General features: G+C 45.8%; 52 protein-coding genes, 4 tRNA genes and 2 pseudogenes (2 of these 58 running past the window's edge). 38 read left to right on the top strand and 20 right to left on the bottom strand.

Translation table 11 applies throughout. The annotated features are described in order from the left end of the window. The 5 genes from cysZ to crr form a co-directional block, all read left to right on the top strand. Positions 1-172, top strand: the 3' end of a protein-coding gene (cysZ, locus tag KW548_05770) for a sulfate transporter CysZ (protein ID QXX07513.1). 566 nt of this gene lie to the left of the window's left edge; 172 of the gene's 738 nt are visible here — the last part of the coding sequence; its start codon lies beyond the left edge, outside the window; its stop codon occupies positions 170-172. Between the two features lie 193 nt (positions 173-365). Then, a complete protein-coding gene (cysK, locus tag KW548_05765) occupies positions 366-1334 on the top strand; it encodes a cysteine synthase A (protein ID QXX07512.1) in 969 nt (322 codons plus the stop codon). 299 nt (positions 1335-1633) lie between these two features. After that, positions 1634-1891: an HPr family phosphocarrier protein gene (locus tag KW548_05760; GenBank protein ID QXX07511.1), complete on the top strand. Its 258-nt coding sequence runs from the start codon at positions 1634-1636 to the stop codon at positions 1889-1891. A gap of 138 nt (positions 1892-2029) precedes the next feature. Then, complete coding sequence (gene ptsI / locus KW548_05755; protein ID QXX07510.1) at positions 2030-3754, top strand: phosphoenolpyruvate-protein phosphotransferase PtsI; 1725 nt, start codon at positions 2030-2032, stop codon at positions 3752-3754. Between the two features lie 105 nt (positions 3755-3859). Continuing rightward, positions 3860-4369 (top strand): PTS glucose transporter subunit IIA, encoded by a 510-nt coding sequence (crr, locus tag KW548_05750; protein QXX07509.1) that lies wholly within the window; start codon positions 3860-3862, stop codon positions 4367-4369. Positions 4370-4435: 66 nt separating this feature from the next. Here crr and KW548_05745 read toward each other — a convergent pair whose 3' ends face one another. Further along, entirely contained in the window at positions 4436-5590 is a 1155-nt protein-coding gene (locus tag KW548_05745) for a 2-octaprenyl-3-methyl-6-methoxy-1,4-benzoquinol hydroxylase (GenBank protein ID QXX07508.1), read from the bottom strand. A 288-nt stretch (positions 5591-5878) separates the two neighbouring features. Here KW548_05745 and miaB point away from each other — a divergent pair, with 288 nt between their 5' ends. The 5 genes from miaB to lnt all read left to right on the top strand — a co-directional run bounded on the left by miaB (position 5879) and on the right by lnt (position 11532). Further along, positions 5879-7303 carry a tRNA (N6-isopentenyl adenosine(37)-C2)-methylthiotransferase MiaB gene (gene miaB, locus KW548_05740; protein QXX07507.1) on the top strand — a complete coding sequence of 475 codons (1425 nt, stop codon included), beginning with the start codon at positions 5879-5881 and terminating at the stop codon, positions 7301-7303. 119 nt (positions 7304-7422) lie between these two features. Continuing rightward, the gene (locus tag KW548_05735; GenBank protein ID QXX07506.1) at positions 7423-8520 is read left to right on the top strand and encodes a PhoH family protein; all 1098 of its coding nucleotides are present in this window, start codon (positions 7423-7425) and stop codon (positions 8518-8520) included. Further along, on the top strand, positions 8517-8987 hold the full coding sequence (ybeY, locus tag KW548_05730; protein ID QXX07505.1) for an rRNA maturation RNase YbeY: 471 nt from the start codon (positions 8517-8519) through the stop codon (positions 8985-8987). The genes KW548_05735 and ybeY overlap by 4 nt, the downstream gene beginning before the upstream one ends. Before the next feature lie 98 nt (positions 8988-9085). Continuing rightward, positions 9086-9985, top strand: coding sequence for a CNNM family magnesium/cobalt transport protein CorC (gene corC / locus KW548_05725; GenBank protein ID QXX07504.1), 900 nt, complete (start codon positions 9086-9088; stop codon positions 9983-9985). Between the two features lie 38 nt (positions 9986-10023). Continuing rightward, complete coding sequence (lnt, locus tag KW548_05720) at positions 10024-11532, top strand: apolipoprotein N-acyltransferase (protein ID QXX07503.1); 1509 nt, start codon at positions 10024-10026, stop codon at positions 11530-11532. Positions 11533-11603: 71 nt separating this feature from the next. Here lnt and KW548_05715 read toward each other — a convergent pair whose 3' ends face one another. After that, a complete protein-coding gene (locus KW548_05715; GenBank protein ID QXX07502.1) occupies positions 11604-12074 on the bottom strand; it encodes a zinc ribbon-containing protein in 471 nt (156 codons plus the stop codon). Positions 12075-12212: 138 nt separating this feature from the next. On the opposite strand from KW548_05715, the gene leuS reads away from it, so the two are divergent. From leuS to KW548_05650, 13 genes and pseudogenes are all read left to right on the top strand, one after another. Beyond that, positions 12213-14786, top strand: a complete 2574-nt coding sequence (gene leuS / locus KW548_05710) for a leucine--tRNA ligase (protein QXX07501.1) — start codon at positions 12213-12215, stop codon at positions 14784-14786. A gap of 111 nt (positions 14787-14897) precedes the next feature. Further along, positions 14898-15530, top strand: a complete 633-nt coding sequence (locus tag KW548_05705) for a luciferase (GenBank protein QXX07500.1) — start codon at positions 14898-14900, stop codon at positions 15528-15530. Positions 15531-15538: 8 nt separating this feature from the next. After that, a pseudogene (holA, locus tag KW548_05700) lies at positions 15539-16553 on the top strand (DNA polymerase III subunit delta). 60 nt (positions 16554-16613) lie between these two features. Beyond that, positions 16614-16931, top strand: coding sequence for a ribosome silencing factor (rsfS, locus tag KW548_05695; GenBank protein QXX07499.1), 318 nt, complete (start codon positions 16614-16616; stop codon positions 16929-16931). A gap of 3 nt (positions 16932-16934) precedes the next feature. Further along, positions 16935-17405: a 23S rRNA (pseudouridine(1915)-N(3))-methyltransferase RlmH gene (gene rlmH, locus KW548_05690; protein QXX07498.1), complete on the top strand. Its 471-nt coding sequence runs from the start codon at positions 16935-16937 to the stop codon at positions 17403-17405. Positions 17406-17411: 6 nt separating this feature from the next. After that, positions 17412-19300: pseudogene (gene mrdA / locus KW548_05685) on the top strand (penicillin-binding protein 2). After that, on the top strand, positions 19300-20421 hold the full coding sequence (gene rodA / locus KW548_05680) for a rod shape-determining protein RodA (protein ID QXX07497.1): 1122 nt from the start codon (positions 19300-19302) through the stop codon (positions 20419-20421). Before mrdA ends, rodA begins: the two are co-directional and overlap by 1 nt. Continuing rightward, on the top strand, positions 20422-21204 hold the full coding sequence (locus KW548_05675) for a septal ring lytic transglycosylase RlpA family protein (GenBank protein QXX07496.1): 783 nt from the start codon (positions 20422-20424) through the stop codon (positions 21202-21204). Positions 21205-21293: 89 nt separating this feature from the next. Beyond that, a complete protein-coding gene (locus tag KW548_05670; protein QXX07495.1) occupies positions 21294-22472 on the top strand; it encodes a serine hydrolase in 1179 nt (392 codons plus the stop codon). 140 nt (positions 22473-22612) lie between these two features. After that, the gene (ybeD, locus tag KW548_05665) at positions 22613-22891 is read left to right on the top strand and encodes a DUF493 family protein YbeD (GenBank protein ID QXX07494.1); all 279 of its coding nucleotides are present in this window, start codon (positions 22613-22615) and stop codon (positions 22889-22891) included. Positions 22892-23069: 178 nt separating this feature from the next. Beyond that, on the top strand, positions 23070-23723 hold the full coding sequence (gene lipB / locus KW548_05660; protein ID QXX07493.1) for a lipoyl(octanoyl) transferase LipB: 654 nt from the start codon (positions 23070-23072) through the stop codon (positions 23721-23723). A 24-nt stretch (positions 23724-23747) separates the two neighbouring features. After that, positions 23748-24713, top strand: coding sequence for a lipoyl synthase (gene lipA, locus KW548_05655; GenBank protein ID QXX07492.1), 966 nt, complete (start codon positions 23748-23750; stop codon positions 24711-24713). A gap of 133 nt (positions 24714-24846) precedes the next feature. Then, entirely contained in the window at positions 24847-25173 is a 327-nt protein-coding gene (locus KW548_05650) for a hypothetical protein (GenBank protein ID QXX07491.1), read from the top strand. 205 nt (positions 25174-25378) lie between these two features. On the opposite strand, the gene KW548_05645 is transcribed toward KW548_05650, so the two are convergent. Beyond that, positions 25379-25537 carry a hypothetical protein gene (locus KW548_05645; GenBank protein ID QXX07490.1) on the bottom strand — a complete coding sequence of 53 codons (159 nt, stop codon included), beginning with the start codon at positions 25535-25537 and terminating at the stop codon, positions 25379-25381. A gap of 195 nt (positions 25538-25732) precedes the next feature. Beyond that, a complete protein-coding gene (locus tag KW548_05640; protein ID QXX07489.1) occupies positions 25733-26983 on the bottom strand; it encodes a serine hydroxymethyltransferase in 1251 nt (416 codons plus the stop codon). A 366-nt stretch (positions 26984-27349) separates the two neighbouring features. On the opposite strand from KW548_05640, the gene KW548_05635 reads away from it, so the two are divergent. Then, positions 27350-27949 carry a YitT family protein gene (locus tag KW548_05635; GenBank protein QXX07488.1) on the top strand — a complete coding sequence of 200 codons (600 nt, stop codon included), beginning with the start codon at positions 27350-27352 and terminating at the stop codon, positions 27947-27949. Between the two features lie 60 nt (positions 27950-28009). Here the strand turns inward: KW548_05635 and vexH are convergent, their stop codons facing one another. Both vexH and KW548_05625 read right to left on the bottom strand, forming a co-directional pair. After that, a complete protein-coding gene (vexH, locus tag KW548_05630) occupies positions 28010-31120 on the bottom strand; it encodes a vibriobactin export RND transporter permease subunit VexH (protein ID QXX07487.1) in 3111 nt (1036 codons plus the stop codon). Then, positions 31120-32184, bottom strand: coding sequence for an efflux RND transporter periplasmic adaptor subunit (locus tag KW548_05625; GenBank protein QXX07486.1), 1065 nt, complete (start codon positions 32182-32184; stop codon positions 31120-31122). The genes vexH and KW548_05625 overlap by 1 nt, the downstream gene beginning before the upstream one ends. Positions 32185-32452: 268 nt before the next feature. Between KW548_05625 and KW548_05620 the strand changes: the two genes are divergently transcribed. The 4 genes from KW548_05620 (at position 32453) to KW548_05605 (ending at position 32960) form a co-directional block, all read left to right on the top strand. Next, positions 32453-32537, top strand: a tRNA-Tyr gene (locus tag KW548_05620). Between the two features lie 56 nt (positions 32538-32593). Beyond that, a tRNA-Tyr gene (locus KW548_05615) sits at positions 32594-32678 on the top strand. A gap of 56 nt (positions 32679-32734) precedes the next feature. After that, positions 32735-32819 (top strand) — tRNA-Tyr (locus tag KW548_05610). 56 nt (positions 32820-32875) lie between these two features. Continuing rightward, positions 32876-32960, top strand: a tRNA-Tyr gene (locus KW548_05605). Positions 32961-33095: 135 nt separating this feature from the next. Here the strand turns inward: KW548_05605 and treC are convergent. The 5 genes from treC to gmhB form a co-directional block, all read right to left on the bottom strand. After that, complete coding sequence (treC, locus tag KW548_05600; protein ID QXX07485.1) at positions 33096-34778, bottom strand: alpha,alpha-phosphotrehalase; 1683 nt, start codon at positions 34776-34778, stop codon at positions 33096-33098. An 85-nt stretch (positions 34779-34863) separates the two neighbouring features. Beyond that, positions 34864-36288: a PTS trehalose transporter subunit IIBC gene (gene treB / locus KW548_05595; GenBank protein ID QXX07484.1), complete on the bottom strand. Its 1425-nt coding sequence runs from the start codon at positions 36286-36288 to the stop codon at positions 34864-34866. A gap of 194 nt (positions 36289-36482) precedes the next feature. Continuing rightward, positions 36483-37430 carry a trehalose operon repressor TreR gene (gene treR / locus KW548_05590; protein ID QXX07483.1) on the bottom strand — a complete coding sequence of 316 codons (948 nt, stop codon included), beginning with the start codon at positions 37428-37430 and terminating at the stop codon, positions 36483-36485. A 52-nt stretch (positions 37431-37482) separates the two neighbouring features. Continuing rightward, the gene (locus KW548_05585; GenBank protein ID QXX07988.1) at positions 37483-37821 is read right to left on the bottom strand and encodes an MliC family protein; all 339 of its coding nucleotides are present in this window, start codon (positions 37819-37821) and stop codon (positions 37483-37485) included. Positions 37822-37880: 59 nt separating this feature from the next. Continuing rightward, complete coding sequence (gmhB, locus tag KW548_05580; GenBank protein ID QXX07482.1) at positions 37881-38432, bottom strand: D-glycero-beta-D-manno-heptose 1,7-bisphosphate 7-phosphatase; 552 nt, start codon at positions 38430-38432, stop codon at positions 37881-37883. 225 nt (positions 38433-38657) lie between these two features. On the opposite strand from gmhB, the gene metN reads away from it, so the two are divergent. From metN to KW548_05565, 3 genes are read left to right on the top strand one after another with little or no spacing between them, the layout of a single operon-like run. After that, positions 38658-39692, top strand: a complete 1035-nt coding sequence (gene metN, locus KW548_05575; protein ID QXX07481.1) for a methionine ABC transporter ATP-binding protein MetN — start codon at positions 38658-38660, stop codon at positions 39690-39692. Further along, complete coding sequence (locus KW548_05570) at positions 39682-40359, top strand: ABC transporter permease (protein ID QXX07480.1); 678 nt, start codon at positions 39682-39684, stop codon at positions 40357-40359. The genes metN and KW548_05570 overlap by 11 nt, the downstream gene beginning before the upstream one ends. 32 nt (positions 40360-40391) lie before the next feature. Then, complete coding sequence (locus KW548_05565) at positions 40392-41204, top strand: MetQ/NlpA family lipoprotein (GenBank protein QXX07479.1); 813 nt, start codon at positions 40392-40394, stop codon at positions 41202-41204. A gap of 302 nt (positions 41205-41506) precedes the next feature. Here KW548_05565 and KW548_05560 read toward each other — a convergent pair whose 3' ends face one another. The 3 genes from KW548_05560 to KW548_05550 all read right to left on the bottom strand — a co-directional run bounded on the left by KW548_05560 (position 41507) and on the right by KW548_05550 (position 43711). Next, entirely contained in the window at positions 41507-43093 is a 1587-nt protein-coding gene (locus KW548_05560; protein ID QXX07478.1) for an AbgT family transporter, read from the bottom strand. A 231-nt stretch (positions 43094-43324) separates the two neighbouring features. After that, the gene (gene ykgO, locus KW548_05555; protein ID QXX07477.1) at positions 43325-43450 is read right to left on the bottom strand and encodes a type B 50S ribosomal protein L36; all 126 of its coding nucleotides are present in this window, start codon (positions 43448-43450) and stop codon (positions 43325-43327) included. Continuing rightward, on the bottom strand, positions 43451-43711 hold the full coding sequence (locus KW548_05550) for a type B 50S ribosomal protein L31 (GenBank protein ID QXX07476.1): 261 nt from the start codon (positions 43709-43711) through the stop codon (positions 43451-43453). 116 nt (positions 43712-43827) lie between these two features. Between KW548_05550 and tsaA the strand changes: the two genes are divergently transcribed. Then, positions 43828-44523 carry a tRNA (N6-threonylcarbamoyladenosine(37)-N6)-methyltransferase TrmO gene (gene tsaA, locus KW548_05545; protein QXX07475.1) on the top strand — a complete coding sequence of 232 codons (696 nt, stop codon included), beginning with the start codon at positions 43828-43830 and terminating at the stop codon, positions 44521-44523. A gap of 111 nt (positions 44524-44634) precedes the next feature. Further along, positions 44635-46350 carry a proline--tRNA ligase gene (locus KW548_05540; GenBank protein QXX07474.1) on the top strand — a complete coding sequence of 572 codons (1716 nt, stop codon included), beginning with the start codon at positions 44635-44637 and terminating at the stop codon, positions 46348-46350. A 180-nt stretch (positions 46351-46530) separates the two neighbouring features. Here the strand turns inward: KW548_05540 and KW548_05535 are convergent, their stop codons facing one another. Beyond that, positions 46531-47376: a class II glutamine amidotransferase gene (locus tag KW548_05535; protein QXX07473.1), complete on the bottom strand. Its 846-nt coding sequence runs from the start codon at positions 47374-47376 to the stop codon at positions 46531-46533. A gap of 74 nt (positions 47377-47450) precedes the next feature. Then, positions 47451-48029 (bottom strand): D-sedoheptulose 7-phosphate isomerase, encoded by a 579-nt coding sequence (gene lpcA, locus KW548_05530; protein QXX07472.1) that lies wholly within the window; start codon positions 48027-48029, stop codon positions 47451-47453. Positions 48030-48338: 309 nt separating this feature from the next. Between lpcA and fadE the strand changes: the two genes are divergently transcribed. Beyond that, complete coding sequence (gene fadE / locus KW548_05525; protein QXX07471.1) at positions 48339-50789, top strand: acyl-CoA dehydrogenase FadE; 2451 nt, start codon at positions 48339-48341, stop codon at positions 50787-50789. 63 nt (positions 50790-50852) lie between these two features. Here fadE and KW548_05520 read toward each other — a convergent pair whose 3' ends face one another. Both KW548_05520 and dnaQ read right to left on the bottom strand, forming a co-directional pair. Then, the gene (locus KW548_05520; GenBank protein QXX07470.1) at positions 50853-52100 is read right to left on the bottom strand and encodes a TIGR03503 family protein; all 1248 of its coding nucleotides are present in this window, start codon (positions 52098-52100) and stop codon (positions 50853-50855) included. Between the two features lie 8 nt (positions 52101-52108). Next, positions 52109-52849 (bottom strand): DNA polymerase III subunit epsilon, encoded by a 741-nt coding sequence (dnaQ, locus tag KW548_05515; GenBank protein ID QXX07469.1) that lies wholly within the window; start codon positions 52847-52849, stop codon positions 52109-52111. 56 nt (positions 52850-52905) lie between these two features. Here dnaQ and rnhA point away from each other — a divergent pair, with 56 nt between their 5' ends. Beyond that, complete coding sequence (gene rnhA, locus KW548_05510; GenBank protein QXX07468.1) at positions 52906-53370, top strand: ribonuclease HI; 465 nt, start codon at positions 52906-52908, stop codon at positions 53368-53370. A 7-nt stretch (positions 53371-53377) separates the two neighbouring features. Here the strand turns inward: rnhA and KW548_05505 are convergent, their stop codons facing one another. Continuing rightward, positions 53378-54106, bottom strand: a complete 729-nt coding sequence (locus KW548_05505; protein ID QXX07467.1) for a methyltransferase domain-containing protein — start codon at positions 54104-54106, stop codon at positions 53378-53380. 39 nt (positions 54107-54145) lie between these two features. On the opposite strand from KW548_05505, the gene gloB reads away from it, so the two are divergent. The 3 genes from gloB to KW548_05490 all read left to right on the top strand — a co-directional run bounded on the left by gloB (position 54146) and on the right by KW548_05490 (position 57223). Then, positions 54146-54904: a hydroxyacylglutathione hydrolase gene (gene gloB, locus KW548_05500; protein ID QXX07466.1), complete on the top strand. Its 759-nt coding sequence runs from the start codon at positions 54146-54148 to the stop codon at positions 54902-54904. Positions 54905-54974: 70 nt separating this feature from the next. Further along, positions 54975-56540, top strand: coding sequence for a LysM peptidoglycan-binding domain-containing protein (locus KW548_05495; GenBank protein QXX07465.1), 1566 nt, complete (start codon positions 54975-54977; stop codon positions 56538-56540). Continuing rightward, complete coding sequence (locus tag KW548_05490; protein ID QXX07464.1) at positions 56537-57223, top strand: DUF1282 family protein; 687 nt, start codon at positions 56537-56539, stop codon at positions 57221-57223. The genes KW548_05495 and KW548_05490 overlap by 4 nt, the downstream gene beginning before the upstream one ends. Here KW548_05490 and KW548_05485 read toward each other — a convergent pair. Beyond that, positions 57203-57671: the 3' portion of an endonuclease/exonuclease/phosphatase family protein gene (locus KW548_05485; GenBank protein ID QXX07987.1), read on the bottom strand. The gene runs 374 nt beyond the window's last position; 469 of the gene's 843 nt are visible here — the last part of the coding sequence; its start codon lies beyond the right edge, outside the window; the stop codon is at positions 57203-57205. The genes KW548_05490 and KW548_05485 overlap by 21 nt on opposite strands.

Raw genomic sequence — 57671 nt, 5'->3', positions numbered from 1 at the left:
TAAGGTTCCTTTTAACGAAATGCGTAACAATTTGAAACAAAAACAAGGGAAAGCCTATAGTTTTGGGGCTTTAGTCGCCATATTTACAACGATTCCGATTTTAAATCTGATTGTCATGCCAGTTGCTGTGTGCGGCGCGACAGCAATTTGGGTATCCGAGTTCAAACGCTAGTCAACCATTAGTGCATGTTAGTTAAATAACATGCACTTCATCTCATTCTAATAAGTTATAACTTTTTAATCCTTCTCTAGAATTTTCAGCTAGCCTACTCTTCTAACCACGCACTCTATATTGGGCACAAGAAGTACTGGCTTCTTAACCTGATACACGGTTGATAAGCTTTTAACAGATGAAGGATCACGACATGAGTAAAATCTACGAAGATAACTCTCTTACTATCGGTAATACGCCACTAGTACGTCTAAACAAAGTCAGCAAAGGTAAAGTGCTGGCGAAAATTGAGGCTCGTAACCCCAGCTTCAGCGTGAAATGCCGTATTGGTGCCAACATGATCTGGGAAGCAGAAAAAACAGGCACTCTAAAACCAGGGGTTGAGCTTGTAGAACCAACCAGTGGCAATACCGGTATCGCTTTAGCTTTCGTAGCAGCCGCTCGTGGTTACAAACTGACTCTGACCATGCCCGAATCCATGAGCCTTGAGCGCCGTAAACTGCTTAAAGCCCTAGGTGCAAACCTCGAGCTAACCGAAGCGGCAAAAGGTATGAAGGGAGCGATTGCTAAAGCAGAAGAAATTGTAGCAGCCAACCCCGAAAAATACTTGCTGCTACAACAGTTCAACAACCCAGCGAATCCACAGATTCACGAAAAAACCACGGGGCCCGAAATCTGGGAAGCGACTGATGGCGAAGTTGACGTATTCGTTGCTGGTGTAGGCACTGGTGGTACTATCACAGGAACAACTCGATACCTTAAGGGCGAGAAAGGCAAGAACATTGTATCTGTTGCCGTTGAACCAGCAGAATCGCCTGTTATTGCTCAGGCACTTGCAGGCGAAGAAATCCAACCTGCACCGCATAAAATTCAAGGTATCGGCGCTGGTTTCATTCCCGGCAACCTAGATTTAGAGCTTCTCGACCGTGTTGAGTCAGTGACTTCTGAGGACGCTATCGAAATGGCACGCAGGCTTATGGAAGAGGAAGGCATTCTGGCTGGCATCTCTTCTGGCGCAGCGGTTGTTGCCGCGAACAGGTTGGCAGAACTACCTGAATTTGAAGGAAAAACAATCGTAACTGTACTTCCTAGCTCAGGTGAACGTTACTTAAGTACTGCACTGTTTTCAGGCATCTTTACAGAGAAAGAGAACCAACAGTAATCCGTTGTCAAATCAATTTTTCGTCTGAAAAAGCCCCTTTATGGGGCTTTTTTGTTGATCCCTGCCTCACCTTTGGTAATATCGGGGCAGTTTTATTTTTAGCTTCAAAATAAAAGCTAAATGAGAATTTATCCCAGTGATGAGATCCAGCACAGATTGGAATCATGACTGGAAAATTTGCAATCAGTATCAACTATGACACTAAATGAATATTGTGTATTTGGCACAAAGCGACGTTCGGGGTTAAGCTGAATCTGATTTAGAAACGATCAAAATATAAATCAATTGGGGTATATAACATGTACGAGAAGCAAGTAGAAATCACTGCAGAAAATGGTCTTCACACTCGTCCAGCTGCACAGTTTGTTAAAGAGGCAAAAGGCTTTGATGCAGACATCACTGTGACTTCTAACGGTAAAAGCGCTAGCGCGAAAAGCCTGTTCAAACTTCAAACTCTTGGCCTAGTAAAAGGTACGCAAGTTACTATCTCAGCTGAGGGCCCTCAAGCTCAACAAGCTGTTGACCACCTAGTTGCTCTAATGGATCAACTACACTAATCCGGTCTGCTATTTCTAAAGCCATTTTGTGAAAGCAAAATGGCTTTGTTGGAAATAGGCCCAGATATAAGCTACACATTATCGGTAGCGAATTCATATTTTCTCCCGTTTTAAAGTTGACCAATTTAAGGTAAGGCTATGATTTCAGGCATCCTAGCATCTCCAGGTATTGCTATTGGTAAAGCACTACTCCTTCAAGAAGATGAAATTGTCCTAAACACTCACTCAATTACCGATGCTCAAATAGAAGCAGAAGTAGCTCGCTTTTTTGACGCACGTAACAAATCAGCAGCTCAGCTTGAAACTATCAAGCAGAAAGCCCTTGAAACCTTCGGTGAAGAAAAAGAAGCGATCTTTGAAGGTCATATCATGCTTCTTGAAGATGAAGAGCTAGAAGAAGAAATCCTAGCACTGATCAAAAACGACAAGATGCACGCCGATAACGCCATTCATACGGTTATCGAAGAACAAGCGACCGCTCTTGAATCCCTAGACGACGAATACCTAAAAGAACGTGCAACAGATATCCGTGATATCGGCACCCGTTTTGTTAAAAATGCTCTTGGCATCAATATCGTTTCACTTAGCGATATCAACGAAGAAGTCATTCTGGTTGCTTACGACCTAACACCGTCAGAGACAGCGCAAATCAACCTAGACTACGTTCTTGGTTTTGCTTGTGACATTGGCGGTCGTACTTCTCACACCTCAATCATGGCTCGCTCACTTGAGCTTCCTGCCATCGTTGGTACGAACGACATCACTAAACAAGTTAAGAACGGCGACATGCTGATTCTAGATGCGATGAACAACAAAATCGTTATCAACCCTTCTGCAGCCGAACTAGAAGAAGCGAAAGCAGTAAAAGCTGCATTCGTTGCTGAAAAAGAAGAACTCGCTAAGCTTAAAGATCTCCACGCTGAGACTCTAGACGGTCACCGTGTAGAGGTGTGTGGTAACATTGGTACAGTCAAAGACTGTGATGGCATCATCCGCAATGGCGGTGAAGGTGTGGGTCTGTATCGTACTGAATTCCTATTCATGGACCGTGATGCACTTCCTACTGAAGAAGAGCAATACCAAGCGTACAAAGACGTTGCAGAAGCAATGAACGGTGAATCGGTGATTATCCGCACTATGGATATCGGTGGTGACAAAGACCTTCCTTACATGGATCTGCCACAAGAGATGAACCCATTCCTAGGCTGGCGCGCAGTCCGTATCAGCTTAGACCGTCGTGAAATCCTTCGTGACCAGCTACGCGGCATCCTGCGTGCATCTGCACACGGTAAGCTTCGTATTATGTTCCCAATGATCATTTCGGTAGAAGAGATACGTGAACTGAAGAAAGCTATCGAAGAGTACAAAGCCGAACTTCGCGCTGAAGGTCATGCATTCGACGAAAACATCGAAATTGGTGTAATGGTTGAGACTCCTGCAGCAGCTGCTATCGCACACCACCTAGCAAAAGAAGTCGCATTCTTCTCTATCGGTACCAACGATCTCACTCAATATACGCTAGCAGTAGACCGTGGTAACGAGATGATTTCACACCTATACAACCCACTCTCTCCAGCTGTACTTACAGTGATCAAGCAAGTGATAGACGCTTCTCACGCTGAGGGTAAATGGACTGGTATGTGTGGTGAGCTTGCTGGTGATGAGAGAGCAACACTTCTGCTTCTGGGTATGGGGCTAGACGAGTTCTCTATGAGCGGTATCTCTATTCCAAAGGTGAAGAAAGTGATTCGTAACTCGAACTTTGCAGAAGTCAAAGCAATGGCAGAAGAAGCGCTTTCTCTACCAACAGCAGCAGAAATTGAATCCGCTGTAGAAAAATTCATCGCAGAGAAAACTCAATAATTGACTGATACCATTAAGATAGACGGCTAAAAACAGTCGTCTATCGTGTGAGATTGGTATACTATAATTCGACAGAATTAAATAAAACGTTAGGAGCATGACACAATGGGTCTGTTTGACAAACTTAAGAAGCTAGTATCTGACGACAGTGCTGACGCAGGTGCAATTGAAATCATCGCGCCTCTGTCTGGTGAAATCGTAAACATCGAAGATGTGCCAGATGTCGTTTTCGCTGAGAAAATCGTTGGTGATGGTATCGCTATCAAACCTGCTGGCAGCAAAATGGTAGCTCCTGTAAACGGTACAATCGGTAAGATCTTTGAAACTAACCACGCATTCTCAATCGAGTCTGACGACGGCGTAGAGCTATTCGTTCACTTCGGTATCGACACTGTTGAACTAAAAGGCGAAGGCTTCAAGCGTATTGCAGAAGAAGGTCAAACAGTTAAAGCTGGCGACACTATCATCGAGTTCGATCTAGCGCTTCTAGAAGAGAAAGCAAAATCAACTCTAACGCCTGTCGTTATCTCTAACATGGACGAAATTAAAGAGCTGAACAAGCTATCTGGTTCAGTATCTGTAGGTGAAACACCAGTCCTACGCGTAACTAAGTAATTTTTACTTAGCCAACTACAAAAAACGCAGCGAATCAGCTGCGTTTTTTATTTCCTTTCTTTCAGATTATTTTAGCCCCAATGCGTATTTCAACACCTGACTTTTTAACGGCCCAGCATTGTCAGCCACTTTTAGTGCGGCGTTGCGGGCAAATTTAAGTGGAGCCAGATCGTTACTAAAACTCTTGTAGAAAAAGTCCATTCCCGATTGCATAAGCAGGTTATCAGGGCGACGTTTACGTTCGTAGAGCTTGAGCACTTCCTGCGAAAAATGTGCCTTTCCTTCCGTTACGTCAAGTAACGCTGCAACATCTTTAAAGCCAATATTTACCCCCTGCCCAGCCAACGGGTTTATTGTATGCGCAGAATCACCAGCAAGCACACAACCAAGCGCTGAATAGGACTGTGCGTGTCGTCTGGCTAGAGGGAATGAGCCTGCTTGGAGTACTTTGATATCACCTAATTCGGCAGGAAAATGACTCAGAACCTCTTGCCGCAGCCCCTCATTGGTCATAGAACACAGCTGTTTGATGCGCTGAGGAGAATCATACCAGACCAATGAACCCTGATTTCCGCATAACGGAAGAAACGAACGCGGCCCTGATGGCGTAAATTGCTGCCAGGTAATGTCTTGTTGGGGCTGTTCAGTTTCAACATTGATCAGCATACAATGTTGGCGATAATCCCATGCCGTCACACCAATCCCAGCGAGATCTCTGACCTGAGAATTAGCTCCGTCAGCCCCAACAACCAAGTCAGCCTGAATAGATTGGCCAGAAATCAAGCGAACCGTGCAAGGTTGACCAAACTCAATGTGATCTAATCGCTCTGGGCAGCGAAGCGTGATGTTAGAGTAACGTTCAAATTCCCTCCACAGTCCCAACTGAATCAGGCGGTTTTCAACAATATAGCCAAGTCGCTCCATATTCAGTGCATCAGCATGGAAACGGGTTCTGCATTCTGGGTGTTCCCAAGTTTCCAGTCGACGGTAAGGACATACTCGCATCTGTGATATTGCCTGCCACGCACCCAGTTCTTCCAATATCGAGACAGAATGCTGTGAGATCGCCGAGACGCGAATATCCATCGGCTGCTCTGCTGAAAACGGCTGAGGTGCCTTACCTTCAACGACAACAACGGCTCTGCCTTGCTTGGCGAAACCGATCGCAATCGCCGCACCAACCATACCGCCACCGATAATGGCAACATCATATTTGGTCATATTTTGCACTTTATTTGTTGATTATATAGCGGTTTTTCATTGTACTTTTTCATCGCCGAAATGTAACCAAAAACCTCAACGCATATAAGGGCAAAGCCCTTGCATTGCAAAGGTTTTAACTGAAAAGGTGACAACACTAGTCAGTGGGTTTTTAAAGCAGTACAATACGCCGCTTACCGCCACCATAGCGGCTAAAGTATCGCCAATTGCAAAGAATAAAAGCGGCTGGCACTGTTATATACTGGGCGATTTGCTCCCTTAATTTAAACTAACGATCGAGCGAACAACATGAGTAAAAAACTGCTAATTAAAACCTGGGGCTGTCAGATGAACGAATACGATTCATCGAAAATGGCCGATCTACTGAATGCTGCAAATGGCTATGAGCTAACAGAAGAACCAGAGGAAGCAGACGTACTACTATTGAATACCTGTTCTATCCGTGAAAAAGCACAAGAAAAGGTATTCCACCAGCTAGGTCGTTGGAAAACCCTTAAAGATAAAAAAGAAGGCGTTGTTATTGGTGTCGGCGGCTGTGTAGCGACTCAGGAAGGTGACCACATTCGCGAGCGTGCGCCGTTCGTTGACGTCATCTTTGGCCCTCAGACATTGCACCGCCTGCCTGAAATGATCAAACAGTCGCAGAGTAATGACGCGCCAGTGATGGACATCTCTTTCCCAGAGATTGAGAAGTTTGACCGCCTGCCAGAGCCACGTGCAGAAGGCGCTACCGCATTTGTTTCTATTATGGAAGGTTGTTCGAAGTACTGTACCTACTGTGTTGTACCGTACACCCGTGGTGAAGAAGTTAGCCGCCCAATGGATGATGTTCTATTCGAAATTGCTCAGCTAGCGGATCAAGGCGTACGTGAAGTGAACCTGCTAGGGCAAAACGTGAACGCTTACCGAGGTCCAACACACGAAGGTGATATCTGCAGCTTCGCAGAATTGCTTCGCCTTGTCGCTTCAATTGATGGTATCGACCGAATTCGTTTCACCACCAGTCACCCGCTTGAGTTCACCGATGACATTATTGCCGTTTACGAAGACACGCCTGAGCTAGTAAGCTTCTTGCACCTACCAGTGCAAAGCGGCAGCGACCGTATTCTAACTATGATGAAGCGCCCGCACACAGGTATCGAATACAAGTCAATTATCCGTAAACTGCGTAAAGCGCGTCCTGATATTCAAATCAGTTCTGACTTTATTGTTGGCTTCCCAGGTGAATCTGATATGGACCACCAAGCCACAATGAAGCTGATCAAAGATGTCGATTTCGATATGAGCTTCAGCTTTATCTTCTCGCCACGTCCGGGGACACCCGCTGCAGATTATCCATGTGACCTTTCGGAGCAGACCAAGAAAGAGCGCTTATACGAACTTCAGCAAACAGTGAATGCGCAAGCGATGCGCTTCTCTCGCCTAATGCTGGGTACAGAGCAACGCGTATTGGTTGAAGGTCCTTCGAAAAAGAATCTGATGGAACTTCGCGCACGGACTGAGAACAACCGCGTTGTTAACTTCGAAGGTAATGCTGAGCTTATCGGTCAATTTGTCGATGTGAAAATTACGGATGTCTTCGCTAACTCATTGCGTGGTGAAATTGTGCGCACAGAGAAAGACATGGATCTGCGCACGGTAATCTCACCCACTCAGATGATGGCGAAAACAAAACGCGAAGATGAGCTAGGTGTAGCAACCTTTACACCTTAAGTTCGAAATTAGCTTGAATTTACCTGACTCTGATACCATCTTAGAGAAAGGTATATAAAGTCACTAAAAGCCCGGTCTAAATCGGGCTTTTTTAGAGTGACAAACAACGAGAGGCAACTTTGAGCAATAAAATTGTGACTCTAGAGATCGATCTAGAACCTTCTGATAACCGCCGCCTTGCAAGTCTGTGCGGTCCTTTCGATGACAACATCAAACACTTAGAACGCCGTTTGGGTGTCGAAATTAGCTACCGAGGCAACTTCTTTACCATCGTAGGTAAACCTCATACCTCAGCGGCGGCATTGGAAATCATTAAAACACTTTACGTAAACACGGCACCTGTTCGCGGCAACATTCCAGATGTTGAACCAGACGAGATCCATCTTGCGATCAAAGAAACAGGTGTACTCGAGCAAGATCTAGAAGCGAGTTTCCAACACGGTAAAGAAGTGTTTATTAAGACTAAAAAAGGCGTCATCAAGCCGCGTACACCGAATCAAGCTCAGTATCTGGTCAATATGGTCACGCATGACATCTCTTTCGGTATTGGCCCTGCCGGTACAGGTAAGACGTATCTTGCCGTTGCTGCCGCCGTAGATGCTCTAGAGCGTCAAGAGATTCGTCGTATTCTACTAACACGTCCTGCTGTTGAAGCGGGCGAAAAGCTGGGCTTTCTCCCAGGTGACCTAAGCCAAAAAGTCGACCCGTATCTACGTCCACTTTATGACGCGCTTTTCGAGATGTTGGGCTTCGAGAAAGTAGAGAAACTGATTGAACGTAATGTTATTGAAGTGGCTCCACTGGCTTATATGCGGGGCCGTACATTAAACGATGCGTTCATCATCTTGGATGAAAGTCAGAATACCACCGTTGAACAGATGAAGATGTTCCTGACTCGAATCGGCTTTAACTCCCGCGCAGTCATCACTGGTGATGTTACTCAAATTGATTTACCACGGGGAGCAAAGTCAGGGCTTCGCCATGCCATTGAAGTTCTCAATGAAGTAGATGAAATCAGCTTTAACTTCTTCCAATCTGACGACGTCGTTCGACACCCAGTGGTTGCTCGTATCGTCAATGCCTATGAGAAGTGGGAAGCGCAAGATCAAAAAGAGCGTAAAGAGTACGAAAAACGACGTCGTGAAGAACGCGAAGCAAAATTTCAGGAAGCACCAGTGGCTCAACCTGATGTGACTTCGGAGACGAAACCGTCATGAGCATCGAACTAGATCTTCAAGTAGCAGTCGAAGATGAGAAAGGCTTACCAAGCTTTGAAGATGTCTATCTCTGGTTAAACTCTGCAGTGACAAAATTTCAGCCTCAAGCCGAAGTCACTGTTCGTATTGTCGATGAACAGGAAAGCCATCAGCTTAACCATGACTATCGCGGCAAAGACAAACCAACCAATGTGTTGTCTTTTCCTTTTGAAGCACCTCCGGGTATTGAGCTGGATTTGCTCGGTGATCTCATCATCTGCAAACAGGTAGTTGAGCAAGAAGCACAAGAGCAATCTAAACCTTTGATGGCACACTGGGCGCATATGGTTGTACATGGTAGCTTGCATCTGCTAGGTTATGATCATATCGAGGACGACGAAGCCGAAGAGATGGAGTCGTTCGAAACAGAAATTATGCTGAGTATGGGTTTTCAAGATCCATACCTAGCGGAAAAAGAGTCGTCGTAAGGCTGCTCGCTTGTGAAAGCCCAGAAGCTTTATGTACCTCTTCTCGGCTTTCAATGTGAGCTATCACACATCTGATAGCGTTGCTTAATTGAGAAAAAATGAACGAAGATAATTCGCCCTCTTCTCTAGAAGGTAAAAAAGAAAAATCTGAAGGTCCGAGTAGAAAGTCCTTCTTCGGACGCCTAGGTCAACTGTTCCAAGGTGAACCTAAAGATCGCCAAGAGTTAGTGGAAGTGTTCCGTGACTCAGAAGAGAATGACCTGATCGACCACGACACCCGAGATATGCTTGAAGGTGTTATGGAAATCGCAGAAATGCGCGTGCGCGATATTATGATCCCACGATCTCAAATGGTCACGGTTGATCGTAGCGATGATTTAGACGCTCTGGTTAACCTAATTACTGATGCACAACACTCACGCTACCCTGTTATCAGTGAAGACAAAGACCATGTTGAAGGCATCCTGTTAGCGAAGGACTTACTTAAATATTTAGGCTCAGGCAGTGCGCCATTTGATATTGAACAAGTGATCCGCCCTGCGGTCGTTGTTCCTGAAAGTAAACGGGTAGATCGTCTACTCAAAGAGTTCCGAGAGGAACGATATCACATGTCTATTGTCGTAGATGAGTTCGGTGGTGTTTCTGGTCTTGTGACTATTGAAGATATTCTCGAAGAGATCGTGGGTGACATCGAAGATGAATTCGACGACGAGGAAGAGCTAGATATCCGCAAACTCAGCAAGCACACCTACGCAGTGAAAGCCCTGACCACAATTGAAGAGTTCAACGAAACTTTCAATACCTCATTCAGTGATGAAGAGGTTGACACTGTTGGCGGTATGGTAATGACGGCATTCGGTCATCTCCCTTCACGCGGTGAAGTGGTGGAACTTGAAAACTATAGCTTCAAAGTTACCTCTGCGGACAACCGTCGTGTATTGCAGCTTCAAGTGACAATACCTGACGAAGAGCCTCTTCCGGAACCAGCCGAAGAGTAACGCTAATTTCCCCAAACGGGATACTCAGAAGTATTACGATGATAAAAACGCTTTTTCATCGCCTAAAACGGCCGCTTGCGGCCGTTTTTGTTGGCGCTTTAACAACTTTGGCTTTTGCTCCTTACCAGTTATGGCCAGTGGCCCTACTAAGCCCGATTATTTTGTTGGCTTTGATACACAATCAATCAACTAAAAATGCTCTTGGGATAGGTTACGCTTGGGGAGTCGGCCAATTCGCGACAGGTATCAGTTGGGTTCATATTAGTATCGATAACTTTGGTGGTATGCCCAAAATCGCCAGCGTATTCTTGATGGCACTCCTCGTCGGCTACTTGTCTCTATATTCGGGCTTATTTGCTTGGAGCTTGAATCGATTTTTTCCAACTTCAAACCGAACGCGGTTTCTCCTCGCCGCTCCTGCTATTTGGTTAATCTGTGACTGGCTACGTGGCTGGGTCATGACAGGTTTTCCATGGCTATGGCTTGGTTATAGTCAAATCGACAGCCCTTTAGCAAATTTTGCCCCAATTGGTGGCGTTGAAATACTGACCTTACTTCTGATAGCCAGTGCTGGCAGCATTGTCTATGCGGTCAATCATAAGCAATGGCTACACCTTCTGATCCCCGCGGTTATTTTTGCTACGGGATACGGACTACAATCTGCTAATTGGGTCACTCTCAACCCTAATAGCACCACTAAAATTGCGCTGATACAGGGTAATGTGAATCAAGCGAAGAAATGGTTACCACAAGAACGCTGGCCAACCATCATGAAATACACTGATCTCACGCGCGAGAACTGGGATGCCGACATTATTGTTTGGCCAGAGGCCGCCATCCCAGCGTTTGAATTTGAGATTTCAACGTATTTGAGCAATTTGGACTCCGCAGCTAAGATGAATCATAGTGCGGTAATTACAGGTGTAGTCAATCAGGGAGAAGACCGCCAATTCTACAACAGTATTCTTACTGTTGGTCAAACACCTTATGGCGATTACAGCTTTGATATGAGCGAACGTTATCACAAGCATCATCTATTGCCATTCGGTGAGTTTGTACCTTTTGAGAATATCCTCAGGCCGTTAGCGCCGCTATTTAATCTACCTATGTCCTCATTTAGCCGAGGTGATTTCATACAGCCAAATATTGATGCTAACGGCAAACAACTGGCGCCTGCTCTGTGCTACGAGATTATTTTCAATGAGCAAGTACGTGAAAACGTCACTGAAGACACTGATTTTATATTAACCCTGTCAAACGATGCATGGTTTGGTAAATCAATCGGCCCATTGCAGCATATGGAAATCGCTCGTATGCGAGCGCTTGAGTTAGGTAAACCTGTCATTCGCTCAACCAACAATGGCGTTACCGCGGTGACCGATTACAAGGGCAACATCACCGCGCAGATCCCTCAGTTCGAAACAGAGGTCTTGCGCACAGAGGTCACGTCCACCCAAGGGCAAACTCCCTATCGGCAATTCGGAACTTGGCCACTCTACATCTGGGTACTACTGAGTTTGGTTGCTGGTTGGCGATTGAGGAAGTAAGAATAGAATCAGGGATGGGCGGACATGCCAATGCCCCCATCCTTTTTTGTCAGTAGCCAGACTATTTGCATTTAGGGCTTCAGCAGTTGGCGGCTAAAGCCTTTTCCACCACATTTCGTGCATGGAATGACCACGGTTGGATGATTGTATTGCGTTTTATGACCACACTCGTCACACACTAAAAAACCTAATCCAATCACTTCACCTGCTTGATATAACCCTTGATGCTCTAAGTCAGCAAACAACTCAATCCATTCGACCTTTGTTCGGTCTGTGATATCCAATAGCCCCTGCCAGATAGAATCGGCCACCATGAGATAAAAAGGCCCGCCTTTGGATTCTTCGTAGCTATCAGCAAACTCTTTCAAATCTGACTTTACATACGCTGACACCAAAGCCAGTTCATCTTTAGTCAAATCATTGGCCGCTTCAACGACCTTTTCTGAGGTTTCAAAAACGCGGTTGACTTCATCTGGGCTATGTTTGAGCGCTTCCACAACATCCTCAAACATTTCTTCATAACCTGCTTTACGTTTTGGCATAGTGACCTCCTTCTCGCGACTCGGGAGAATTGCGCCCGTAGACTATTGTTGTGCTCCTCTCCTTTAGGTATTCTATGACGATCTATTTATGTCTGTTCTAACTGAACTCACAATTTCCAAGATAACCGGATATCATCGATGCAAGAGCAATACAACCCGCAAGACATTGAACAGAAAGTTCAAAAGCACTGGGATGACAACAAGACCTTTGTTGTAAGTGAAGACCCAAATAAAGAAAAATTCTACTGTCTCTCTATGTTCCCTTACCCAAGTGGCCGACTGCACATGGGCCACGTGCGTAACTACACCATCGGTGATGTGGTATCTCGTTTCCAACGTCTGCAAGGTAAAAATGTAATGCAGCCAATTGGTTGGGATGCATTTGGTCTACCAGCGGAAAACGCAGCGGTTAAAAACAATACAGCACCCGCGCCATGGACTTATGAAAACATTGAGTACATGAAAAAACAACTCAAGATGCTTGGTTTGGGTTACGACTGGAACCGTGAGTTCGCAACTTGTACGCCAGAGTACTACCGTTGGGAGCAAGAGTTCTTCACCAAGCTTTACGAAAAAGGCCTAGTTTACAAGAAGATGTCAACAGTTAACTGGGATCCAGTTGACCAAACCGTTCTTGCCAACGAGCAGGTTGTTGACGGCCGCGGCTGGCGTTCAGGCGCAATCGTTGAGCAAAAAGAAATCCCTCAATGGTTCATCAAAATTACTGAATACGCTCAAGAACTGATCGATGACCTAGACAAGCTAGATGGCTGGCCGGAAATGGTTAAAACCATGCAGCGTAACTGGATTGGTCGCTCTGAAGGTGTTGAACTCAAGTTCGAAGTAAAAGGTCAAGCTGACCTAGAAGTTTATACAACACGCCCAGACACACTAATGGGTGTGACTTACGTAGGTATCGCAGCAGGTCACCCTTTAGCAGCAGAAGCAGCTAAGACAAACCCAGAGTTAGCAGCCTTCGTTGAAGAGTGTAAGAACAATAAAGTAGCAGAAGCTGAAATGGCGACAATGGAGAAGAAAGGTATGGCGACTGGCCTTACTGCTATTCACCCATTGAACGGCCGCGAGGTTCCTGTTTACGTGGCTAACTTCGTACTAATGGACTACGGTACAGGCGCTGTAATGGCAGTACCTGCACACGACCAACGTGACTACGAGTTCGCGACTAAGTACGGTCTAGACATCATCCCTGTGATCAAGCCTACTGACGGCAGTGAACTGAACATCTCTGAAGAAGCGTACACAGAGAAAGGTGTACTGTTCGATTCAGGTGAGTTCGACGGTCTTGAATTCCAAGCAGCATTCGATGCAATCGCAGCGAAGCTTGAAGCTGAAGGCAAAGGTACTAAGACAGTTAACTTCCGTCTACGTGACTGGGGTGTGTCTCGTCAACGTTACTGGGGTGCGCCAATCCCAATGGTAACGACTGAAGATGGTGAAGTTCACCCAGTACCCGCAGACCAACTACCTGTCATTCTTCCAGAAGACGTGGTAATGGACGGCGTAACTAGCCCTATCAAATCTGATAAAGAGTGGGCGAAAACCACATTTAACGGCGAGCCCGCTCTACGTGAGACTGACACGTTCGATACCTTCATGGAATCTTCTTGGTACTACGCACGTTACTGTTCGCCACAAGCTGACGACATCCTAGACCCAGAAAAAGCAAATTACTGGCTACCCGTAGACCAGTACATTGGTGGTATCGAGCACGCTTGTATGCACCTACTGTACTCTCGCTTCTTCCACAAACTGCTACGTGATGCAGGTTACGTTACCTCTGACGAGCCGTTCAAGCGCCTACTATGTCAAGGCATGGTCCTAGCTGATGCGTTCTCTTATGAGAACGAGAAAGGTGGTACGGAATGGGTTGCGCCTACTGACGTGACTGTTGAGCGTGACGGTAAAGGCCGCATCACTTCAGCGAAAGACAACACTGGCCGTGACGTTGAGCACTCGGGCATGATCAAGATGTCTAAGTCGAAGAACAACGGTATAGACCCGCAAGAGATGGTCGACAAGTATGGCGCTGATACTGTACGTCTATTCATGATGTTTGCCTCGCCTGCAGACATGACACTCGAGTGGCAAGAGTCTGGCGTTGAAGGGGCTAACCGCTTCCTGAAACGTGTTTGGAAACTAGTCAACGAGCACGCATCGAAAGGCGCGGCAGAAGCAGTGGATACTTCAGCACTGTCTAGCGACCAGAAAGCACTTCGTCGTGACGTTCACAAGACTATCGCGAAAGTGACTGACGATGTTGCTCGTCGCCAAACGTTCAACACAGCAATCGCAGCGATCATGGAACTAATGAACAAGCTAGCGAAAGCACCTCAAGCGTCTGCACAAGACCGTGCAATCCTTGATGAAGCACTAAAAGCTGTTGTTGCGATGCTTTACCCAATCACTCCACATATCTCTAGCGAAATGTGGGTTGGGCTTGGTGAAACTGACATCGATAACGCAACATGGCCAGTTCATGATGAAAAAGCACTGGTTGAAGACGAGAAACTCATCATCGTTCAGGTTAACGGTAAACTACGTGCGAAACTGACTGTACCTGCCGACATTTCTAAAGAAGATATTGAAGCACTAGGTCTAAACGATGAGAACGTCACTAAGTTCACAGAGGGCAAGACTGTTCGTAAAGTGATTTACGTACCCGGTAAGCTTCTGAATATCGTTGCGAACTAATTCGCCAAGCTGAAGTTTTAAGCAGGGTGTATTGACCCTGCTTTACTTATCTCAGCCTATTCTGAGGAGTAGCCTGAGATAAGTATTCCAATAATCGAGAAAAATTCACCAATGCGCCTATTGTCAATCTCTACTATAAAGCTCGCCAGTGTTGTACTTACAGCGAGTCTGCTGTCTGCCTGTGGTTTCCACCTCCGTGGTGATTATTCTATCCCAGATGAGTTGGATACGATGTCGCTAACCAGTTACGATCAATACAGTACGTTTACTCGCGTGATGAAAGCCCAATTAAGAATGAGTGAAATTGAAGTCGTTCCGCCATCGGATAATATCCCCAACCTTCAGTTGCTCGGTGAAGGGGTTGGTGAACGTACACTCTCACTTTACCAAAATACTCGCGCGGCAGAGATTGAATTGACATTTTCAGCGAGCTACAGCGTGTCAATCCCAGATATAGGTATCAAAACATTCTATACCAGCGTGACTCGAAGCTACTTGGATAACCCGTTAACCGCTCTGGCGAAGTCAGTGGAGCGCGACATGATCGAAGATGAAATGCGTAAGCTGGCTGCAACTCAGATCATTCGTCAAATGGCCCGTTTAAAGGCCGATATCGAGGCAAATGAGCTCGAAATGGAGTCAAAAGAAGCTCAATTGAAAACAGAGAAGGAGCAATACCGTATTAAAACCTACGTATCAGATGAACCTCAAACCTCCTCTGATGAACACGCTAGCGTGCAGTAGAGTCTCAAATGCGGATATTCGCGGATCGATTGGTGGAACAACTGAATAAGCAGCTCCACCCTACTTATCTACTTTTTGGCAATGAACCGTTACTACTACAAGAATCTCGACAGTCGATTCACAAAGCCGCTCAAGCTCAAGGTTTTGAAGAGCGGCACCGTTTTGCAGTAGACAATCACTTTGATTGGAATTCAGTGTATGACTGTTGCCAAGCCTTGAGTCTTTTCTCATCGCGCCAGTTGATTGAGTTAGAGCTCCCTGAATCAGGGGTAAACGCGGCGATGGCAAAAGAACTAGTAGGCATTTCAGAGGCGTTGCATGACGACATTATCCTAGTGGTAATTGGCTCTAAACTCACCAAAGCTCAGGAAAATGCCAAATGGTTTAAAACCTTATCCTCCCGTGGCTGTTGGGTCAATTGCCTTACCCCCCGATCTCAGTCGCCTACCTCAGCTTGTTCAATCTCGCTGCAGGGCTCTAAACCTGAACCCAGATACAGAGGCGGTTCAAATGTTGGCCCAGTGGCATGAAGGCAATTTGTTCGCACTGACACAAAGCCTAGAAAAACTGGCGCTTTTGTATCCTGATGGTCAACTTAACCTCATCAGGCTCGAAGAGTCGCTGAGCCGACATAATCATTTCACCGTATTTCACTGGTCAGACGCACTGCTAGCGGGAAAAGCTAACCGTGCTCAACGAGTATTAAGGCAACTAGAAGCGGAAGGCGTTGAAGCAGTGATTTTGCTTCGAACCATTCAAAAGGAACTGACTCAGTTACTCTCGATGCAGCAACAAATGCAATCGCAAGCTTTAGGACAAGTGTTTGAGCGCTACCGGATATGGCAATCAAAGCGACCACTGTACTCTGCGGCGTTAAACCGTCTTTCACAGACAAAGATAACTCAGCTAATCCAGTTAATTGCTAAAGCCGAAGTTATCTCTAAAACTCAATATGAGATTTCAAGTTGGCCACTATTACACCAGTTAAGTGCTGAGATGTGCTTGCCACAAGTGAAGCTTTAAAAAGCGTGATATACTGCGCCGCTTTGATTTTAAACCGAATAAACAAACGAGGACCTGACTTTGCAACTTGAAGAACTGAATGATTTTCTAGTAGATAAAGCCGACGACATGAAAGCACAGGACATTAAAACGTTAGATGTTCAGGGCAAATCTAATATCACTGACTACATGATAATCTGCACAGGCACTTCAAAACGTCACGTGGCTTCTATTGCCGAGCATGTGGCAAAAGAATCCAAACTTGCTGGGCTTTCACCTTTAGGTATTGATGGAGAGAACGAAGGTGAGTGGGTCGTTTTGGATATGGGTACGACCATCGTTCATGTGATGCAGGAAGAGCAGCGTGAACTTTATCAGCTAGAGAAACTCTGGGGCTAATACATGAAGCTGCAGTTGATCGCCGTTGGTACAAAAATGCCCAAATGGGTTGAAGAAGGTTTTCAAGAATACAAACGCCGATTCCCTCACGACATGCCACTTGAACTTGTTGAGATTTCAGCCGGAAAACGGGGAAAAAATGCCGATATTGCAAGAATTTTGCAAAAAGAAGGCGAAGCCATGCTGGCGGCAGTGCCAAAAGGGAATCGAATTGTTACCCTAGATATTCCAGGCAAAAAATGGGATACGGCTCAATTAGCCCAACAGTTGGATAATTGGAAACTTGATGGTCGTGATGTTTCGATTTTAATCGGTGGTCCCGAGGGGCTTGCTCCAGCTTGTAAAGCAGCTGCAGACCAAAGCTGGTCACTATCTGCATTAACGTTACCACACCCTCTAGTTCGCATCGTTATGGCTGAAAGCCTGTACCGAGCCTGGAGTATCACTGCAAACCACCCATATCACCGGGAATAATCATTAATGTTACGGAAGCGCGCCCGGATAAGGGATTATCAAGAAGAAGCACGGTTGTTTAAAAGCCGTGCTATTGTCGCTTTCATCGGGATAGTTGCCATGGTTGGCCTATTGATAACCAACTTGTATAACATCCAGATCAATCAATATCAGGACTATAAAACCCGCTCCAATGACAACCGTATCAAAGTTGTCCCAATTGCACCGAACCGTGGACTAATCTACGATAGGAACGGTATTCTACTTGCTGAAAATCGCCCGGTTTTCAACTTGGAGATCACACCTGAAAAGATCACAGACATGGAAGCGACCATTGCTCGACTTCAACAATATGTTGAGATAACGTCTGAGCAGATTGAGCGGTTTGAACGTGAACGACGTCAAACCCGCCGATTTAAATCGGTTCCGATCCTCACCCAGTTGACTCAAGAACAAGTCGCCAAGTTTTCCGTCAATCAACACAAATTTCCCGGCGTTTCGGTCAACGCCAGCTTAAAACGTCATTACCCTTATGGCGAAGTGCTGACTCACGTAATTGGTTACGTCTCACGTATAAATGACCGCGATATACAGCGATTAATAAGAGAAGAAAAAGAAGCAAACTATCAGGCGACACGTGACATCGGAAAACTTGGAATTGAGCGCTATTACGAAGATCTTCTCCATGGTACTGCTGGCTATCAAGAAGTCGAAGTAAACAGCCGCGGACGTATTATCCGTACACTGAAGTATATTCCTCCGGTGCCAGGAAAAGACATCGTTCTCAACCTCGATATCGACTTACAAATCTATATTCACGAATTATTAGCGGGACGTCGTGGCAGCGCCGTTATTCTCGATCCCAAAGATAATGGTGTATTGGCAATGGTGTCCAGCCCAAGTTATGATCCTAACGCTTTCGTTCACGGTATTTCCGGCAAAGCTTATAGTGCTCTGCTCAATGATAAAAACCGCCCGTTGGTAAACCGTGCAACACTAGGCATTTACCCTCCAGCCTCAACAATTAAACCATTTATGGCGGTTGCTGCCCTGCAAGAAGGCGTCATTACACCCTATACAACGCGCAACGATCCCGGATATTGGAAAATACCAAATTCAAAAACGAGGCCGTTCCGAGATTGGCTTCGCTGGGGGCATGGCCGAGTGAACATCGTTAAATCTATCGAAGAATCAGTGGATACCTTCTTTTACCAAATTGCTTACGATATGGGGATTGACCGAATCTCCAATTGGATGATGATGTTTGGATTCGGTGAGAAAACGGGGATCGATATATACGAAGAGAGTAAAGCAAACATGCCAACTCGTGAGTGGAAGATGGCTCGTCACCGTGTACCTTGGTATCAGGGCGATACTATTCCTGTCGGTATCGGCCAAGGTTACTGGACCGCTACGCCAATGCAGATCGCCAAAGCCACTTCCGTATTGGTCAACCGAGGTAAACGCGTGGCACCACACCTCCTCCGGGCAACCATAGTGAATGGGGAAAAGTTTGATAAATACCAGCTTTCAACGCTGGAGTCTTACACCTACCCTCCAATTGAGGGAGTGAACGAGAAGTTTTGGGACTTATCCATAGAAGGTATGCGCTTGGCCAATCATGGAAAGAAAGGGACGGCGAGACGTTCGTTTTACAAAACACCTTATATGAGTGGCGGGAAATCAGGCACGGCACAAGTCTTTGGGTTAGCAGAAGACGAGGAGTACAATGCCGATGAGATTGCCGAGCATTTACGCGACCACGCCTTATTTACAGGATTTGCACCTATCGAAGAACCACAACTTATTGTGACCATAGTATTAGAAAATGCTGGGGGGGCTCCTCCCAAGGCGCTCCTGTTGTTAGACAGGTCTTCGACCACGTGTTAGTTAAAGATAAAGAGGCACAACAATAATGGATTTTGATCCAGCCACAGGCCAAAACCGAGCGCTGTTTGAACGCTTTCATATCGATTTGCCTCTACTACTCGGTATTCTTGTACTGATGGGCTTTGGCCTTGTTATTATGTACAGCGCAAGCGGTCAAAGCCTGGCAATGATGGATCGTCAGGCGATGCGCATGGGCTTATCTCTCGGTGTGATGGTGATTCTAGCTCAGATCCCACCACGAACTTACGAAACACTAGCGCCACTGATGTTTGTTGTCGGCGTTTTATTATTGTTTGGCGTGTTGTTCTTTGGTGAAGCCTCCAAAGGAGCCCAGCGTTGGCTCAACCTTGGTTTTGTTCGCTTCCAACCCTCAGAATTGCTAAAACTTGCAGTCCCTCTTATGGTCGCCCGCTATATTGGTAAGCGCTCACTACCGCCGACTTTCCAAACCTTAGTGATGTCCTTAGTGATGGTTTTTGTACCGACCATACTGATTGCCAAACAACCCGATTTGGGTACTTCAATTTTGATTGCCGCTTCAGGGGTTTTCGTTATCTTCCTAGCTGGCATCAGTTGGAAAATCATCTTCGCTGCGGCCTGCAGCCTTGGTGCATTTTTGCCCATCTTATGGTTCTTCCTGATGAGGGAATACCAGAAAGTCCGAGTCCGCACTCTATTTAATCCGGAATCGGACCCTCTTGGTGCAGGCTATCACATTATCCAAAGTAAAATCGCGATTGGCTCTGGGGGAATTTCTGGCAAAGGCTGGCTACAAGGCACACAATCCCAGCTCGAATTTCTACCAGAACGTCACACTGACTTTATTTTTGCTGTAATTGCAGAAGAGTGGGGCCTAATTGGTATCCTAATTTTACTTAGCTTATATCTGTTTATTATAGGCCGAGGGCTGGTGTTGGCGAGCAAGGCACAAACAGCTTTTGGCAGAATGATGGCGGGCAGTATTGTTCTTAGTTTCTTTGTCTATGTATTTGTTAACATCGGCATGGTCAGTGGCATCTTACCTGTGGTCGGGGTTCCGCTTCCTCTAATTAGCTATGGCGGTACTTCCATGGTTACCTTAATGGCGGGCTTTGGCATCCTGATGTCCATTCACACTCATCGAAAAGCATTCTCAAAGGCAACCTAAATGTCTGTTTATAAACCTCTGCTTGGCATGCTTTGTGCCGTTGCTACCTTAGTCGGCTGTTCCTCAACGCCTGATAAGCGATACTCTATCGATGAAGACATCGCCCCCGATGCTCCTATTTCTGTTGAGCACATTGAAGACGCACATCCTCAATACGAGCCATATAGCCTAGGTGGCAATAGCGACTATACGCTTCGTGGCCAGCGTTATGAGATCATCAAAGAGCCTCAAGGTTTCACCCAAGAAGGTGTCGCCTCTTGGTATGGTAAGAAATTTCATGGTCACCAGACGTCTAACGGTGAAGTATACGATATGTACTCCATGTCAGCGGCACACAAAACCTTGCCTATACCTAGCTACGTAAAAGTGACCAACAAAGACAATGGTAGATCAGCAGTTGTACGCGTTAATGATCGTGGGCCTTTTCATCAAGGTCGAATCATAGACCTAAGTTTTGCCGCGGCAACCAAATTGGATGTCATCCGCACAGGAACGGCTAATGTGGCCATAGAGGTCATTTCTGTCAACAAACCAACGGAAGCGCATAAACAAAAAGCATTACCAAAATTCGTTGTTCAGGTCGCGTCTTCACAACATCAAGACAGAGTACGAACTTTAGCACAAGATCTGAGTCAAACACTTTCGGTAAAGAGCTATATCAGCTCGGATAAAAACCTTCACCGCGTGTTCTTAGGCCCATTTGATGACTATATGCTGACGCAAAAGGCCTTAGAACAAGTTAAGCTGATGGGCTATCCGAGTGCTTTTATAAAATCCCAGTAGTCCTCAATCCAGTGTGAGATACGCCGCACACTGGTTTGAGCGATTGTTTCTGTTAATATATGGACAGTTAATAAAAACCTGTAGTCAATATGAAAAAAACAACGCTAATTAAATCCGTTTTTGCGTCTTCTATTGCGCTTTCTGCAACTTTCGCATCCTCTTCGTTTGCCACCCCAATTGTGGTACCAGACGCTCCTCAAATCGCTGCGAAAGGCTACGTTTTGATGGACTATAACTCAGGTAAGATCCTCGCAGAGAAAGAGATGAACACTAAGTTGTCTCCTGCAAGTCTGACCAAAATGATGACCAGTTACGTGATCGGCCAAGAGCTAGAGCGCGGTAATATTTCGCTTCAGGACGACGTCACCATCAGCAAGAATGCTTGGGCTAAAAACTTCCCAGATTCTTCAAAGATGTTTATCGAAGTCGGCACGACAGTTAAAGTCGAAGAACTTAATCGCGGTATCATTGTTCAATCCGGTAACGATGCGTGTGTTGCTATGGCAGAGCATATTGCAGGGTCAGAAGATGCCTTCGTGGATCTGATGAATGCTTGGGCAGATACGCTAGGCATGAAAGACACTCACTTTGCTAACGTTCACGGCTTGGACAACCCTAACCTGTACTCGACGCCTTACGATATGGCGCTACTTGGCCAAGCGTTAATTCGTGACGTGCCAGACGAGTATCGTATTTACTCTGAGAAGAAATTCACCTACAACGGCATTACCCAATACAACCGCAACGGCTTGCTTTGGGACAAAAGCATGAACGTTGACGGCATTAAAACCGGTCACACAAGTAACGCGGGGTATAGCCTAGTCAGCTCAGCGACTGAAGGAAAAATGCGCCTTGTTGCTGTTGTCATGGGAACCAAAAATGCAAACGCACGTAAATCAGAAAGCAAAAAGCTACTGAGTTACGGGTTCCGCTTCTTTGAAACCGTTGCTCCACATAAAGCTGGTGAAACCTTCGTGGAAGAAAAGATCTGGATGGGCGACAAAGATACGGTTGCACTGGGCTTAGACAAAGATACTTACGTTACCCTTCCTCGTGGGCAAGCCAAAAACCTTCAAGCCAGCTTCGTACTTGAAAAAGAACTGGAAGCCCCAATTAAGAAAGGTGATGTAGTAGGTAAGCTATACTATCAACTTGAAGGCGAAGATGTTGCTGAGTACCCACTTCTAGCGTTAGAAGATGTCAATAAAGGTAGTCTGTTCAGCCGTCTGTGGGATTATATTGTGATGCTGTTTAAGAGCTTCCTCTAACTAGACCGCACCTACATCAAAAGCCGCTTATCGCGGCTTTTTTTATTCTCGCTAGGTAAGCTAGCGAGAATGTTGAGATTTAGAACCAATGGCAGTACTATTTCGCGCTGCTTAAATGACATTCAACTTGGAGTTTCAAAATGTTGACTATCAACTCAGACGCAAAACTGAAAGATCTGCTTGAGTTCCCTTGTTCTTTTACCTACAAGGTGATGGGCTACGCTAAGCCTGAGCTTCCAGAAAAGGTTCTTGAAGTTATCCAACGCCACGCTCCAGGTAACTACAGCCCCAGTGTGAAGCCAAGTGCAAAAGGTAACTACCATTCTGTATCTGTTACCATTACAGCGACGTCCATTGAGCAAGTCGAAACCTTATACAAAGAATTGGGCCAGATCGATATTGTGCGTATGGTTCTATAATTTTATTTGATGAAATAAAATTAATTTGAAAGCAGCGTAAGCTGCTTTCTTTTTAGATATCAGATAGATAATAATCCTGCTTTTTATCTAAGGTTAAAAATGTGTGGCTGATATGTAGTTCAATGACCAGAAGCAGTTTATAATCCCAGAACTTTATTTACTGACTATAGGATCAGGAATGCAAAACCAGCTTGTTGTGAAACGTCTGGGTCGGCAAGATTACGAACCTATTTGGAAAGCAATGCACGAGTTCACAGATAACCGAACTGAGGAAACCTGTGACCAAGTATGGCTAGTCGAGCACAACCCTGTGTTTACACAAGGGCAAGCAGGTAAAGATGAGCATTTAATCAATACGGGTGATATCCCTGTCGTACAAAGCGATAGAGGTGGTCAAGTAACCTATCACGGTCCCGGTCAATTAGTGGCTTACTTCCTGATAAATCTACGTCGTAAAAAACTCGGTGTCCGAGATCTCGTGACTCATATTGAGAATCTCGTGATCAACACCTTAAAAAAATACAATATAGAGTCGGCGGCACGACCAGATGCACCAGGTGTCTATGTTGATGGTAAAAAGATCTGTTCTTTAGGGCTGAGGATCCGTAAAGGGTGCTCATTCCATGGATTAGCATTAAATGTAAATATGGACTTATCGCCATTCTTGCGTATAAATCCATGTGGCTATGCTGGTATGGAGATGGTTCAAATGAGCCAGCTTGGTGGGCCGGATGATCTTACCCAAGTTGAAGCGGCATTAGTCGATGAACTTGTCACTTTGCTTGGTTATGAGCAAGTTGAATTCAGCACAGAAACCTCTCCTACGCGATGAGAAGCAAAGAGAAGTATAGATAGCATGAGTAAACCAATCCAAATGGAAAAAGGCGTTAAATACCGCGACGCTGACAAGATGGCATTGATCCCTGTAAAGAACATGCCAACTGAGCAAAAAGAAGTTCTGCGTAAGCCAGACTGGATGAAAATCAAATTGCCTGCTGACAGCCAGCGTATTCAAGATATTAAATCTGCGATGCGTAAAAACAACCTCCACTCAGTGTGTGAGGAAGCCTCCTGTCCTAACCTAGCAGAATGTTTCAACCATGGTACGGCGACCTTTATGATTCTTGGCGCTATCTGTACTCGTCGCTGTCCTTTCTGTGATGTCGCTCATGGCAGGCCTGTTGCTCCAGAAGCGGATGAACCGCAAAAGCTTGCGCAAACTATTTCAGATATGAAGCTGAAATATGTCGTCATTACATCCGTAGACCGCGACGATCTTAGAGACGGTGGTGCTAAGCACTTCGCTGACTGTAACCGAGAGATCCGAGCGAAAAACCCAAACATCCGCATTGAGACATTGGTTCCGGATTTCCGTGGAAGAATGGATGTGGCGCTGGAATTGATGAAAGACAACCCACCCGACGTCTTCAATCACAACCTAGAAACCGCACCGCGTCTCTACCGTAAAGCACGTCCGGGGGCAAATTATAAGTGGTCATTACAGCTTCTCAAGAAATTTAAAGAACAGCACCCAGATATCCCAACGAAATCTGGACTCATGATGGGCTTAGGCGAAACAAAAGAAGAAATTATTGAGGTTCTAAAAGACCTTCGCGAGCATGGTGTGACGATGCTGACTCTGGGCCAATACTTAGCACCAAGTCGTCACCATCTACCCGTTGAACGTTACGTTCCTCCATCAGAATTTGATGAGCTAAAAGAAATTGCTTTAGAACTGGGCTTTACTCACGCCGCATGTGGTCCATTTGTTCGTTCTTCATACCACGCAGATCTGCAGGCTCAGGGCGTTGAAATTAGCTAATTATCATTTAAGTTAATAGACAGGGTTGACAAAATAAGTCAGCCCTTTTTCGTTTCGTTTCTTGAATGAGACACAACTCTTCTATAGGCTAAGCCCTAACAACACTATAAAAGTACATCTCCAAGGAATTATTATGAAAAGACTAGGTTTTGTTGCTGTTGCCCTCGCTGCATTAACAGCAGGCTGCGCTTCTAACACACAGCAAGACAATTTCCGTGAGGCTTCTTTTGAGCTGTGTAATACAGACGTTGAGCTTTACTCTGTGAGTGACGATGGTCGCGTGCGTATTGTGTGTGCGGATGGCTCTAAATTCGCGCTAAATAGTGAAAAGACACTCGAAACTATGCGTGACATCAACATTGATTACTGTGATGGTGAAGGTCTAGGTAAATTCAGCGAAAGCCGCAAGTACTACTCTTTTAAATGTAAGTCCGGCACGCTGCTGAGTATTTCAAAATAACTTAAATCTAAAAGTAAAAAGATTGATGTCATATCAATCTTTTTTTCTTTTCATCTGTGGACCAAGCCATAACTTAAACGTTCTTTGCAACAACACCTTACCGCTCTCCCCATAACTGTCCCTTAAGCTTGTAATAAACCAGTAAAGTCACACTATATTTATGCAACTACCTAGAGCACCGTTCTATGAGACTGAGTCTCCATACTCAGGTCCAATCAAACTCGCTGGTTGTCATCAGCCCCTCATTTTCGGTAATCGGCCAGCCTTGCAGGCTCTCTCTTGCCTGACCATGCCGATAAAAAGACACAATGTTGGCACGGTTACTAAAAAGAAATTGAAGACAAGCATTAAGTTTGACGCTCAATCCCCCCTCATTGACATCAATAAAATGATGATTGGGTGTTTAGTCGTTAGTCAATTAACCGTTATGAGGTGGGAAAATTAAGAGCTTGTCGATTTACCCGTTATCGCACATAAAAAAACCTCCAGAAGGAGGTTTTGAAACATGCTGGTATTGAAACCAACAGCGGAACATTTAGGGTTCCATACTGAATGCTAGTTAAGCGTAAACAGGTAGGCGCTTACAAATCTCTAGAACCTTGGCTTTAGTTGCCGAGATAACATCCTCATTTCCGATGTTATCTAGCACGTCACACATCCAATTCGCTAGCTCTTTTGCATCTTCTTCAGTGAAACCACGACGAGTGATGGCTGGAGAGCCTACACGGATACCAGAAGTCACAAACGGGCTACGTGGATCGTTTGGTACTGAGTTCTTGTTTACCGTGATGTTTGCTGCGCCTAGTGCTGCATCTGCATCTTTACCTGTGATGTCTTTGTCGATTAAGTCAACTAGGAATAGGTGGTTCTCTGTACCATTAGACACAATCTTGTAACCACGTTCTTGGAACTGGGCAACCATCGCTTTTGCATTTTTTACCACGCGGGCTTGGTAAGCTTTAAATTCTGGCTCCATGGCTTCTTTGAACGCGACGGCTTTGCCCGCGATAACATGCATCAGAGGACCACCCTGGCCACCAGGGAATACCGCTGAGTTCAACTTCTTGTACATATCTTCGCCAGCGTTAGACAAAATCAGGCCGCCACGTGGACCTGCTAGTGTCTTGTGCGTTGTTGTTGTCACAACGTGCGCATGTGGAACTGGTGTTGGGTATTCGCCTGCTGCGATTAGACCCGCAACGTGCGCCATGTCGACAAATAGGTACGCGCCGGCTTTGTCTGCAATTTCACGCATGCGAGCCCAGTCAACGATTTGAGAGTAAGCCGAGAAGCCGCCGATGATCATCTTAGGCTTATGCTCTAGAGCAAGCTGTTCCATTTCATCGTAGTTAATTTGACCCGCTTCGTCGATACCGTAAGGAATCACTTTGTAGTGCTTACCAGAGAAGTTTACTGGTGAGCCATGAGTCAAGTGACCACCATGCGCTAGGCTCATACCTAGAACGGTATCGCCTGGATTTAGCAATGCCATGTAAACCGCACTGTTTGCTTGTGAGCCCGAGTGAGGTTGAACGTTCGCATACTCACAGCCGAATAGCTGGCATGCGCGATCAATTGCTAAAGCTTCCGCTTTATCCACGTACTCACAACCACCGTAGTAACGCTTGCCAGGGTAGCCTTCAGCGTATTTATTTGTTAGCTGAGAACCTTGAGCTTCCATTACACGTGGGCTCGTGTAGTTTTCAGAAGCGATTAGTTCAATGTGTTCTTCCTGACGAAGAGTTTCTTCTTGGATTGCTGCGAACAGTTCCGCATCGTAATCTTCGATGTTCATATCACGCTTTAGCATCTGTATCTCCTGACTCAGATTTAAACTGAAATTTGCAAAAAACCGACCAATGACCCTATTAATCTGCGTAAACCGCCTCACGCAAACGTTTGCATCACGTTAATAGCGCGCATTCTACATAATTTGATCTTGGCCATAAAGAGAAAGTTTTACTTTTTCTCATGCAGATTCTGAATGTTGTTCTACTTGGATTGTCATATTGTCACCTTTCTAAATCGTATAATTATGAAAAGTGTCAATTTCTCCCTTTACACCCCGTAAAACGATAATTACATAGGTTTACCTTAAATTTGCTTCTCAAGCTACCGAAAACCTCATTTTTTAAATAGTATGCGCGCCATTATCTACTGTAAAAGTTTCAAACTGATGGAAAAACACTCACGTAAAGAAGATTGGATTGCTATTTTAACTGGAACATTTCTGGTCGCTCAGGGCGTTTTCTTCCTCCAGTCTGCAAATCTGTTAACCGGAGGCACCACAGGTTTGGCCCTGCTTATGAGCCAGTTTGTGTCACTTTCCTTCGGTACGCTTTACTTTTTGGCCAACAGTCCTTTTTATTTACTCGCGTGGAAGCGTTTTGGTTCAAGATTTGCCTTCAACAGTGCTATTTCTGGTGCCTTGGTTTCTGTGTTTGCAGATCACCTCTCTCTGGTCGTTAGCCTTGAAACGGTTAATGTTGTGTATTGCGCGGTTGCTGGTGGGTTACTGATGGGCTTGGGTATGCTTATCCTGTTCCGTCATCGCTCAAGTCTTGGTGGTTTCAACGTACTTTGCCTGTTTATTCAGGATAAGTTCGGCATTTCAGTGGGCAAATCTCAGCTAGCTATCGATTGTTGCATCTTGTTCGCATCATTCTTCTTTGTCTCTCCTGAAGTCATTGGGTTATCCATTTTGGGCGCTATCCTGCTCAATGTCGTGTTGGCCATGAACCACAAACCAACCCGTTATTCCGTTAATTACGGTTGAGAACCATTAGATGAAAAAAAGCCCGCGAATTGCGGGCTTTTGCGTTATTGGTTGCTGCGATTAGTGTGAGGTTCTAGCCTTCACATCGTGGCTTAGCTCTTTGTTCAGTTCGGCTTCCACATGACCCGGTGATTGCGTACTTGCTGAGATCAGTCGGTACATCGCAGGGATAACAAACAAAGTCACCAGCGTTGCGAAGCCCATACCGAAGAAGATCACCGTACCTACCGCCACTCGGCTTTCATAACCAGCGCCTGTCGATAGGATCAACGGAATTGCACCAGCAAGCGTAGTGAACGCTGTCATCATGATTGGGCGCAGACGACGTGTTGCAGCATCGACAATCGCTTTCTCAAATTCGAAGCCGCGGTCACGAAGCTGGTTCGCAAACTCAACGATCAGGATACCGTTCTTGGTCACCATACCAATCAACATGATCATGCCAATCTGGCTGTAGATATTGAGCCCCTGACTCATAAAGAACAAGCCCAAGAAGCCGCCAAATACCCCCATAGGGACAGTGAACATCACCACTAGTGGGTTAATGAAACTTTCAAACTGGGCTGCCAAGACCAGATACGCGACCAACAGTGCTAAGCCAAACACCACCAGAATACTGGATTGGTTCTCTTTATAATCTTTCGATTCGCCGGAGTAGCTGACTGAGATATCACCCGGCAGAATGTCCACCGCTTGTTGATCTAAGAAGTCCAGTGCCTGACCTAAGGTATACCCGTCAGACAAGTTAGCCGTAACGGTAATCGATTTCTGCTTGTTGTAGTGGGACAAACGAATCGACGAAGCCACTTCTTCAATCTTGGTGACCGCATCCAGTGTCACCAACTCGCCAGAACGGGTTCGCAGATAAATCTGGCTCAAATCCGTCGCATTATTGAAGCTGTTCTCATCACCACGAAGATAAACATCATACTCTTCGCCGCGTTCAACAAAAGTCGTTTCACTCTTACCGCCAAGCATGATTTCTAAGGTCTCAGAAATATCTGACACACTGATACCCAACTCCGCCGCACGCTGCTTATCAACGGTGACCACCAACTCAGGAGTTCGCTCGGAATAGTTAATGTCCGCCCCCTCCATGATCGGCGACGCTTCAGCTAACTGCTCAAGCTTTTCAGCCCACTGTTTTAGTTCTGGGTAATCAGAACCTCCTAATACGAACTGTACTGGCTCACTAGAACCACCTCTGAAGCCTGGCATAAATGGGAAGACACGAACATCAGGAATACCCACCAGCGCCTTTCTCACCTCTCCTAGCGCCTGCTGAGCCGTTACATCACGATCATTCCAGTCATCCAGAATCATGATCACGAAACCCGTCTGGTCACCGGCGTTACCGCCAAAGGCTGGCGATTGAATGCTGAAGGACTTAAGGAAGCCTTCGCCCAGTAGCGGCAATAAGCGCTCCTCGACGATATCCATGTTCGCAGCCATGCGGTTGTAACTCGTAGCATCAGCACCACGAACAAAGGCAAAGATCACCCCGCGGTCTTCCGATGGTGTCAGCTGAGAAGGCACTTGCTTCATCAAAACCCAGCTTCCGCCGATACAGGTCAGAATGATGAGAGGCGCTGCCCACTTCCATTTCAAGGCTCCACGTAGCACTTTACGGTAACCACTTTCCAGACGACCAAACATGCGATCAATAAACTGATTGAAGCGGTTTGGTTTCACATTGGCCTTTAACAACTGACTGCCTAAAACTGGCGTCAGAGTCAGTGCAATCAATGATGAGAACATCACCGACATCGCCAGCAATACCGAAAACTCAGTAAACAGCAAGCCGACCATACCATCCATAAAGGAGATGGGCAGGAACACCATGACCAATACCAGAGTTGTCGCCACAACGGCAAAACCGACCTCACGAGTTCCTTTGTATGCCGCCAACAGCGGTTTTTCTCCACGCTCGATATGGTGGAAAATGTTCTCCACGACTACGATGGCGTCATCGACCACCAATCCAATCGACAATATCAGCGCCATCAAAGTGATTAAGTTGATCGAAAAGCCGAAATAGTAGGCAGCCATGAAGGAAGAAATCAAAGAAACAGGCACCGTTACTGCTGGGATCAGTGTGGCTCGTGCCTGACCAATGAATATGTACAGCACAAGAATGACCAGACCACCGGTAATAAACAGAGTGCTATACACTTCCGCTATCGAACGCTCAATAAATACGGTTGAATCATAGTCAATGGCAAGACGAGTTCCTGATGGAAGGAATTGCTGGATTTTTTCCACTTCATCATGCACTAAGTCCGCCACTTCAAGCGGGTTAGCGTCTGATTGAGGCACAATACCCATGCTGACATTAACCACACCATCGCTCTTAAAGGTTGAATTTTCATTCTCCGCGCCAATATAGACATCAGCGACATCTTTCAGGTAGATAGGAGTATTGTCACTCGCCCGTTTAACCACCAAATATTCAAAATCTCCAGCCACGTTGTAGCTACGAGCAGTCCGAACCGACATGACGATCTGATCGTTACGCACTTCACCGCCCGGACTTTCAATATTCTCATTATTGAGTGCCGTGGTAATGTCAGAAGTTGTGACTCCACGTCCTGCCATCTGAGCAGGTTTCAGCTTAACGTACATGACTTTGTACAAGCCGCCTGACACATCCACTGAGCTTACACCGGATATCAAGCTGAATCTGTCGAGCAATACTCGGTCGACGTAGTCTGTCAGTTGGGTTCGATCCATCTCGGAAGAACTTAGATTAATGTAAACAGAGGCTTCACCCGACCCATTGTTCTTATAAACAATCGGATCATCCGCCTCATCAGGCAAGGAACGCTGTGCTCGTGCAACCGCATCCCGAACATCACTCACGCCAGTATTAAGATCATAACCGAGTTCAAACGTAATAGTGATTCGTGAGCTGCCATTGCGCGTAGTCGATTCAATTTCATCAATGCCGCTGATACCAGAAAGCTGATCTTCCAGTACAGAAGTAATTTGGCTTTCAATAATGGTCGCTGAAGCGCCTTCATATCGAGTACTGATTGATACAACCGGACTTTCAATATCCGGCATTTCACGTACCGCCAGTTTACTGAAAGAGACAATACCAAATACACACAGCAGTAAGCTGAGAACGACCGCAGCAACGGGTCGTTTGACAGAAGCATCAGATAACCACATTAGCTGTTACCTTCTTGCTCATTACTCAGTGGTTTGCCATCTTCACCCAATTCGCTCACGGCGACACCATCGCGCATGTTCACAATGCCTTGAACGACGATTTTCTGGCCGATATCAAGGCCTTTTTCAATCACGACTTGGTTGCCGATTCGAGCACCTAAGAAGACTTCAGTGCGAACCGCTTTGTTGTCATCACCTACCATATAGACATAACGTTTGGTGCCAGAATATTCGAGAGCTTGAACAGGAATAATCGGCGCTTCCATTGGAGGAAAATCCATATCTGCAGTCACTAACATGCCCGGTTTCAAGCTTTGTTTTGGATTGTCAAAATGGATACGGACCCTTAAGTTAAGAGTTTCTTCATTGATTCGTGAATCGATACCAACAACTTCGCCATTGAAGACAGTATCATTCCATGCTGCCGTCGTTGCTGTGACTTTCATACCTTTAGAAATTTGAGACAGATAACGTTCAGGTACCTGCAAATCGAGTTGCATCAAGGATAAATCATCGAGTGCCACAAGCTCATCGCCAGCACTCACCAGCTTACCTAGGCTGAAATCAATAAAGCCGACAGTGCCAGAGAAAGGTGCTGTAATATTCAAATCATTGAGGTTGGCATTGGCGGCATCAAGGCGAGCCTGAGCTATTTCGACGCTAGCCTTCTGCGCATCGATCTCGGTTTGGGTAATCGCATTACGTTTCACCAAACGTTCAAACTCTTTGAGTTTACGCTCTTCGTCTTTCAGGTAGGCTTTTGCTTCAGCTACACTGGCTTTGGCTTTGTCATCATTAAGCTGAACGAGCAGCTGATCTTTTTTGACCTCTTGATTCGCCTTAAAAGCAATAACATCCACGCGACCTGTAACTTCAGAGGAAATAACCACAGATTGCTCAGCTTCAATTTTTCCAACTAACGACAAAGACTGAGAAACCTGATGAATCTGGACCTGTTCAGTCACCACGGTAACCGTCTGTGGACCTTGCCGTTTAGCTTGCACTGCAGGTGCTACGGCTAGAATAGACAACGACAAAATACTCAGAATAATTTTATTTTTCATGTTTAAATTCTGCCTCAAAAAACTTCGCTCATTATACTCGTTAAACCGCGCTGAAAACGTCAAGTAATGTAAAGAGAGAGCAATAAACTGTAAGTTTAGACATTGATTAGATGAGCTTTTAGGTTGATTACTGGCATCTTTGCCCAAAAAGCCAGCATTCAATTCAAAATCATAAGAAAAGGCTTTACAGGTTTAGCGAGTTTGCTATGATGCGCTCCGCACTTGAGTGATGTGTTGGGAAATCATTTCTTAAGTATAAAAACACCCTGGAGGGGTTCCCGAGTGGCCAAAGGGATCAGACTGTAAATCTGCTGGCACTGCCTTCGATGGTTCGAATCCGTCCCCCTCCACCATATTAAATGCTTGATTGATGCGTTGGGAAAACATCAGTTAAGGATAAAAATACCCTGGAGGGGTTCCCGAGTGGCCAAAGGGATCAGACTGTAAATCTGCTGGCACTGCCTTCGATGGTTCGAATCCGTCCCCCTCCACCATATTGAACGCTTGATTGTCGTGTTGGGAAAACATCAATTAAGGATAAAAATACCCTGGAGGGGTTCCCGAGTGGCCAAAGGGATCAGACTGTAAATCTGCTGGCACTGCCTTCGATGGTTCGAATCCGTCCCCCTCCACCATATTGAACGCTTGATTGTCGTGTTGGGAAAACAACAATTAAGGATAAAAATACCCTGGAGGGGTTCCCGAGTGGCCAAAGGGATCAGACTGTAAATCTGCTGGCACTGCCTTCGATGGTTCGAATCCGTCCCCCTCCACCATATACAGAAAACCAGCTCAATGAGCTGGTTTTTTTGTACTTATTGAAAATCTAATTACACCTCTATCTCTCTTCTCGCAAGTACAAAAAAGCCCCGACCAATAGCCGAGGCGATAACTAACATCAAAGGGGGAAGTTAGTTGTTTAAAAGAATAATACGTGTTTCATAAGAGCGAAGTACTTGATGCTGAGATACCTTCTCACTAGAAAGCTCATAGTTACATAAAACGTATTGTGCTTTATCGCAATCAAACTCTTCAGGTAAGACGCACTCTGTTTCGTCTGCGTAATAGTTATTCAAACAAATTAGGGTCTGATTTTCTGATTTACGTTGATAACCGAATATCGCCTTATGTTCTGGGTAAAGATCGGTGTAGCTCCCAGTGGTAATCACTTCAATCTCTTTGCGCAATTGAATCAACTTCTGATAGAAGTAAAAAACCGAGTTACTGTCATCAACGGCTTTAGCTGCGTTCACTTGAGGATAATTTTCTGCCACCGCCAACCAAGGTTGGACCTGAGAGAAGCCAGCATACTGCTCGTCATTCCATTGCATTGGCGTACGTGAGTTATCGCGGGATTTCTGAGCCAGGATATCGATCATTTCTTCGTTGCTGACACCTTGCTGGTTGACCATGATGTCATACATATTGGTACTTTCCACATCGCGATATTGCTCTATCGAGGTATAGCCGGGGTTGGTCATCCCAATCTCTTCTCCTTGATAAATGTATGGTGTACCTTGCATCATATGGACAGAGGCTCCCAACATTTTGGCCGACTCCACTCGATAGTTTTGGTCATCGCCTAAGCGGCTAACAATACGTGGCTGATCATGATTACACCAGAACAGTGCTCCCCAACCTTTGCCGTTCAATCCTGTTTGCCAATGGTTGAAAATCTGCTTGAGTTGTGAAAAGTCAAAAGGCGCTTTGGTCCACTTTTCGCCATTTGGGTAATCCACTTTTAGATGGTGGAAGTTAAACACCATCGACAGTTCTTTGTTGTCCAGAGAGGAATACTGCTGGCAATGCTCCAATGTGGTAGACGACATTTCACCCACAGTAACGCTGCCATATTTTTGGAACACAGCTTCGCTGATTTCCTGTAAGTATTCATGTACACGAGGGCCATCTGTGTAAAAGCGGCGACCGTCACCAATATCATCATTCGGGAAATCTTGCTGCTTAGAAATTAGGTTAATCACATCAAGACGGAAGCCATCCACTCCTTTCTCAGCCCAGAAGCTGATGACCTTTTTCACTTCCTCACGAACAGTCGGGTTCTCCCAATTAAGATCCGCTTGCTCTTTGGCAAAGAGGTGCAGAAAATACTGGCCCGTTTGCTCATCCATTTCCCAAGCACTTCCGCCAAACTTGGACTGCCAGTTGTTTGGAACGTCACCTTCAACCGGATCTTTCCAAATATAGTAATCTCGGTATGGGCTGCTCTTATCCCCCAGCGCAGATTGGAACCAAACGTGTTCAGTGGAGGTATGGTTAACGACAATGTCCATAATGATACGAATACCGCGCTGGTGCGCTTCACTAAGCAAACATTGAAAGTCTTCCATGCTGCCAAACTGAGGGTTAATAGCGTAGTAGTCTGAGATGTCATAACCATTATCAATCATCGGAGACTGATAGACTGGCGTCAGCCAAATAGCATCAATACCGAGCAATTTTAAGTAATCGAGCTTAGAAATGATGCCCTTGATATCCCCTGTTCCCTTACTGCCGCTATCACAGAAGCTCTTCGGGTAAATCTGATATATCGAAGCCGTTTTCCACCAGTTCGCATCATTTGTGATTGTTGTCATTGCTAAACTCACTTACCAAAAAATAAAAAATCGAAAAAATAGCAGGAGCGATCGCCGGATTGCGATCGCTCTTTTTTGTTTGCACTTAAGCGCTTGCAGGCTCTAGCTCACCTTTCATTTGTGCACGCTTGTAGAAGAACAGGGTCAATACTGCCGGTATTGCAATCGCCACCAGCATTGCAATCGCGTAGATGCCCCAGAATTGTGGTTGGATAGATAAGATACCGGGTAGACCACCCACACCAATACCGTTCGCCATAACGCCCGCACTACCACAGATCGCCGCTGCAATTGCACTACCAATCATTGCGCTTAGCATTGGGAACTTGTACTTCAAGTTAATACCGTACATCGCTGGCTCGGTGACACCTAGATAAGCAGAAATCGCCGCGGGTACTGAGATATCGCGTTCGCCGTGTTTCTTACTGATGATGATAATACCGACAACCGCTGATGCCTGAGCAATGTTAGACAGTGCAATCAAAGGCCAGATTGGAGTACCACCTAGGTCTTGCATCAACTGCAGATCGACAGCGTTGGTTGTATGGTGAATACCGGTAATCACCAAAGGTGCATATAGGAAGCCAAACACCATTGAGCCAATCACTGCGAAATCACCCGTCATTGCTGCTTTTGCGGCGAATGCCACGCCATCACCCAGTACGCGACCGAACGGGCCAATCAGAGAATGCGCTAATACCACAGAGACGATGATAGAGACGAAAGGAACGACAACCAGATATAGGTAAGAAGGAACAATACGCTTAAGGTTCGTTTCGATAAACGCCAACGCGATACCTGCTAACATGGCTGGAATAACCTGAGCCTGATAACCCACCTTCTCGATAGCAAATAAGCCAAAATCCCATACTTCTGGCACTTGCTTACCTATCAGATAAGCATTCATCAGTTGAGGAGAGACCAAAGTGACACCAAGCGTAATGCCGAGGATCGGTGTACCACCGAGTTTCTTCACTGTTGACCAACACACGCCAACAGGCAAGAAGAAGAAAATGGCTTCACCAATTAGCCATAGAAAGCTATGGACAGTCGCCCAGAATTGGCTAATTTCTGTCAATGATTGACCATCAAACATCTTGATGTCGCCAATCACATTACGGAAGCCCAAGATCAGACCACCGGTAATAATTGCAGGTAACAGTGGTACAAAGATCTCAGCAAGATGGGAGATACCACGTTCCAAAATGTTCATGTTCTGACGTGCAGCCTGTTTGGATTCATCTTTCGATGCTTCAGACTTACCCGACAGTTCAATCAGGACCTTGTACACTTCATCAACTTCAGTACCGACAACAACTTGAAATTGACCCGCATTAGTGAAACAGCCCTTCACCAGCGACAGTGCTTCCAGTGCATTTGTGTCGGCTTTACTTGTGTCATTTAACACGAAGCGGAGGCGCGTCAGACAGTGGCTGACACTGGCGATGTTTTCGCGACCGCCAACCAGTTCTATCAGACGCTCAACTTCTTGTTTCGCAATCTTACTCATATCCTTGTCCACCCTAAATTGGTTTCTCGTTCAGATCAGAAGTCTCTGATCAAAAAGGTTAGTTATAATTTATTTGGGAACATTCCCATTTGTATTTATTATATTGTCAAATCTATCGAAATAGATAAATGGGAACAATCCCATTAATTGAATGAGATCACAGTATAATTTTAAACCATAGAGAAAAGAGAGGGTTAACTCAAAATTGGTTCCTGAGTGAGGTGTACGAGTTCAGATTCTCCATTGAGCTGAGAAATCAGAAGCTTGGCCGCCCTTTCTCCAGCCTGAGCATAACCCGGATCGATACTGAATACTCTCGGAAATAGAAAAGACAACAGTTCATTGCCACCAACACCTGTGACCATCACATCTTCTCTGTCCAACTCTTGAAGACGTTTAATCACACCCAATGCCAAAGTATCACTGGCGCATACAATCGCCTGTGTGGTTTGACTCAACACTTTATCCACCAAACGATAAGCGCTTTCGTGATGCAGATGGCCTGTTTGATAGTTGGGAGATAATCGATGCTCTGAACACCAATCTAAGTAAGCATTGAGACGAATCTTCCCAGTAGTTCGGTCTGAAGGATCAACACCAATAAAAGCAATCTCGCTCACCGATTGGCGCTGAAGGTGTTCCAGCGCATAACGAATAACACCTGTATTATCGTAGTTGATCGATGACGTTTCATCAGTATCCATGGCAATCACCAGCGAACGATGCTGCCAGCTAGAAAGACGCTCGATGTCAAAATCACTAAAGCCAAACACAATCACGCCGTCAACATTACGCCTGCGCAAAACGTCGAGGTGTTCATTGGTCATCTTGCGGTCAAATTGGCTTTCCATGATCACCGCGTCATAGCCGTTACCGTAAAGAACTTGAAGCATGCTGCTAACGGCTTTGTTTTCCGAAGGCGAATCAAGACGCGAGATGATGACACCAACCACTTTCTGACTGCCTCCGCGCATCGCTTGCGCCGACTTAGACGGAACGTAGCCAGACTCTTCAATCACACGCTCAACCTTGGCGCGAGTCTCGGGTTTGACTTTAGGGTCATTCGTCAACACACGGGAAACCGTAGATTTACCAACGCCAGAAAGTTTAGCAATATCAAGAATGGTCAGTTTTTTATTCATAATGCAGTGAGTTCGCTCAAAAGACAAAGCAGGTTGTACCAGAAGACTAACGCTATTGTGTTTTACAGTTTTTGTAAACGACCCTGCCCAATTCTAATCGGGCATCATCACCTTTGGTGTGTAGCGTCACTGGATTGAGAATCGGTTTTGTTCCATTATCTAAGATATATTTTGCACCAGAACCGGATGGGACCTGAGCGAGGCGGTAGTCGTGTTTAGGTAAACGCAAAATCGCCTCTTGTTCTTTAATTAGGTAAGCGACCTCAAACTGTTTGTTCGATGCACACTGGTAGGTCACGAATGGTTGCTTTTCATCGGCTTTGCGTTCAATCGCCGAGTAGCTGCACCCAAATAATGTCACTCCTGCCAGCAACCCTAACAACGCTTTCATTTTCATCCACACTCTCCAATAGAAAAAGGCCGCCTCAAGCGACCTCTTTTCTCGGTATTTTACTTAGCTAAATAGGCAGGGACTTCTTTGATACTGTCCAGTACAACAGAGGCAATCGCCTCACCTTTTTCCGTAACAGGCTTACCAGTACGTACTAAAATACGCGTACCCACTTCAGCGGCTTCTGCTGCCAGCATATCTTCAGCTTTATCACCGACCATAACAGAATTCGCCATATCGATTTTGAGGAAGTCACGCGCAGAAATGAACATGCCAGGCTTAGGTTTGCGGCAATTACAATCTTCTTTGTACTTACCCTGACCATGTTCGGCATGATGTGGGCAATAGTAGAAGCCATCAAACTCAACATCATGATCAACAAAATTCCAATCCATCCACTGCGTGAGTGATAGGAAACGGTCTTCACTGAATTTACCACGAGCAATACCCGACTGGTTAGTCACCAATACAAGCATGTAGCCCATCTCTTTGAGCTTTTTCGTCGCTTCAAACACGCCATCAATAAATTCAAAGTCGTGCTCGTCATGAACATATCCGTGGTCAACGTTAATTACACCATCACGATCCAAAAAGACTGCTGGTTTCGCCAAAATTTGCTTCTCTATCTACTATTTATTTCCAGAATTATTACACGCTTTATTTCTTTCATCACTATCTAATTACTAATCTGTTTGGTTGCAATGAACGTTTAGACGTCTAGCCGTAAAAATATCTATTGACACAATTAGTGCAAAACCATAGCATCCTCTACTAAATGAGAGGTAGTTCAAAATTATCTACTTTTTCCCAAAAGCAGTCTGATAGTGGATTTCTCAATGATAGAAATTAATCAAGTAAACAAAGTGTTTCTTCAAGGAAATAATGAAATACATGCCTTGAAGGACATCAACCTTCATATCTCACAGGGAACAATCTTCGGTGTAATTGGCTCATCAGGAGCAGGGAAAAGTACGCTTATTCGATGTGTCAATATGCTGGAAGCGCCAACGTCAGGCTCCATCATTGTCGACGGTATTGATCTTACCAAGCAGTCAAAATCAGAACTGAGCGAAACACGCCGTAACATCGGTATGATCTTCCAACATTTTAACCTACTGTCATCTCGTACCGTATTTGACAACGTTGCCCTGCCACTTGAGTTAGCGGGCAAAGATAAGGCGCATATTAGCGCTAAAGTGACTGAGCTGCTCAAACTGGTAGGCCTCTCTGATAAACATGAAAGCTACCCATCGAACTTGAGCGGTGGTCAAAAGCAGCGCGTCGCTATTGCACGTGCCCTAGCTTCCGATCCCAAAGTGTTGCTGTGTGACGAAGCAACGAGTGCATTGGATCCTGCAACAACACAATCGATACTTGAGTTGCTCAAAGAGATCAACCGTAAACTGAATATCACTATGTTGCTCATCACCCACGAAATGGACGTGGTGAAAAGTATCTGTCATGAAGTGGCAATCATTGGTGGCGGGGAATTGGTTGAGAAAGGTACGGTTGGTGAAATTTTCGCCCATCCTAAAACTGAACTGGCGCATGAATTTATCCGTTCTACGCTTGATCTGTCTATTCCGGATGATTATCAGACACGCCTGCAAACGACCCGCGTTGAAGGCAGTTATCCATTGGTGAGACTCGAATTTACCGGAGCTACTGTAGATGCACCGCTCGTCAGTCAGATTGCTCGTCAATTCAATATCGATGTCAGCATTCTGAGTTCTGATCTTGATTACGCTGGTGGTGTCAAATTCGGCATGATGGTCGCAGAGCTGTTTGGTAACGAGCAAGATGACAATGCGGCGATTGAATTCCTCCGTGAACACAATGTAAAAGTAGAGGTACTGGGTTATGTCCTTTAACACAATTTCAGAGTGGCTAAGCCTTAACAGTAGCCTTTTAATTGGTGCGACTTGGGAAACCCTCTACATGGTCTCAGTCGCAGGTATCGTTGGCTTTGCCGTTGGTATTCCATTAGGTGTTATCCTTCATACCACCAAAAAAGGCGGCCTACTTGAGAACACCAAACTCAATAGCATTCTCGGTGCTATCGTCAACGTCGGTCGCTCGGTGCCGTTTCTAGTTTTAATGGTCGCCATCATCCCAGTCACTAAAGTTCTCGTCGGCACGTTTATCGGCACCACGGCGGCTATCGTACCACTGACTATCGGCGCCATCCCATTTGTTGCTCGCCTTATTGAAGGGGCACTACTTGAAGTACCAACAGGCTTAGTGGAAGCAGCTCAATCAATGGGGGCAACTCCGATACAAATCATCAACAAGGTACTGCTTCCTGAGGCAATGCCAACCATAGTGAACTCAATCACCATCACATTGGTCACCCTAGTGAGCTATTCCGCTATGGCCGGAACAGTAGGGGGTGGCGGATTAGGTGATGTCGCGATTCGCTACGGCTTCCATCGCTATGATGTGGTCATCATGGCTGTAACCGTGGTAATGCTCATCGTCTTGGTGCAAATCATTCAGTCTATCGGCGATGCAATTGTTCGCCGCGTCGATCACAGATAATAAATTTACAGATACAGAATAAGGAGAAAGTCATGAAATTTGGATTAAAAGGTTTACTCGCCATTGCAGCAGTCGCTTCGTCACTTGTGCTATCCGGATGTGGTGAAAAGCAAGCAGCAGACACCAGCAAGATTAAAGTCGGTGTTATGGCGGGCGCTGAAGCTCAGGTAGCAGAAGTCGCCGCTAAAGTTGCTAAAGAAAAATACGGCTTGGATGTAGAGCTTGTTACTTTTACAGATTACGTGACGCCAAACGCAGCGTTGGATGATGGCTCTATCGACATCAACGCATTCCAGCACAAACCATATCTAGATCAACAAGTGAATGACCGTGGTTACAAACTAGCAATCGCTGGCAATACATTTGTTTACCCCATTGCTGGTTACTCTAAACAAGTGAAATCGGTTGATGAGATTCAGGAGGGTGCCCGTATCGCAGTACCAAACGACCCAACCAACTTAGGGCGTTCTCTACTGCTTCTTGAACAACAAGGACTGCTTAAACTACGTGATGGTGTTGGTCTACTAGCAACCGTACGTGATATTGCTGAAAACCCAAAAAACATCACTATTGTTGAACTAGATGCCGCTCAGCTTCCACGCTCTCTTGACGATGTAGCCCTGTCTATCATCAACACAACTTACGCAAGCTCAATTAACCTGACACCACAAAAAGATGGTGTATTTGTTGAAAACAAAGAATCTCCATACGTAAACATCATTGTGGCGCGAGAAGACAACGTCAAGGCTGAAAACGTGCAGAACTTCATCAAGTCTTACCAAACAGAGGAAGTGTACACGGCTGCTTCAGACATCTTTAAAGGTGGCGTAGTTAAAGGTTGGTAATGACTTACTCGCTCAGTTGAATCAAGGCTGACGTCATTGCGTCAGCCTTTTTCTTTGCTTTTTTGATTGATCAGAGGAATTTCTCAATCAGTACTTCATCAATGTACCGACCTTTCACATAAGCGTGCTTCTTTGCCGTTCCTATCACCACGAACACCAGCGGCATCCTCTATTTTGACTTCCATTACTAATCTCTTGCCCCTAGCACTAGATACAGTGAATTTTACAGTCTTAGGTCTACCCACAATACCAAAAACAAAAAACCGGAGCACTTGGCTCCGGTATTGTCGTTCGATAATACGTTATGGCGTGTAGTAGGTCGCCGCACCAGGACCGACTGGCAAGCCAAATACGAATACCCATAGGTAGAACAGTAGACTCCAACCCACGATAAAGCAGATTGAGTACGGCAGCATGGTCGCAATCAGCGTACCGATACCTAGATTTTTCATATAACGCGATGCAACAGCGAGAATCAAACCAAAATAGCTCATCATTGGTGTAATGATGTTGGTCGTAGAGTCACCGATACGGTATGCCGCTTGAATCGTTTCAGGCGCATAGCCGACTAGCATCAACATGGGAACAAAGATTGGCGCTGTCACAGCCCATTGTGCAGAAGCTGAACCGATCATCAGATTGATGAAACCACACATCAAAATAAAGGCAAAGAACAACATAGGACCAGTCAGACCAATGCTTTGTAGAAAATCTGCGCCTGCTACCGCGAACACTTGACCAAAATTAGTCCACTTGAAAAACGCCACAAATTGAGCAGCAAAGAAGACCAGTACAATGTACATTCCCATTGAAGACATGGATTTAGACATCGCGTCAATCACGTCGCGATCATTCTTCATTGTGCCAACTACTCTACCGTAAACCAGACCTGGGATAGCAAAGAAAACAAAGATGAAAGCCACAATACTTTTCAGGAATGGCGAACCTGCAACCGTGCCGGCGTCTGAGCGAAGAATTCCATCTGCAGGAACAATTGTCCAAGCAAGTAGAGCAGATACAACCAGCACGGCCAGTCCAGCCATTTTCAAACCTTTCTTCTCAACGTCAGTTATCGTGCCCATTGAGTCATTCGACAAATCTTCTGCTGCATCTTCTTCGTTGTATTTACCTAATTTAGGCTCAACGATTTTCTCCGTTACGAAAGCACCCATACCGGCGATGAAGAAAGTAGAAACGAACATAAAGTACCAGTTAACTTCTGGGCCAACAGTGTAAGTAGGGTCAATCATTTGTGCTGCCGTTTCTGTGATCCCAGAAAGCAGTGGGTCAACAGTGCCGATCAGTAAGTTTGCGGAATAACCGCCAGATACACCTGCAAATGCAGCGGCGAGACCGGCAAGAGGGTGGCGACCCAAAGAGTGGAACAGCATAGCCGCTAGTGGGATAAGTACCACATAGCCTAGCTCAGATGCTGTATTGGAAATGATACCTGCAAATACCACAGTGATGGTAACCATGCTCTTCGAAGCACCCATGACCAAACCACGCATTGCCGCAGACAGTAAACCTGAATATTCCGCCACTGCAACACCCAATAGTGCAACTAATACGGTGCCTAAAGGCGCAAAGCCGACAAAGTTTTTAACTAGATTGGTAACAATCAACTCAAGACCGTCCGCATTTAACAAGCTGACAACCTGAATCATTCCGTCAACGGCACGACCTGGAGCGCCTTCTGGACGAGGATCTGCTACCGCCACTTCAAAGTAACCTGCAATACCGGAAGCGATTAAAATCGCAACACAGAAAATGGCGAAAAGCGTGATCGGGTGTGGTAACAAGTTGCCCAAATATTCGACGGCATCTAAGAAACGAGTAAATATTGGCCTCTTAGGCGAGTTTTGTTTAATCGAAGTAGATGAACTCATCTCTTCCCTCCTTGTTGTTGTTAATCCTGCGCGTCATTGTGCCAAGCGGCTACAAAGCTCGCGCAGGTTACTCGACAAAGAGGTCAATTAGAAATCAAAAATGTAATAAAGTGCTATCTTGATCAATATGATTAACGATAAAAAAACAAAAAATCAGCATCTTCATCTACATAAATGACAATCGTTAGAATTATGAATTACACCGAACCATTGAAATTAATAATGCATTCACTATTTCTGAACAGCTTTGAATCTGGGATTGGTTTTACATATTACGTACAAGCGCCCTCTCCTTTTTACTATCTGACAATCAGGATGGCGACTTTTAGCACTTTTAAGAGATTTTACGACCTTCATTTACTTGTCCCCTTTAGAAAATTGACCAAATCGACGCTTAAAGTTAGCGACACGACCTTCCTGATGAATGACACGCTGCTTACCTGTGTAGAAAGGGTGAGATTTAGAAGATACTTCAATCGTAAAGTACGGGTAGGTTTTGCCATCTTTCCACTCAATAGTACGGTCAGTTTGCAATGTTGAACCGATAAGGAAGTACTCATCAATGCTTGTATCATGGAAAACCACGGTTCGGTATTCAGGGTGAATGTTGGGTTGCATAATTACCTCAATAGAAACTGTTATGTTATAACATTTTAAATAATAATCATTATCAACAAGTTTTACTACTCTTTTTTGTGATACTTTTCCCTATTCACCAAATTGAGAGAAAAGAGATGTATTCCATAGAGCCGATCGGTTTTATTGAAAGCCCATATAAAGAGAAGTTCGCCGTTCCTCGGCAGCCAAGCTTAGTACCCGCTGCTCGCTCGCGAGTAAAGCTAGTTGGAGAGGCGAATAGTCCCGAAGCGGTACGCGGGTTGGAGCAATTCTCCCATGCTTGGTTATTGTTTCTGTTTGACCAGAATTTAGCGGCAGGATGGAAGCCTACTGTCAGACCACCTCGACTGGGTGGCAATGAGCGTGTAGGTGTATTTGCTTCTCGTTCGACGTTTAGACCCAATGGGATTGGACTGTCGGCGGTTGAAATTAAAGGGATCACAAAACAAGGCGATCAGATCTATCTCGATCTTGGCAATGTCGATTTAGTCGATGGCACTCCCATCATCGACATCAAGCCATATATCCCTTATTCAGACTCTATTCCTCAAGCGCTAGGAAGCTACGCAGAAGCGGAACCAAAAAAGTCTCAAGTCCTATTTTCGTCATTAGCCACAGAGCAGTTAGAAACCCGCGGATATCTTGACTATCAAAAGACGGTAATTGAGCAGGTTTTAGCACAAGACCCTCGCCCAGCGTACAAAAAGAACAAGCCTGATAGTAAAGAATATGCGGTAAATATGTTCGATATGAATGTGAAGTTTACCGTTAACGATAACTTAATAACGGTTACTGCGATTGAAAGCTTTTGACAACGGCATTTGGCTGATATTATAAGCGGCTAACAATTTTCCCCTCGTGGGACTTCCATACTCCTGTCCATTCCGGCTTGAGTATCTAACTTTAATAAACGGATAAGTTAAATGCGTACCAGTAATTATCTTCTTTCTACTCTGAAGGAGACTCCAAACGACGCAGAAGTAGTGAGCCACCAGCTCATGCTACGTGCAGGTATGATCCGTAAGCTGGCTTCAGGTCTCTACACCTGGCTACCTACTGGTCTACGTGTACTGCGTAAAGTCGAAAACATCGTTCGTCAAGAGATCGACAATGCAGGTGCAGTCGAAACATTGATGCCCGTTGTTCAGCCGTTTGAACTATGGGAAGAGACAGGCCGCAGCGAAAAGATGGGTCCTGAGCTGCTTCGCTTTACTGACCGACACACTCGTCCGTTTGTTCTTAGCCCAACAGCTGAAGAAGTGATCACTAGCCTAGTGCGCAATGAAGTGAGCTCTTACAAACAGCTACCGCTAAACCTGTACCAAATCCAAACTAAGTTCCGTGATGAGCGTCGCCCACGTTTTGGCGTAATGCGTGCACGCGAATTCTGCATGATGGATGCGTACAGCTTTGATATTGATAAAGAAGGTCTACAGAAGTCTTACGATGCAATGCACGATGCTTACTGTAAAGCCTTCGACCGCATGGGACTTGAGTACCGCCCAGTACTGGCTGACTCAGGTGCTATCGGTGGTAGTGGTTCTCAAGAGTTCCACGTACTTGCAGAAAGTGGTGAAGACCTAATTGCCTTCTCAACTGAGTCTGACTACGCAGCGAACATCGAAAAAGCCGAAGCACTTGCTCTGGCTGACGAAGCTGCGGCTCCAACTCAAGAGATGACGTTAGTTGACACGCCAAACGCAAAGACAATTGCTGAGCTTGTTGAACAGTTTGAGGTGCCAATCGAGAAGACGGTTAAGACGCTATTTGTTAAAGCATCTGATGAAGTTGACGCTGACCTAATCGCGCTTATCATTCGTGGCGACCACGAACTGAACGAAGTGAAAGCAGAAAACCTTCCTCAAGTTGCGGCTCCTCTACAGATGGCAACAGAAGAAGAAATCCGTGCCCTAATCGGTGCTGGACCTGGCTCACTAGGCCCTGTTGGTCTTAAACTGCCATTCATCGTTGACCGCACTGTTGCTGTAATGAGTGACTTTGGCGCAGGCGCTAACGTAGACGACAAGCACTACTTCGGTATCAACTGGGGTCGTGATGTTGAGCTTGGCCAAGTTGAAGACTTACGTAATGTAGTTGAAGGCGATCCAAGCCCTTGTGGTAAAGGTACCATCGCACTGAAACGTGGTATCGAAGTAGGCCACATCTTCCAACTAGGTAATGTTTACTCTCAAGCAATGAACTGTGGCGTTCTTGGTCCAGACGGTAAAAACGTTATCCTAGAGATGGGTTGTTACGGTATCGGTGTTTCTCGTGTGGTTGCGTCTGCCATTGAGCAAAACCATGACAAATACGGCATCATCTGGCCAGACGCACTCGCACCTTTCCAAGTCGCTATCGTTCCTATGAACATGCACAAGTCGGAAGAAGTGAAAGAAGCGGCTGAGAAGCTGTATGCTGAATTGACGGCTATGGGTATCGAAGTGCTATTCGATGACCGTAAAGAGCGCCCAGGTGTTATGTTCTCTGATATGGAACTTATCGGTATCCCTCACACTATCGTGATCGGCGATCGTTCGATGAAAGAAGGCAACTTTGAGTACAAGAACCGCCGTACTGGTGACAAGACACCTGTTGCGATGGCTGATATCGTTGAACACATTAAAGCTCAGCTAGCGTAAGTTAGCCCCTAGAAATAAAAAAGGCCGATGGAGACATCGGCCTTTTTAATCGAATTTAAAAGCTGATAACGTCACCCTCAAGAACGAGGGACGAGAGAGTTGAGGATCTCTCAAAGTCATTCGAGGACTAAATCAGGTTCCCTACACCTTCATTCATCAGCCCAGGCAATAACGCATTTGCTACTCCAACGGCTCCGTCGGTGCCTGACTTGCGACCTTTTTCGGCGCAAACGCCACGTCGGTCAACTCGTCAGCATTCCCGTCAATAAGTTCACCAAAGTGGAAAATACCAAATTCTCCCGGTTTCATTCGATGCCACTCTTCATTATCAGTTAGCGGCTGCGTCGCGATGACTGAAACCACATCATTGGGTGTCGTTTCTTCCTGAAAATTAATCTCGACGTCTTCATCAATCAAAGAAGCTTTGCCAAATGGCGCACGACGAGTAATCCAGTAGAGATGGTTGGTACAATAGGTCATAACGTACTCACCATCTGACAACAGCATATTGAACACCCCTTTACTTTTCAGGGTTTCACAACATTTCGCCACAAAGCGGAACACACCTATCATATCCTGAGGCGGTTCTGGGAATCGGTCTTCCATCTGCTTAAGCAACCAACAAAACGCCAGTTCACTGTCTGTCTGGCCCACAGGTCTATGACGCCCAGTATGCAGATCTTGATAATCAGACAACTGACCATTGTGAGCAAAAGTCCAATAACGTCCCCACAATTCGCGGGTAAATGGGTGAGTGTTCTCTAGATTGACGCCACCACGATTCGCCTGACGAATATGGCTAACTATTGCGCAGCTTTTGATCGGATAGTTCTGAACCAATTCAGCAATTTTAGACTTGCAGCTTGGATTCGGATCTTTAAACGTCCGAAAACCTTTACCTTCGTAGAAAGTGATCCCCCAGCCATCGCGATGTGGGCCAGTATTGCCGCCACGCTGCATCAAGCCAGTAAAACTGAAACAAATGTCTGTGGGTACATTGGCGCTCATTCCGAGCAATTCACACATGGTTTATAAAACTCCCTTGCACTACCTAAGTGCCAGCATAAACAACACTGGCACTTGCTAAACCAGTTTGAAAATTACTTTTCCATTTCCTTTTCGATCAACTGAATCACAATATGGATGATTTTAATGTGGATCTCTTGAATACGATCAGCGTAACCAAAATGAGGAACACGAATTTCAATATCCGCTAAACCCGCCATTTTACCGCCATCTTTACCGGTCAGAGCAATCGTCTTCATGCCTTTTGCCTGAGCCGCTTCAATCGCTTTAAGAATGTTGCCAGAGTTTCCCGATGTCGACAAACCAAATAGTACATCCCCTTTAGCACCAACCGCTTCTACGTAGCGAGAGAACACATACTCGTAACCAAAGTCATTACTTACACAAGATAGGTGGCTTGGATCGGAGATAGCAATACCTGGCAAACCCGGGCGATTCTCACGGTAACGACCTGTCAGCTCTTCAGCGAAGTGCATAGCGTCACAGTGAGAGCCGCCGTTACCACAAGAAAGCACCTTGCCCCCCTGTTTAAATGAGTCAGCGAGCATCTTGGCTGCCGCTTCGATTTGCGCAATATTACTTTCATCGCTAAGGAATTTATTCAGTACGTCAGCAGCTTCGGTAAGTTCGTTTTTAATCAGATCCTGGTACATAGGTTTTTCTCTAATTATTTTGTATTAACAAGGCCGACGCTTATCGTCGCCAAGGTGATAATCAGAGTTTACTCAAACAATTCTCACTGTCGATAGCTGCCCGCAAACAATTGCGTCTTTATTCCGTTTCTGCACCATCAAAAATAGCTCTCCTCTTCATTTTTAGAATTTACCTCCTACCAAGATCACTTTTTGAACATATTTGGGTTTTACATTTCTTTAATATTTTTATTACACTCTAACTGGTTGGACCTCTTACTAGATAACGGCGTAATCTGAATTTCAAACGCCGAACAAGGAACATTAACTATGGACATCTTGCTCTCTATACTCGGATTTGCTGCAGTTCTGGCGATCTGTCTCTATCATCGTACTTCGCTGATGAAGTCGATAGCTGCTCTTACCGCCACACTAGCAGTGCTTTCTATATTTGGCACTGCAGGCTCACTCAGCTGGATTCTTTTCATCGCTGCCACTGCGGTAATTGCGATTCCTTCCATTCGCCAATCTCTGATCAGTCAAAAAGCGCTGACTTTGTTTAAAAAAGTCTTACCAGCGATGTCGCAAACGGAAAAAGAAGCCCTTGATGCTGGTACCGTTTGGTGGGAGGCCGAGCTTTTCAAAGGCAAGCCAGACTGGAACAAACTGCATGCGATTCAAAACCCTAAGCTCACAGCCGAGGAACAAGCGTTTCTTGACGGCCCAGTAAACGAAGTGTGCGCGATGGTGAACGATTACCAGGTCACTCATGAACTGGCTGACTTACCCCCTGAAGTGTGGCAGTACCTTAAAGACAACAAATTCTTCGCCATGATCATCAAAAAGAAATACGGTGGCTTAGAGTTTTCTGCTTATGCCCAATCTTTGGTGTTACAGAAATTAACTGGCGTATCAGGTGTTCTTTCTTCTACTGTGGGGGTTCCTAACTCTTTGGGCCCAGGTGAACTGCTGCAACATTACGGTACTAACGATCAAAAAGATTACTATCTACCCCGCCTTGCAGAGGGTAAAGAAATCCCTTGTTTCGCCCTAACCAGCCCTGAAGCTGGCTCTGATGCCGGTTCAATCCCTGACTTCGGCGTAGTATGTAAAGGCAAGTGGGAAGGTAAAGAAGTGCTGGGGATGCGCTTAACTTGGAACAAGCGCTACATTACCTTGGCACCCGTTGCTACGGTTCTGGGCCTTGCCTTTAAACTGCGTGACCCTGAAGGATTACTCGGTGAACAGGAAGAACTGGGCATCACTTGTGCTCTGATTCCTACCCATCTTAAAGGTGTTGAGATTGGTAACCGCCATTTCCCTCTGAACGTTCCGTTCCAGAATGGTCCAACTCGTGGTGAAGACTTGTTTGTGCCACTCGATTTCATCATCGGTGGCCCTAAAATGGCTGGCCAAGGCTGGCGAATGCTGGTTGAATGTCTGTCAGTGGGTCGTGGTATCACGCTGCCTTCTAACTCTACAGGTGGTATCAAGACGGCAGCACTCGCTACCGGTGCATATGCACGCATTCGTCGCCAGTTCAAACAGCCAATCGGACAGATGGAAGGTGTGGAAGAGCCATTAGCGCGTCTAGGCGGCAACGCGTACGTCATGGACGCAGCCAGTAACCTAACTGTCGCTGGTATTGATTTGGGCGAAAAGCCTTCCGTTATCTCCGCAATTGTAAAATACCACTGTACCCACCGCGGTCAGCAAAGCATTATTGATGCAATGGACATTGTGGGCGGTAAAGGTATCTGTATGGGACCTTCCAACTTCTTGGCCCGAGGCTACCAAGGTGCGCCTATTGCTGTAACTGTAGAAGGGGCCAACATCTTAACCCGTTCAATGATCATCTATGGTCAAGGCGCTATCCGCTGTCATCCTTACGTTCTTGAAGAAATGAATGCGGCTTATTCAGACGCTTCTGATGCACTAGATAAGTTTGATGCTGCACTTGCAGGTCACGTCAGCTTCACAATGAGCAACTTGGTACGCAGCTTCTGGCTAGGTCTCACTGATGGTCGACTCTCATCTGCACCCGTCAAAGACACGACTACCCGCTACTACCAACAACTTAACCGCTACAGTGCAAACATTGCATTCCTGTCAGACATTTCAATGGCCGTATTAGGCGGTTCGCTTAAACGTAAAGAGCGCTTATCAGCGCGTCTGGGGGATATTCTCAGCCAGCTTTATCTCAGCTCTGCAACACTCAAACGTTATGAGAGTGATGGCCGTATCGCCGACGATCTTCCTCTGGTTCATTGGGGATTACAGGACAGCTTGAAGCAGACAGAAGAAGCAATTGATGAATTCCTTGCTAACTTCCCGAACAAGTGGCTGGGTAAAGCACTGCGAGTGATGATCTTACCCTTTGGCCGCGTGCGTAAAGCACCAAGTGATAAAATTGATAGCCAAGTTGCTCAGATTCTTCAAACACCATCAGCGACACGTGATCGATTGGGCCGCAATCAATACTTCCACGCGAGCGAGTTCAATCCCGCAGGTAAGATTGAGGAAGCACTGCATATCATCCTTGAAGCAGAACCAGTGTTTAAGAAAGTCTGCAAAGCCATCAATGAACGACGTCCATTCCTACGTCTCGACTTAATCGCTGACATTGGTCTAGAAAAAGGCATTATCGATTCTGCCGATGCACAACTGCTACGTAAAGCAGAAGAACATCGCTTATATGCAATTAACGTGGATGACTTTGACCCAAAGGACTTAGCTGCCAAGCCTCTAGAGATAACACCTCAGATGGATGAAGTGGCGTAAAGTTCACACTGACTAAAAAGGGCTGCCAAGTTGGCAGCCCTTTTTTAGCAAGTCTGATTTATCTTATTTCTTCGGCATTTCTAATTGCATTTCAGGCATCATTTCCTTCTTGGCTCCTAACTTACGCATCACAAACCAAACCGCTAAACCAAGAATAATCATCACCACATTTCCGACTCCAATCATAATGAAGGTTTGGGTGCGTTTCTCTTCTCGCATTTGAATCAAACGCATTTCCTCGACTAATTTCTGTTGCATCATACGCTCTTCTTCTTGCAATCGGCGTGTCTCAGCAAAGTCAATCTCTTCAAGAACACTGTAAGTATGTTCTTTGATTGGAAAAGCAAGTGGACGACCAGACCCCATTTCAGTCGCAAAAACCTTCCCCATCCAAGAATAATTACCAATATCGTCGTTATAAGGGAACGCCAGTACTACTTTATCTGATTCTTTTGAGGCACTCTCTGCTACGGAAATTTCGCTGGCATCTGGCGACTTATGTTCGATTTGCGCGGCCAAACTTCCTGGTTGAATCATCCCCTGTTCACCAGAGATGACCAACTGATGCTCTTTGCCTTCTTCACGACTTTGGATAAAGGTCGTTTCTACTGGTGTTGGGTAAATCAGTACCTCCTGCTCCTGAGCACGGAGGAACACACCGTTGCCTGATGTAATACGAACGCGATATTTACCCGGTTCAGGAGATATATTCAGAGAGACGGTAAACACACCATCTCCAGCCACTTCGTCCAACCCACGGCCATCATCAGCAAATTCACCAATCGTATATGGAATGGGTCTTGCTTCCTTGATCAGCTCCTCTTCGTTTTCAACATATTTGGTAAAAGTCACCATCAATTTGACGCGTTCAAGGAAGTCTCTGAGCACCAAAGGTTTACCATCTGCCGTCAGACGAGCAGTAAATTTCATTTCTTCATTTTGAAATAGCCGTGCCGGCATGGTGTCGGTTGACAGTTCAAGGTGGGAGATCAGAATGATTTTATTCTTAGGCGTGACTTTACCGATTGCCTGCCAAGGGCCGGGCATAGGCTTGTCAATCGAGATGATGTCCATGGACGATTCTTGATACCAACGGACATTGTCTGGGCTGCGCCACGCGTAGTACTTTTTACCATCTGGGCGTACCAGAACAACTGGGCGAGAACGCTCCGCACGATAGATGACAAAGGTAATTTGTTTTATGGTCGGATCGACTCGAAAACGGTTGTCGAGCAGCGACATGGAGGATTCCTCAGCGTATCCTAAGGTACTGACCAACAAACCCAGTAGGGCAAACCAAATCCTCAACATTCCTTCTCCTACTGACGCCAGAGACAGCTTCCGCTCTTCTCCACCAGATCCAATCTATTTTGATGTGCTTCTAGTTCATCGGCCGTTGCACGGATAACCTTTAGCGATTTTCGCCCACCAGCAGCCCGTTTTATTGATTCACCTCCCACATTACCTTCTGCACTGCCCGGGTTAAATTGCAGTGATGTCTGGCCACCTGTCATTAACAGATAAACGTCAGCCAGTATCTCCGCATCGAGCAAAGCGCCGTGGAGGGTACGGTGAGAGTTATCTATACCGTAGCGATCACATAATACGTCAAGGTTGTTTCGTTTGCCGGGGAAGATTTTCTTCGCCATGGCAAGCGTATCGGTCACCTTACAGTAGTCGTCAGTTTTACCGATCGTAGGATCGAGCATACCAAACTCGTAATCCATAAAACCGGTATCAAAGGGCGCGTTGTGTGCGACTAATTCAGCGCCTTTAATAAACTCGATAAATTCCTTATGGACATCCTGATACTCTGGTTTGTCGACCAGAAACTCGTCAGTGATACCGTGAACTTCAACAGCGTCAGGCTGAATTTCACGATCGGGTTTGATGTAAACGTGAAAATGACGTCCGGTCAGTTTACGGTTGATGATTTCCACCGCACCGATTTCGATAATACGGTGCCCTTGATAATGAGGACCACCTTCACGGTTCATACCTGTGGTTTCGGTATCGAGTACCACGATGCGATTGTGGTTGGAATTGTTGCTGGTATTCATAACAAATTGTGTGTCAGACTATGCCAATAATGTGCTTAACCCAATAGTATCAAATCATGACGAAACAGGTGGAAATTTTCACAGATGGTTCTTGTTTAGGCAATCCAGGTCCTGGCGGATACGGCATTGTTTTGCGCTACAAACAAGTAGAAAAGACATTAGCGAAAGGCTATACCCTCACTACGAACAATCGTATGGAAATGATGGCCACTATAGTCGCACTGCAAACTTTGAAAGAACCTTGTGACGTCATACTCACCACTGATAGTCAGTACGTTCGCCAAGGCATTACTCAATGGATCCATAACTGGAAAAAACGCAACTGGAAAACATCCGATAAGAAACCGGTTAAAAACGCCGACTTGTGGAAAGCACTTGATGCAGAAACAGGTCGCCATAAAATAGACTGGCGTTGGGTCAAAGGCCATGCTGGCCACCGAGAGAACGAGATGTGTGATGAGCTAGCCCGCGCTGCCGCTGAAAGTCCAACCGACGAAGATACGGGTTATCAGCCTAGTTAGAACGGCTTCACTTACTCGAAACTTTATAATTGACGCCAATCGGCGTCAATTTTCGTTTTAGCTTCCAATGTGGCTTGATTGGTTTAAGGGGGTAAGTGCGTTTGCGGGCAACAATAAAGTACAGGCTGCCGATAGGAGATGCCCAATCTCCTAAATTGTTTTCCAGCCAAGTCCACATTGTGCGGTATTTTTGCATTGGAAACAGGGCATAGCAGTCACACTCAATCACCTGATAGTTCAAGACACTCAACCAGTCGCGGATACGATTCGGGGTAAACATACGCCCACTCCAAGGCAAGTTATTCTTGCGCCACGGCATCAGGCTAGCCAAACCACTGAGGCTGATAGGATTAAACCCTGTGATGATCAAATACCCATCGTCGATCATCACCCGATCGACTTCTCTCAACATGCGATGGGGGTCATTGCAATAATCCAGCTGGTGCGCCATCACAACAGCATCAAAACTTTTTTCAAGAAACGGAAGGCCATAACCATCTGCAATCACATTGTGCAAAGGGTTCTGGATATCGAGGTTAACTTGGTGTTGAATGTTACAATTAAAGCTGGTTAACTCACAGCTCAGCCCTCCCAGCTTAAGCATATGATAGCCAAATAGTTTTGGGCACCATTCATCGATACGAGTTTGTATGGACTCATTAACCCATTGGCCATTTTTAAGCTGAGACCATGAATGAGGCTTTTCAAGCTTCTTATTACTGCGTGCTGGCTTCATAATTAACCTGCTTCACTCTTGGTAATCGGAGACACAACTATGTTAGATATCAAAAGCATACCTGCATTTAATGATAATTACATCTGGCTGATTCAAAATAGCGATCAGCGTTGTGCTGTTGTCGATCCGGGAGAGGCAACCCCTGTACTAGAGTACCTTAAACGGCACGAGTTAAGCTTAGAGGCGATCTTAATTACTCACCACCACAACGATCACATCGGCGGTGTCCCAGAGCTAGTCAGGCAGTATCCAGATGTCGATGTGGTAGGCCCAGCCAATGAACCAGTACCCACATTAACTCACGCCGTCGAGACTGGTGACCAACTTGAGTTGTTTGGTGAAATATTTTTTGTTTTGGGTTTAGAGGGACATACTCGCGGGCATATCGGCTATGTCGGGGATGGAAAACTGTTTTGTGGTGACGTTCTGTTCTCAGCCGGATGTGGTCGCGTTTTTGAAGGCACAATGGAACAAATGCATGCATCACTCGGGAAACTCGTCGCATTACCAGACGAAACAGAAGTTTACTGCGCTCATGAATACACCGCAAGCAACGTTGCTTTTGCCCTTGCGGTAGAACCAGACAACGAGTTGCTGCAGCAATACCGTGATGAAGTCAATCGTCTCAGGGCACAGAACAGACCGACTCTACCCACCACCATCCGCAAAGAAAAATGGATTAACCCTTTTCTACGTACAGATCAGCAAAGCGTCATGCGTTCAGTGGCTAACCGGACTCAACAAACGGACTCGCTCGCCATTTTTACGGCATTACGTGAGTGGAAGAACGAATTTTAACGTTTTGCAACTTGTCACCCCCATATTTAGACAAGTATTATCAGCAGCCAAATAGAAAAAGGGCTGTGAAATGCGAGTAAAACACAGCTGGGTATTAGCACTACTACTAACAGGATGTCAGCTTACCCAGCAGACAGAGAGCGATCAATCCGCCTCTACGGAGACCAATAACTCACCAGCAGTAGCGTCAAGTCTGCCTGGTGACAAAACTTCAGAATCGTCGGAATCCTATAAACCAATCATGACGCCCCAGTCTCAGGATGATGTCTGGCAACGTATCGCAATGCAGTTGGATTTCCCGATTCCTGACGATAAGATGGTCGATTACTACCGCACTTGGTATCTCAAACACCCCAACCATCTTAAAACGGTTTCCGAACGTGCCCAGCCATTTCTTTACCTGATCACAGAAAAGATTGAGCAACGTGGCCTACCGCTAGAGCTTGCACTTCTACCTATCGTTGAAAGCTCTTTTGATGCCTTTGCATACTCTCACGGCAGCGCAGCTGGACTATGGCAGTTTGTTCCCGGCACAGGAAAATATTACGGTTTAACGCAAAACTTCTGGTATGACGGCCGGCGTGACGTCGCCGCGTCTACAGACGCAGCGCTCGATTACCTAAGCGCTCTCAATAAACGATTCAGAGGCAACTGGAATCATGCAATTGCTGCCTACAACAGCGGTGGTGGTCGTGTCTCTAGCGCGATAAACAAAAATACGAGATTGGGTAAACCAACCGATTTTTTCTCTCTTGATCTTCCAAAAGAGACCAGTGGTTATGTGCCAAAACTACTCGCATTGGCTGATATCATTGCAAATAAAGACAAATATGGCATCGATATCCCACCGATTGCCAACCAGCCTGTTGTCGAGCTCGTTGATCCTAAAGAACAACTAGACTTAGCCATTGCAGCAAACTACGCCGGCATCAGCGTCAAACAGCTGCAAAGCCTAAACCCCGCCTACAACCAATGGGCAACCGCACCAGATGGCCCACATCAGCTTTTACTGCCCGTTGCAAAGATTGATGTTTTCAAAGCCAAGGTCTCTGAAAATCGCGGGAAAGGGATGAAGGTGGTCCGCTATAAGGTTAAATCGGGTGACAACTTGAGCGCATTAGCCACTCAATATAACACGACAACGAAAGTCATTCAGAGCGCTAACAACCTGAGTGGATACAACATCCGCGTCGGGCAGCACTTGATGATCCCAACATCCACTAAAGATGATCGAGCTTATACACTCAGTGCCACCAACCGACTGGCAAAAACTCAGGCTAAGTCTCGTGGACAATATAAGCTCACTCATACGGTACGCTCAGGTGATAGTTTATGGAGTATTGCTCGAGCCAACAAGGTCTCTCACCAGTCTCTTGCAAAGTGGAATGGCATGGGGCCAAGAGATACACTTCGTGTTGGACAAAAGCTGGTGATCTGGAAAAACAGCTCTGAAGGCGCCATTATCCGTACCGTTTTCTATAACGTAAAGGCTGGTGACACCATCAGCGCTATCGCCAACAAATTTAAAGTGAAATCCCAAGATATCGTCAAATGGAACGGGCTAAGCAAAAAGAAATACCTACAGCCTGGTCAGAAACTCAAACTCTATGTCGATGTAACTAAGGTAAGTGTATGACGCCTTCCTCAAACCCTCTCGTGATGCTAGTTGATGTATTTCGTTCACCCAGTGCATGCTTCCTCGCACTATACCAACGTGGAGCTTGGGGCTGGCAAACCTACATCGTGTTAATGTTATCCCCATTTCTCTTTTGGGGTGCCTACTTTGATATTGTGGATTTTGAATGGCTGAAACAGAGCTTGTCCACTCAACTCGCCCAAACCAATCCGAAGCAATTGGCGCTCCTTGAGGCAAACACTTTGATGGCAAGTGAGATCATCAGTGACGTGATAGGCCGGACTCTCACCATTGTGATGTTGGCGTTCTGGTTCAATTTAGCGACGAAACCCAGCCAACATCAACACGGCTTCTGGCGCTGGTTTGCTGCAAGCACTGTTGTCGTATTTCCAGCGATCATTGGCGATCTAGCAAGTTACGTTAGTCTGCTGCTCAAGCATGGTCAGGTCATGGTGTATGCGGCCGATCTCAATAGTCTCAATGGTCTCCTAAAACTGCCTCTGACCAATGAGTGGTCGCAATTTGCGAGCTCATTCCCACTGCTCTTACCTTGGTATATCGCTTTAGGCTATGCAGCTGTCGGAACTTGGACGGAATTCGAACGTGGTCAAGCGTTAGCAATTTCAGCACTCCCTTGGATAGCGTATTACATTATCTGGGCGCTATATATCGTTATCAGCTAGACGAAACATGACTTCAAGAGGATTATGGTCAGAGGCGTCGGATTCCGGCGCCTCTGCTTGTATCAGGGCTAACCCACGATAAAAAACATGATCGAGCGGTAATCCGGTGATAAATTGAGTACGATGATCAGGGTGATAGCTCACTTCTTGCACACCAAGCTTGTCCAGTGCATTCTTCATTACCGCCATTCTATCTGCACTCCAACTATTAAAATCACCGGCGACGATAATCGGCCCTGGATGCTTACTTAGCTCGGCGACCAGCGCACCAAGCTGCCTTTGGTACTCGTCCGTACCATAGGTAAAGTTCACTGCATGGATATTAACCACCGCCAATAACTCACCGTCAGACAAGGGATAAGTCGCATAAATAGCAGATTTAGGTAAGCGCAACCATGGTTCCAGTTCAGTGTAAGCGCAAGCGAGCTTGGGCAGAGACTTAGATAAA

The sequence above is a fragment of the Vibrio neptunius genome, assembly GCA_019339365.1.
Lineage (GTDB): Bacteria > Pseudomonadota > Gammaproteobacteria > Enterobacterales > Vibrionaceae > Vibrio > Vibrio neptunius.
This window is presented reverse-complemented; position numbering and strand designations above follow the sequence as displayed.

What these genes read in the sequence shown, in the direction of transcription:
- rnhA (QXX07468.1), top strand. Translation starts at nt 52,906, where the DNA reads ATGACGAAACAGGTGGAAATTTTCACAGATGGTTCTTGTTTAGGCAAT.
- corC (QXX07504.1), top strand. Translation starts at nt 9,086, where the DNA reads ATGAACGAAGATAATTCGCCCTCTTCTCTAGAAGGTAAAAAAGAAAAA.
- KW548_05715 (QXX07502.1), bottom strand. Translation starts at nt 12,074, where the DNA reads ATGCCAAAACGTAAAGCAGGTTATGAAGAAATGTTTGAGGATGTTGTG.
- crr (QXX07509.1), top strand. Translation starts at nt 3,860, where the DNA reads ATGGGTCTGTTTGACAAACTTAAGAAGCTAGTATCTGACGACAGTGCT.
- rodA (QXX07497.1), top strand. Translation starts at nt 19,300, where the DNA reads ATGGATTTTGATCCAGCCACAGGCCAAAACCGAGCGCTGTTTGAACGC.
- treR (QXX07483.1), bottom strand. Translation starts at nt 37,430, where the DNA reads ATGAATAAAAAACTGACCATTCTTGATATTGCTAAACTTTCTGGCGTT.
- treB (QXX07484.1), bottom strand. Translation starts at nt 36,288, where the DNA reads ATGAGTAAGATTGCGAAACAAGAAGTTGAGCGTCTGATAGAACTGGTT.
- KW548_05570 (QXX07480.1), top strand. Translation starts at nt 39,682, where the DNA reads ATGTCCTTTAACACAATTTCAGAGTGGCTAAGCCTTAACAGTAGCCTT.
- KW548_05650 (QXX07491.1), top strand. Translation starts at nt 24,847, where the DNA reads ATGAAAAGACTAGGTTTTGTTGCTGTTGCCCTCGCTGCATTAACAGCA.
- KW548_05505 (QXX07467.1), bottom strand. Translation starts at nt 54,106, where the DNA reads ATGAAGCCAGCACGCAGTAATAAGAAGCTTGAAAAGCCTCATTCATGG.
- ykgO (QXX07477.1), bottom strand. Translation starts at nt 43,450, where the DNA reads ATGAAGGTCGTAAAATCTCTTAAAAGTGCTAAAAGTCGCCATCCTGAT.
- lipB (QXX07493.1), top strand. Translation starts at nt 23,070, where the DNA reads ATGCAAAACCAGCTTGTTGTGAAACGTCTGGGTCGGCAAGATTACGAA.
- treC (QXX07485.1), bottom strand. Translation starts at nt 34,778, where the DNA reads ATGACAACAATCACAAATGATGCGAACTGGTGGAAAACGGCTTCGATA.
- KW548_05535 (QXX07473.1), bottom strand. Translation starts at nt 47,376, where the DNA reads ATGTGTGAATTGCTCGGAATGAGCGCCAATGTACCCACAGACATTTGT.
- KW548_05520 (QXX07470.1), bottom strand. Translation starts at nt 52,100, where the DNA reads ATGTTGAGGATTTGGTTTGCCCTACTGGGTTTGTTGGTCAGTACCTTA.
- metN (QXX07481.1), top strand. Translation starts at nt 38,658, where the DNA reads ATGATAGAAATTAATCAAGTAAACAAAGTGTTTCTTCAAGGAAATAAT.
- KW548_05495 (QXX07465.1), top strand. Translation starts at nt 54,975, where the DNA reads ATGCGAGTAAAACACAGCTGGGTATTAGCACTACTACTAACAGGATGT.
- rlmH (QXX07498.1), top strand. Translation starts at nt 16,935, where the DNA reads ATGAAGCTGCAGTTGATCGCCGTTGGTACAAAAATGCCCAAATGGGTT.
- KW548_05635 (QXX07488.1), top strand. Translation starts at nt 27,350, where the DNA reads ATGGAAAAACACTCACGTAAAGAAGATTGGATTGCTATTTTAACTGGA.
- ybeY (QXX07505.1), top strand. Translation starts at nt 8,517, where the DNA reads ATGAGCATCGAACTAGATCTTCAAGTAGCAGTCGAAGATGAGAAAGGC.
- fadE (QXX07471.1), top strand. Translation starts at nt 48,339, where the DNA reads ATGGACATCTTGCTCTCTATACTCGGATTTGCTGCAGTTCTGGCGATC.
- ptsI (QXX07510.1), top strand. Translation starts at nt 2,030, where the DNA reads ATGATTTCAGGCATCCTAGCATCTCCAGGTATTGCTATTGGTAAAGCA.
- KW548_05705 (QXX07500.1), top strand. Translation starts at nt 14,898, where the DNA reads ATGCGCCTATTGTCAATCTCTACTATAAAGCTCGCCAGTGTTGTACTT.
- leuS (QXX07501.1), top strand. Translation starts at nt 12,213, where the DNA reads ATGCAAGAGCAATACAACCCGCAAGACATTGAACAGAAAGTTCAAAAG.
- KW548_05585 (QXX07988.1), bottom strand. Translation starts at nt 37,821, where the DNA reads ATGAAAGCGTTGTTAGGGTTGCTGGCAGGAGTGACATTATTTGGGTGC.
- cysK (QXX07512.1), top strand. Translation starts at nt 366, where the DNA reads ATGAGTAAAATCTACGAAGATAACTCTCTTACTATCGGTAATACGCCA.
- lnt (QXX07503.1), top strand. Translation starts at nt 10,024, where the DNA reads ATGATAAAAACGCTTTTTCATCGCCTAAAACGGCCGCTTGCGGCCGTT.
- KW548_05670 (QXX07495.1), top strand. Translation starts at nt 21,294, where the DNA reads ATGAAAAAAACAACGCTAATTAAATCCGTTTTTGCGTCTTCTATTGCG.
- KW548_05490 (QXX07464.1), top strand. Translation starts at nt 56,537, where the DNA reads ATGACGCCTTCCTCAAACCCTCTCGTGATGCTAGTTGATGTATTTCGT.
- tsaA (QXX07475.1), top strand. Translation starts at nt 43,828, where the DNA reads ATGTATTCCATAGAGCCGATCGGTTTTATTGAAAGCCCATATAAAGAG.
- ybeD (QXX07494.1), top strand. Translation starts at nt 22,613, where the DNA reads ATGTTGACTATCAACTCAGACGCAAAACTGAAAGATCTGCTTGAGTTC.
- KW548_05560 (QXX07478.1), bottom strand. Translation starts at nt 43,093, where the DNA reads ATGAGTTCATCTACTTCGATTAAACAAAACTCGCCTAAGAGGCCAATA.
- KW548_05675 (QXX07496.1), top strand. Translation starts at nt 20,422, where the DNA reads ATGTCTGTTTATAAACCTCTGCTTGGCATGCTTTGTGCCGTTGCTACC.
- lpcA (QXX07472.1), bottom strand. Translation starts at nt 48,029, where the DNA reads ATGTACCAGGATCTGATTAAAAACGAACTTACCGAAGCTGCTGACGTA.
- KW548_05640 (QXX07489.1), bottom strand. Translation starts at nt 26,983, where the DNA reads ATGCTAAAGCGTGATATGAACATCGAAGATTACGATGCGGAACTGTTC.
- lipA (QXX07492.1), top strand. Translation starts at nt 23,748, where the DNA reads ATGAGTAAACCAATCCAAATGGAAAAAGGCGTTAAATACCGCGACGCT.
- gloB (QXX07466.1), top strand. Translation starts at nt 54,146, where the DNA reads ATGTTAGATATCAAAAGCATACCTGCATTTAATGATAATTACATCTGG.
- dnaQ (QXX07469.1), bottom strand. Translation starts at nt 52,849, where the DNA reads ATGAATACCAGCAACAATTCCAACCACAATCGCATCGTGGTACTCGAT.
- KW548_05745 (QXX07508.1), bottom strand. Translation starts at nt 5,590, where the DNA reads ATGACCAAATATGATGTTGCCATTATCGGTGGCGGTATGGTTGGTGCG.
- KW548_05550 (QXX07476.1), bottom strand. Translation starts at nt 43,711, where the DNA reads ATGCAACCCAACATTCACCCTGAATACCGAACCGTGGTTTTCCATGAT.
- miaB (QXX07507.1), top strand. Translation starts at nt 5,879, where the DNA reads ATGAGTAAAAAACTGCTAATTAAAACCTGGGGCTGTCAGATGAACGAA.
- vexH (QXX07487.1), bottom strand. Translation starts at nt 31,120, where the DNA reads ATGTGGTTATCTGATGCTTCTGTCAAACGACCCGTTGCTGCGGTCGTT.
- KW548_05540 (QXX07474.1), top strand. Translation starts at nt 44,635, where the DNA reads ATGCGTACCAGTAATTATCTTCTTTCTACTCTGAAGGAGACTCCAAAC.
- KW548_05760 (QXX07511.1), top strand. Translation starts at nt 1,634, where the DNA reads ATGTACGAGAAGCAAGTAGAAATCACTGCAGAAAATGGTCTTCACACT.
- KW548_05565 (QXX07479.1), top strand. Translation starts at nt 40,392, where the DNA reads ATGAAATTTGGATTAAAAGGTTTACTCGCCATTGCAGCAGTCGCTTCG.
- KW548_05625 (QXX07486.1), bottom strand. Translation starts at nt 32,184, where the DNA reads ATGAAAAATAAAATTATTCTGAGTATTTTGTCGTTGTCTATTCTAGCC.